The following is a 57,671-nucleotide window of genomic DNA, read 5'->3' as shown; positions in this document are numbered from 1 at the left end:
TACCTGTCGAAAATAATCCAAAGTTAGCAAAAAATCTAATATCATTTATGAAAAATAATGAAAGTATCGCATTTGAAGAAGCTACACCAGCAATGACTGGTGAGGACTTTGGTTATATATTACAACATATTCCAGGCGTTATGCTTTGGTTAGGTGTTAATGATAACCACTCGCTACATAGTGGCAAACTAAACATAGATGAAGCAGCGTTGTGGCCAGGCTTTAATGCTCTAAAAGATTTTATTATTTGGCGAATGTCACAAGGAGAATAAGCATGTACGAAGGAATTCATTTAATTACGGCAATTGTTACCCCATTTACAGCAACTGATGAGATTGATTATGATGCACTGAAGAATTTAATTGAACATTTGTTAATTCATGGTTCTCAAGGCTTTGTTATAGCCGGAACAACCGGAGAATCACCAACACTGTCTTTTGAAGAAAAAATCAATTTAACTACCTTTATTGCGGAACAAGTTGGTAGTCGCGCATTACTGATTGCAAATGCTGGATCAAATAATACAAAAGAGTCCATTGAAGCAGCAAGAACATTGAGCCAAATTAATCATATTGATGGTATTTTAGCTGTTACGCCGTATTACAGTAAACCAAGCCAAGCTGGTATGATTGCTCATTTTAAGGCCATTGCTGATGCCTCAAAGAAGCCTGTTATGTTGTACAATATTCCCGGACGAACAGTTGTTGGATTAACTGTTGAAAGTGTTATTGAGTTGTCACAGCATACGAATATTAATGCGATTAAGGAAACAACTTCTCCAGAATTTATTGCGGCTGAAGTAGAAAAAACCGAAGATTTCGCAGTCTATACAGGCGAAGATGCGATGACACTATCTGCTTATACTGTTGGTGGCGCTGGTACTATATCGGTTGCTTCTCATATTTATGGGGATGAAATGACATCATTATTTAAAGCAATGGATAATAATGATTGGCATGAAGCTGGGCGATTACAACGTTTCTTAACACCTCGGATGAATGCATTATTTGCTTATCCTTCACCAACACCAGTAAAAACTAAATTAGCAGAAAAAGAATTGGTAGGGGAAGCTGTTCGGTTGCCATTGGTTCCATTGACTACCGAAGAGAAAAAGCATTTAAATAAACTATTGGAGAAATAATGACAAAAATAATTTTAGCAGGTGGATTTGGTAAGTTAGGTCAGGCTATTCAAGATAATTTAACTGAAAATTATGAAATTGTTGGTATTTTGAGTGGTCAGCAACATGAAAGTAAAGTGCCAGTTTGGACTTCACTAGATGAAATTGATGTTACAGCAGATATTTGGCTTGATGTTAGTACGCCAGCAACCGTGTATGAAAATACACTATATGCTATTCAACATGATATGGCAGTCGTGATTGGAGCGACTGGTTTATCTGATGAACAGATTTCCAAAATACGGGAAAAAGCAACTAAAGGTGTACTAATTGTGCCAAACTTTAGTTTATCAGCTGTCTTGCTCATGCAGTTTTCTCAATTAGCTGCTAGGTACTTTCCAGATGTTGAAGTTATTGAGGTGCATAATCCTAAAAAAGTAGATGCTCCCTCTGGAACCGCTAAACAAACAGCTAAGCTAATCTCAGCTGCTCGTAGTGAAGAACCAACACCAACGTCAAGTGATTCTGCCCGTGGAGAGAATATTGACGGTGTACCAGTTCATTCCTTGAGATTACCTGGCTATATTGCACAACAGAGTGTTCACTTTGGTGGCGTGGATGAGCAGCTAACATTGGTACAAAGTACTACTAGTCGAACTGCTTTTGTCCCTGGTGTTATTAGATCATTAGCTGCAGTGCAAAAAGTAGAAGGCTTGATTGTTGGGTTAGATCAGATTATTTAAATTAAGAAGATGTTATTGGCAACAGTAATATCTTTTTATTTTTAACATAAATCAAAATAAGCAATTTATCGTACAATATAATTATGAAAAAAATTACTAAAATTGCAACACAAAATAAAGCAGGTCGCTATAGTGTTTATTTAGATAATCAATTTGCTTTTGGTGTAGCTGAAAGTGTTTTAATTAAATTTGCTCTCGCTAAGGGTCGAGAACTAGATGAACCTTTAATTGACAAAATTAAACATGAGGATGAGATTTCCAAAGCATTAACTATTGCTCTTAATTATCTCAGTCATTCATTGCGAACGACTAAACAAGTGCGTCAAAAAATGAATGAAAAAGAGATAGCCGTTGATATTCAAAATCATGTTATTGCACAATTGCAGACCAAAAAATATCTCAATGATTTGAATTATGCATGTCATTACGTTGCAACTAAAAAAAAGATTAGTCCCAAAGGGCCTAATGTTATTAAGAGGGATTTGAAACAGGCTGGTATCAGTGAACAAAATATCATGCTTGCTTTAGAAAACTATACGGATCAAGAACAAATTGATATTTCACAAAAACTAGCTATAAAATCTGCAAATACTTATAAAAAAGAGTCAACACGTTTAAAAAAACAAAAAATAATGCAAAATTTAGCAATGAAAGGATTCCCATTTGACATTGCAACGCTTGCTGTTGACCGTGTTATATCAGAAAATGATGAAGAAACAGAAATAGCGAATATTAAGCGAAAAGCAACTAAAATTTGGTTTCGATATCGTAATCAATCCCTCAGCCAAAGAGTATACAAAACAAAAAATAATCTGTATCAAAAAGGATTTGATTCTGAGATGATTAATAAGGTTATTCATGATTTAGAAATAGATGAAAGCTATTGAAATGTGGTACAATAAAATAGAAATTCGGTGTCAGAAGAGTAGGTAGCGTTATGAACGTTGATAAACCAAATCGCGGTCCACGCGAAGGTGACTTCATCACGATCAAAAGCTATAAGCATGACGGCTCGTTGCATCGAACTTGGCGAGATACTATGGTGTTAAAAACCAGTGAAAATTCTATTATTGGTTTAAATGATCACACTTTAGTAACGGAAGATGATGGCAGGCGATGGGTGACCAGAGAACCGGCTATTGTTTATTTCCATAAGAAATATTGGTTTAATATTATCGCGATGATTCGTGATAATGGTGTGTCGTATTATTGTAACTTGGCTTCTCCTTATGTGTTAGATAAAGAGGCATTAAAGTATATTGATTACGATTTAGATATCAAAGTTTTTCCCGATGGTGTTAAACATTTGCTAGATGCAGATGAGTATGCTGCTCATAGTAAAAAGTGGCATTACCCGCCTGAAATTGATAAAATTTTGAAAGCGCATGTCAAAATTTTAGTTGATTGGATAAATGAAGGATCTGGGCCATTCTCTCAAGGATATGTTGACGTTTGGTATACACGATATCAATATTTGATGCAACAGCGGTTAAAAGATCGTCGTTGAGAAAAAGCATTCGACTTTCCGAATGCTTTTTCTAGTGCATTTGTCCTTATTTTGAATATTTTCAGTCATATTTGTTGTGTTTATTTATCACTTATTGTAAAGTAAAAAAACAAATGACTGGAGATTGGACAAAATGAATAATAAAAAAGTTTTTTCTGACTTTGAACGTGAGGCGATGCGTGAACGTGCCCAAGAGCTGAGAAAAGCTAAAAATACGGAAGCAGATGTTTTGGAAAAAATTTCTGAAATGACTGATGATGAATCGCTAATTGCCATGGAAATTCATCATCTTGTTCAAAAAATAGCTCCTGAATTGCAACCAAAAACGTGGTATTCAATGCCAGCTTATGCTAATAAAGATGGAAAAGTTATTTTTTTCTTTCAACCAGCAACAAAATTCAAGGCAAGATATTCCACAATAGGATTTAATGATGTTGCAAATTTAGATAATGGCGATATTTGGGCGACTTCATTTGCTATAAAAAAAATGACACCAGATACAAAAGAAACAATAAAATCTCTAATTCAGAAAAGCATACAAAAATAAGTAACGGAAGATATGATGAAAACAAATTAGAGGCACAATCTGTTAAAATAAAACTATGAATGCATTAAAAAAACAATATCAAAACGCACCTGTTACAACAGTTATATTTTTGGTCACTATCTTTATATTTCTAGTGGAATTCATTTTAAGTCGTGGCAATATTGAAAATAGCGCATTTTTGATTGGTATGGGTGCAAAATGGGGACCTTACATTGAATTAAAGAACGAGTATTGGCGCCTAGTGACACCAATATTTCTTCATGCTGGTTTTTTACACATCATTACTAATATGATTACTTTGTGGTTTATTGGACCACTTGTTGAAAGAGCATTTGGTAGTATTAAATTCTTCGGATTATATTTCTTTGGTGGTGTGGTTGGCAATATTTTTTCATACTTGTTGGCTCCAGAAACCATTTCAGTTGGGGCTTCAACGGCTTTATTTGCGATGTTTGGTGGTATGATTTTATATGCCATTCGTTTTAAAGAAGATCCTCAGGTTAAATCTATAGGCACTATGTTAGTCCTTTTTGTTATCTTAAATTTGGTGACGGGATTTTCATCAACAGATATTGATATTTGGGGACACATTGGCGGTCTGGTAGGTGGTATGATGTTTGCAGTGATGTTTGGTTTTTACGGCCTAAGTGGAAAGTATGCTGTTTCAGTTCGCTTAGGGATGGGACTGATAACCATAGTACTTATTATTTTAACTTTTTGGGTAGGGGTGTTGGTATGACAACATTTTATGATGTATTGCAGTATTTAAAAGAATTTGGAATTTATATTCATGTAGGAAAACGCCTTTGGGACATTGAATTAGCAGCGTTAGAGGTAGATAATCTTCGAAAATCTGATATCCTAGATGTTAAAAATTATGCAACTATCAAATTAATTTTGTCACGTGAACATGCTATAGAACTAAAAAATCCGAGTGATTGAAAACAAATACTGAAAATGATGAAAACGCTTGCATTATGTAAGCACTTTCTGTTAAAATGAATAGGTAATAAATTTTATGGAGGGTATGTGCTTAGCGCTAGGCAACGAATAGATATAAATTGTTGCTTTCTATTTTCCACGCTTTGCATTTTTATAAATCATGGCAAAAGATAAACTCATTGGTGTCGATCTTGGTGGTACAACCATCAAGTTTGCAATTTTGACTGATCAAGGCGAAATTCAACAAAAGTGGTCAATTAAAACAAACATATTAGATGATGGAACACATATTGTGCCAGATATTATTGAATCAATTAATCATCATTTAGATTTGTACCAATTGGACAAAGAACGTATTATTGGTATTGGTATGGGAACACCTGGGACTGTTGATCGAGAAGCCGGAACAGTAACTGGTGCATTTAATTTAAATTGGAAAACAGAACAACCTGTCAAAGCGGATATTGAAGCCGGAACAGGATTCACACTAACAATTGATAATGATGCCAATTCTGCTGCTCTCGGTGAAGCTTGGAAGGGCGCTGGAAATAATGATGACGAAGTTTCATTCATTACTTTAGGAACAGGTGTTGGTGGTGGATTACTAGCAAATGGCAAGTTAATCCATGGTACAGTTGGTGCTGGTGGTGAAGTTGGGCATATGATTGTTGAACCTGATGGTTATCTATGTACATGTGGTAATCGAGGTTGCTTAGAGCAATATGCTTCTGCTACTGGCGTGGTTCATCTAGCACAAAACATTGCTGAAGAATATGTTGGTAGTTCTAAATTGAAAAAAATGATTGATGATGGTGAAGAAGTTACATCCAAAATTGTTTTTGATTTAGCTAAGCAAGGTGATTTCTTGGCTAATAAAGTAGTGGATAAGGTAGCTTACTACCTTGGTTATGCTACAGCCACTATGTCGAATATTTTAAATCCATCTGCTGTAGTTATTGGCGGTGGCGTTGCAGCAGCAGGTGAGTTCTTACGGGCTCGTGTTGAAGAACACTGGAATAAGTTTGCTTTCCCAACCGTACGGAATTCTACACGTGTTAAGTTGGCTGAATTAGGTAATGATGCTGGTGTAATTGGTGCCGCTAGTTTAGCTCGGGAGGCTGTTTAATTATAAATAAAAAACTGCTAAGTCTAATTCTTAGCAGTTTTTTTTATTTAGTTATGCTAGATTAACTGATGATTCAACAGTTTTTGTTTGCGTTTTATGATTATCGATATGTGGTAAAAATGCAGGCAACAAATCATCAACAGAAAAATTAGTCAGGATTTGTGTATTCAAAATGAATGCATCGTCAATTGCCACAGTAGGTTGAATTTTTGTTAACATATCATGAGCTAATTGTTGATCATCTAAAATTGATTGGACCGTCTCCGACGAATTTCGATTATACAAAAAGTCTTGTATGTTCAGATTTACCATTTTTGCGACATCAGTGACTAAATCAAGAGAGTACGATTTTTTATCAGTTAATAATGACTTTTGAAGCTCAATAAGTAAGGCTCTGGCTTTTTTATTTCCTTCAATTTGGGCAGCTTTGAAATCTAAAATTAACCGATAGACCAAAGTTATTTTGTCCTCTGGCTTATCGACACATGGTTCCGAAAGAACAATAGATTCTTTGATTATATTCATCATTGATTCACTAATGATTGGGACAAAAAATAAATGATGTGACCGCTCAATTTTTTCACTAATATTTTGTAAATACTGTTCAGTCAGTAAGCAGTTATCGGATAATGGGGTATCGAAGTGATATATGGAAAGCATGGGAAATCTCCTGAATTATAAACTTAATTTAATATACAAAATATTAGTATAGTCGTCAAGTGGGCAGTTGACAAATGATAAGCTCATAAATATGTTAAAATAGAATAGTAGTAATTAAAAAATATTAAAAAGGACGACAGTATGGATTGGGAACAATTTTTTATACCATATATTCAAACCGTCTCAGAACTTAAAGTAAAGTTTCGCGGCCTACGTCAACAATATGAAAAAACTGGAGAAGATTCCTCAATAGAATTTGTTACTGGTCGTGTCAAATCTCGCGCTTCTATTGAAGAAAAAATTGTTCGACGCCATCTAGATGAAAGTCGATTGGCACTTGATTTACAAGATATCGCTGGCGTTCGCATTATGACAAAATATGTCGAAGATATTTATACCGTAGTTGATTTGTTGCGCCAACGAACAGACTTCCAAATCTTGGAAGAACGTGACTATGTTAGCAATGCAAAGCCATCGGGGTATAGATCATACCATCTTGTTATTGAGTATCCAGTGCAAATGTACACTGGAGAACAAAAAATATTGGCCGAGATTCAAGTTCGCACGATGGCTATGAATTTCTGGGCTACGATTGAACATGATTTACGCTACAAACATGGCGAGTTAAATGAAGATTTAGCTGATCGACTAACAAAATTATCTGAGTCAACGTTTGCTTTAGATCAAGAACTGAGTGAAATAAGAGCAATAGAATGAAAATCGCAATTTTCAATAATCAGGCCGAACAAAGTGTGAACATTGCTAATAATTTAGTGTTAGCAATGAAAAAAAATAATGTCATTATTGATAATAGTAATCCAGATATTGTCGTTTCTGTTGGCGGAGATGGCACGCTTTTGGGTGCTTTTCAAAAATATGTTGATCAAATCGAAAATATTCGCTTTGTAGGCTTACATACAGGTCACTTAGGGTTTTATACTGATTGGCTGAGTGACGAAGTCAATCAGTTTGTCGATAGTTTATTGCATGATAATGGTCAAAAAGTTAGTTATCCATTATTAGAGTTGACTGTGGTCAGAACAAGCGGCGAAGCTTATAAGTTTTTAGCATTGAATGAGGCAGTCATTAAACAACCTATAGGGACATTGGTTGCTGATATATATCTTGGCGGCCAACCTTTTGAACGTTTTCGTGGAGATGGCATTGCGGTAGCCACGCCTACCGGTTCGACTGCCTACAACAAAGCTAATGGTGGTGCGGTATTACACCCAAGTTTGCCAGCTATACAAATGTCTGAAATTGCTTCAATAAATAATCGTGTATTCCGAACATTAGGGTCACCTTTGATTGTGCCTCAAGATCAAGAAATTATCATGAGACCCAAAAGTAACCATTTCTTGGTCATGTATGATCAAGAAGAGATAAAGGGGCAAAATATCGCAGAACTACGTTTTAAAGTTTCACAAAAGCGCGTACATTTTGCGCAATATAGGCATGTTGATTTTTGGAGACGAGTGCAAAATGCCTTTATCAGCGAGATTGAATAAAACAACTGTTGTTTAAAAAGAAATTGTCTACATAAATTTGAGAGGAATTTAGTAATAGCACCTACGTTTCAATTAGTGCGCTAAGAATGAATAATTTAACTTATGAAATTTACTTGGAAATATAATGGAAATGAACAGCGCAAAGTGCGTACTTTTTTGCAGGGTCATGGTGTCTCGCATAGAATGTTCAGCCAAATGAAACACAACGGTGGGGCTATTTTGGTTAATCAGAAGCCAGTTTATACATCTGATTATTTAAAAAATGGGGATTTAGTAACTATCATTATGCCTACTGAGGAAAGTAATGATTTGGTTGCACCAGACTATAATCCACTGAACATCATATTTGAAAATGAGCATTGGTTAGTTGTTGATAAACCTTATGGTGTAACAACAGTTCCTGGTCATGCAGACCGATTGCATACTTTGGTTAATCAAGTAAAAGGTCATCTTGAAACGATTAAAGCTGAGGATTTGGTTCCCCATGTGGTGACCCGTTTAGATCGTGATACATCAGGCATTGTTTTATTAGCGAAGCATCGTTTTGCTCATGCCGTTTTAGATCAACAGTTACAAGAACACACTGTTGAGAAATTTTATCTAGCATATCCTTCAGGTATACTAACGGAAGATCATGCTGACATTAATGCACCGATAGGTCGCATGGACGGTGATTTTATTAAAAGAGAAGTTCGAAATGATGGGAAAAAGTCTCGGACAGAATATTGGGTTGAACAGCGTTATGAAAACGATATTCAAAATATGACCCGTGTAAAGGTACAATTACATACGGGAAGAACACACCAAATTCGTGTCCATTTTGCTAATATTGGGCATCCATTGGTTGGGGATACGCTTTATGGTGGTCCGGCAAGTTATGGCCTGAAAAGACAGGCATTGCATGCATATCACATGAAATTTTACGATCCTTTTATTGAAGAATATCGTGAATTCAATACATCGTTGCCTGATGATTTGAAAATTTTGAAAGATGTAGAGTAGAGAAGTGGAAGAAAAGTCAGAACAATTACATCAAAATATTGATCATCTATCCGATTTACTTCATTCAGGACAAGATGATAGTTTTGTGACGTCATTTAAATCCCTGCATGATTATGAAATGGGACAGGTTTATATTGATTTACCAGAGCAATTACGTGCAGTAGCATGGCGTTTGCTTGATAATGACACACTAGCAACTGTTTTTGATAATATTGATGCTGACGAAGATGACATTGATGATCTTTTGCAAGAAATGCCACCACAAAAAGCCGTTCAAATCTTACGAGATATGTATGCCGATAACGAGGTAGATATTTTACAAAAAATGCCAACTCGTCTAGTGGCTACGTACTTAAGTTTAATGCCCAAAGGTGAAGCCGAAGATATTCGTAAACTTATTAATTATGAAGAACAAACGGCTGGATCCTTGATGTCAATCGAATATCTTGCGGTTGAAGAAGATTTACGTGTTGATGAAGTCATGCGGCTAGTGAAACAACAAGCTTTAGAAGCGGAAGCCATTAACTATGTGTATGTATTAGATAAGCAAGAAAGACTAATTGGTGTTATTTCTCTTCGTGATTTATTAACACATCCTGATGATATGCTAGTTTCACAAATTACCAAAGATCGTATTATTAGTGTAAAAGCAGGAGATGATCAGCAGGATGTCGCACAAATCGTGGCAGATTATAATTTTATTTCTATTCCCGTAACTGATGATAATGATCGCTTATTGGGTGTTATTACAGTTGATGATATTGTCGATGTCATTGATGAAGAGGCTGTCGAAGATTATTCTGGACTGGCTGCCGTTAACGTTAGCCAAACTGATGATACAGCATGGCACTCAGCGATAAAACGTATTCCATGGTTAATTGCTTTACTTTTGTTGGGAATGTCTACTGCAACATTAATTAGCTCTTTTGATGGCTTGGTTCGAAAGGCTTCTATTCTTGCTGTTTTTATTTCTCTTATTACTGGAACTGCTGGTAATGCTGGAACACAAGCATTGGCTTTAGCAGTACGACGTTTGGCTGTTGGGACTGAAAACAGTGCGATTAAAAACTTTCTAAGTGAAATCTTAGCTGGTTTCTTAGTAGGCATAGCTACTGGTTTTTCTGTTTTTCTTATTGTCACTTTCTGGAAACAAAATTATCAACTTGGTCTTGCTGTTGGTATTGCGATGTCAATTGCAATTATGGTTGCTAATTTAGCTGGTTATTTAATTCCTGTTTTTATTGATAAAATAGGTATGGATCCGGCAGTAGCTAGTGGACCGTTCATCACAACCTTGTCGGATTTAACATCAGTCCTGATTTATTTTAATATTGCGCAACTATTTATTTCTCATTTTATGGGCGCATAAAAAAAGAGTACCTAAGTACTCTTTTTTATTTACTTAATATTAAACATTGGTTTGATTTGTTTTGCAAAACTACCATCAGGGTCATTGACAAATTGTGCATAATCTTGCCAATATTTATCTGATAGAATAATGGGTTCAGCAATATTATCTGGAATATATTGACGTGGAATCGCACCGTCATCTGTTACGGGTCCATCATAATGATGAGCAAAATCTTTCATTTTTTTCTCAATTACTAATGCTTGTGGCCCAAACCAATTATATGGTTCACGATGTATTCTATTGTCTTCAATATCAAATAAGGTTTCGTGATGGTTGATAGCAAAGGGGTGAACGAGACTAACAAAGTTGACTTGGCCGTTATGATCAATTTCAGCAATTGCACCTGCCATTTCAGAAGGTAGATTAGTTTCCTGATTTTTTATAGAAGACAACAATAATTGACCCCTAAATGAGGTTTCTAAATTAATAGGTTTGCCAATGATTAATGTTAATAATTTTTCTGGTGATATGCTTAATGATTTCATAGTTTATTAATCCTGTATGTTGATAAAACTAAACTGTTCAAAGTCGAATAACCCTTGATCGGTAATTTTCAAACTCGGAATTACTGGAAGCGCCATAAAAGATAAAGTTAAGAATGGATCAAATGGTACATCGCTAATTTCAGAGAAAGCTTCTCTTAATTGGTTATTTGTTGTGATAACTTTTTCAAAAGGTTGGTCAGACATTAGACCACCTATCGGTAGTGGTAATGTTGTTACTTTCCCTTGGTTGACGACAACTTGTCCACCACCGATTTCATGAAGTGTATTTGCTGCCAAAATCATATCTTCATCGTCGACACCTGCTATGATAACATTATGTGAGTCATGAGCGATAGTTGAAGCGATTGCTCCCGATTGCAAATTAAAGCCTTTGATGATACCGACACCATGGCCAAGATTATGATAACGTTCTGCTACAACGATTTTTGCAAATGAGGTATTTGGCACGAATTGACCATCAATAATTGGCACGTTTTCAATCGTGTGTTCTGTCGTAATATGATGTGGCGTAATGTTAATGATATGAGCTGGTCGATTAGAAGCTAAGCGTAAGTTAATATCTGACTGACTTAATGTGAAATTTAAAGATTGGTTGGCTAGTGGTGTTACCGTGGAATGATTGTCTTGATACCATTGTCCATCTACCATAACCTTGTCTACTTTAAAGTGATTGAGGTCTTCAAAAACAATTAAATCAGCGACAAAGCCATCTGCTAACGCACCGATGTTTTGTAATTTGTGTGCTTGTGCGGCGTTATATGTAGCTAGTTTCAAAGCAATTGCTGGATCCATACCATTTTCTATAGCAAGATTAACACTATAATCAATAGAACCTTCATCTTGAATATCGCTAGCTGTTTTGTCATCAGTTGCAAAGGAAAAGTGGTCATGATTAGCTAAAGTGATTGCGGGCAGAATAGCTTTTTCATCACGTTCGACAGTCCCTTCCCGTACAAAAACTGAAAATCCAGCATTTAAACGTTCTAGTGCTTCCTTAGCTGTTTCGCTTTCATGGTCAGTGTCAATGCCAACTTTTCGATAGATGGCAAGTTGTTCAGAAGATAGACCAGCGGCATGTCCATCAACATGCCTGTTAGCTTCTTTAGCATCTTTGATTTTTTGTAACATATCTGGATCAGCATTTGCAACTGCAGGAAAATCCATGACTTCTGCTAAACCATTAATTTCAGGTATGCTGTAGAATGGCTTCAAGGCATCTGCATGTAGTGTGGCACCAGCATGCTCAAATGGGGTTGCTGGCACGGAGGAAGGCAACATATAGTGAATGTGCAATGGCGTTTGCTTGGCATCTTCCAACATATACTGAATGCCTGATACGCCAGCAACACTAGCAATTTCATGTGGGTCAGCAAATATTCTGGTAATACCATGCGACAATACTAATTTTCCAAATTCGCTCGGTGTCAGCAGCGAGCTCTCAATATGTAAATGCGAATCAATTAACCCCGGTGCAATGTAGCGCCCACCAGCATCAAAAGTATTGATGGCTGTTAAGTCGTTCCTTGTACCACGATATAGTATTTTGTCATTTTCAATCCATAATTCTGTATCTTCAAATTTTAAGTTAAATACATCTAGGACTTTAGCATTTTTGATATGCCAGCTAACTATTTTTGTCACAATTTGTCTCACCTTCAATTTTTTTATATGATACCACAAAGTCACATAAGTTAGGGTAGCTATTCTGATGAAAAGTGTTGTACCAATTTTTATAAATGAGGTATACCAATATGATTTAAATGTTTGACAATGTCTTTTTGTCTGTGTAAAATAGCACTTGTTAATGATATTATAAAATAAACCATTTTTGAAAGTAGGGCTATATAAATGTGCGGAATTGTAGGGTTTACTAGTTTTAATCAGGTACTACCAACATTATTAAAAGGATTAGAAAAGTTAGAATATCGAGGTTATGATTCAGCTGGTGTTTATGTTAATGATGGTGATCAAGGAGATTACTTAGTTAAAGAAACTGGGCGTGTCGCTGATTTAGAACGTGCGACGGTAGGAACGAATATCAAGGGTACATCTGGAATTGCACATACACGTTGGGCGACTCATGGTGGTGTATCTGTTGAAAATGCTCATCCACATGCTTCAACTGATGGTCGTTTTTATTTAGCTCACAATGGCGTGATTGAAAACTATGACGTGTTACGTGATACTTATTTGCAAGACATTGAACTTCATTCTGAGACTGATACAGAAGTTGCCGTACAATTGATTGATAAATTTTCTAAAGAAGAACACTTAGAGGCAGTTGATGCTTTTAAAAAAATGATTAGTTTGCTAGATGGAAATTCAGCTTACGCATTCTTGTTGATGGATCGTCAAACGCCAGGTGTAATGTATACAGCAAAAAAGAAGAGTCCTTTGTTAATTGGCGTTTCTGAACAAGGAAATGTTGTTACTTCTGATGCAGCTGCTATGCTTGATGTTACACATGATTTTATTGAATTAATGGATGATGAAGTTGCTATTATTAAAAAAGACCAAGTGACATTATTTAATGCAGAAGGCCAACAAATCACTCGCTTACCATTCCATTTAGATATTGATGCTTCTGAAACTGATAAAGGTGTCTATCCTTACTATATGTTAAAGGAGGTTGATGAACAAGCAATTGTAACACGTACACTTTCACAGCATTATTTTGATGACGAGAACAACATTCGAAATATTGATCCGCAAATCATTGATGCAATGAGAGCAGCAGATCGTCTATATATTGTGGCTGCTGGTACATCTTATCATGCGGGCTTGGTTGGCAAGCGTTATTTTGAACAGTGGGCTAATTTACCAACCGAAGTTCATATTGCCTCAGAGTTTGCCTATGATCAACCGCTGTTAAGCAAAAAACCATTCTTTATCTTCCTTAGTCAGTCTGGTGAAACAGCGGATTCTCGTGAAGTTTTAGATAATATCATGAAGCAAGGTTATCCAACATTAACCATTGCTAATGTGATGAACTCAACATTAACTCGAGAGGCTAATTTTGCTTTACCATTACTTGCGGGTCCTGAAATAGCAGTTGCTTCAACAAAAGCATATACAGCACAAATTAGTGTGGAAGCTATCTTGGCGCATGCAATTGGCCAATCAGGATTAGATTTGAAGCTTGAATTGGCTAAAGTAGCTGTTGAAATGCAAGTGATTTCCGATCAAAAAGAAGACTTTAAGGCTATAGCAGAGCAATCGTTATCTGGTCAGCGTTCAGCATTTTATATTGGACGTGGATTAGATGCTGCTGTGGCAGTTGAAGCAGCATTAAAATTGAAAGAAATTTCTTATGTACAAACAGAAGGCTTTGCTGCTGGAGAGTTAAAACATGGTACTATTTCATTGATTGAAGATGGCACACCTGTTTTTGCATTACTTACGCAAGCCAGAACTGCTGGTTTAGTTCGTGGAGAAATTGCACAAGTTGCTGCTCGAGGTGCGAACACAATTGTATTGTCAACGAAAGCATTGTCAAAAGCAGGAGATGCTTATATTTTGCCAGAAGTTAACGAATTACTCATGCCATTATTAGAAGTCATTCCGGCTCAATTAATAGCATATTACGCTACGCTGGATCGAGGACTAGATGTTGATCGTCCAAGAAACTTAGCTAAAAGTGTTACGGTGCAGTGACAATAAGGGATTCGGTAGGAATATTCTTATCGAATTTTTTTGTGTGAAGCGTTTCATTCTGGTAAAATGTACTAGATACCATTGTGCAAAAAACATTGCATACGAAGGAGGAGCGTTTTGGCGCTTTTTAAAACAAAAGAGAGTATCGTTATTGATGATGCTCAACTAAAAATTCCGCAACACATAGCAATTATTATGGATGGTAATGGCCGTTGGGCGAAAAAACGTATGATGCCACGTGCTGCTGGCCATAAAGCAGGGATGAATACTGTAAAACGCATTTCCTCTTCTGCGAGTGAATTAGGTGTTAAAGTGTTAACATTGTACGCTTTTTCAACTGAAAATTGGTCTCGACCTAGTGATGAAGTCAATTTTTTAATGCAATTACCTATTAATTTTTTCAATGATTTTGTCCCAGATTTAATTAAAAATAATATCCGTGTTGCCATTACTGGTAATATCGAAGCACTTCCTAATGCCACACGAAATGCGGTTTTGCAGGCTGTAGAACAAACAGCCGGTGGGACAGGTATGATATTAAATTTTGCTATGAACTATGGTGGACAGGTTGAAATTGTTAATGCTACCAAAGTAATAGCTGAAGCAGTTGAAAAGGGGCAAATTAACATAGCTGATATTAATTCCACGACTTTTGCTACAGCTCTACAAACGGCCCATTTAGGTGATTTGGCTGCGCCAGACTTAATGATTCGTACGTCTGGAGAATTAAGATTAAGTAACTTTTTACCATATCAGGCAGCTTATTCTGAATTATATTTTACAGATGTTCTTTGGCCAGACTACTCTGCAGATGATTTGTTGTTGGCTGTTCAATCTTATACTAAACGAGATCGTCGGTTTGGCGGTCTCAAAGATGAAAGTGAGAAGTAAATTTAATGAAAACACGTGTTATTACGGCAATTGTTGCTTTGATTATATTTGTACCACTATTGATTATTGGTGATATACCTCTTTTAGTATTAACAGTTGTGATGGCAGTTGTCGGTATCAGTGAAATATTACGCATGAAGCATCGTTTTTTTATCTCTGCGGAAGCGCTACTCAGTTTCTTGGGTGTTATTGTCATTACTTTACCCAAAGATGTTTGGAATAGCATGCCATTCCAAATTAATTCAAACGTAATTTTTTATATTATTGTATTCCTGTTATTATTGCATACGGTATTGAGCCGTAATCATTTTAATTTTGATGATGCCGGTACATTGGCATTGGCTATCGTGTATGTTGGAACAGGGTTCCACTACTTTTTTCAAGCTGATAACAAGAATTTAGCCACTGTTATGTTTGGTATGCTAATTGTTTGGATTACTGATTCAGGTGCATATATGGTTGGACGTGCTATCGGAAAAACAAAGCTAGCACCTAAGATTAGTCCTAACAAGACTTGGGAAGGCTCTGTCGGCGGTAGTGTGGTAGCGGTTATCCTTGTACCAGCATTATTTACTATTTTCCATTGGTTACCAGCATATAGTTTTATTGAGTTACTGGTATTTACTGTTATTTTGTCGATAGCTGGTCAATTGGGTGATTTAATAGAATCAGGTTTGAAGAGACACTATGGTGTAAAAGACTCAGGAAACATTTTACCAGGACATGGTGGTATATTAGATCGTTTTGATTCAATGTTAATTGTTATGCCTATGATGGCTGTGTTAGGCATATTAAACTAAAAGAAATGATTTGATAAAATATAATTTGAATCAAATCAAGTGGGTGAAAATGTTATGAATATTACATCAATTATTGCTTTTTTATTTGTGTTTGGTGTGATTGTCACTGTACATGAGTTCGGACATTTTATTGTTGCAAAAAAATCAGGTGTGTTGGTTCGTGAGTTTGCAATAGGAATGGGGCCAAAATTATTAAGTTGGAATCGTAATCATACCGCTTATACTATACGAATATTGCCTGTGGGTGGTTATGTACGTATGGCTGGTATGGATGAAGAGCCAGATTTGGACGCAGGGCAACGCTTAAGATTAACATTAGATGCTCAAGGTAAAGTTACAAAATTAGATACGCGAGTCGATGAAGCAGGTATTGGTTTGCCATTTCAAGTTGATTCATTTGATCTAACTGATGCTTTGACACTGACAGGATACTTGAATAATGAGTCGGAAATGACAATAATTAGTGTTCATCACGATGCTACTATCATCGAAGAAAATGGTGTTGAAGTTCAAGTTGCACCGCGTGATGTATGGTTACAGAGCACAGTGGTCTGGAAACGTATATTGATTAATATTGCTGGTCCGATAATGAATTTCCTACTAGCACTGATTGTTTTTTCTGGATTAGGACTGACAATCTCTAGCGTGAGTTTAAATGAGCCAGTTGTTGGAACTGTTCAAAAAAATATGCCAGCTGAGCGTGCCGGTTTGAAATCCGGTGATAAAATTACAGCGATTAATGGCGTAACAACAGGAACATGGAATAAAGTCGCTAATGAAATTAGTAGTTCAAATGAAAAGCAACTGATAGTTAGCATACTGCGTGATGGTAATAAAAAACAAGTTGAAGTAACACCAAAAACTGTTAAAATAAATGGTGTAAAGACGAACCAAATTGGGATTGTGGAATTAACACATACAGACATACTTTCTCGTTTGAAATATGGTTTGATTAATACGGGTGCTACCGTTGGGAGAATATGGTATGCTTTGACACATTTGTTTACAGGTGGATTTAGCCTTGACAAACTTGGTGGGCCTGTATCAATTGCCAAGACAACATCTTCTGTAGCTAAAACAGGTTTTTTAAACATTTTAGTATTTATGGCGATGTTATCAGTGAATTTAGGAATTATGAATTTAATTCCAATTCCAGCATTAGATGGTGGTAAAATTATTTTGAACTTGTTAGAGGCAATATTAAGACGTCCTTTACCACAATCATTCGAGAGCGGCGTAACGGTTGTTGGTGCAGTATTCATGATTATTTTAATGATTGCAGTCACTGTCAACGATATTCTAAGATAATAGGTGCTTTTTGCACCGTACATAATTGAGAAAAATAATAAGGGGATTTTATGAAACAATCGAAATTATTAATGCCAACTTTACGGGATATTCCTGCAGAAGCTGAAGTCAAGAGTCATCAGTTGTTGCTAAAAGCTGGTTACATTCGTCCTATTGCAGCAGGTATGTTTTCATATTTACCATTAGCTAAGCGAGTGTTGAACAAAATAGAGGCTATTATTCGCGAAGAAATGAGCAAAATTGATGCCAATGAAATGCTGGTGCCGGAAGTATTGCCAGCTGAGTTATGGCAACGTTCAGGTCGTTATGAGACATACGGACCAGCATTATATAAGCTTAAAAATCGACAAGAACGTGATTTCATTTTAGGCCCTACTCATGAGGAAACATTTACGCAATTAATTGCTGATGAAATTAAGTCTTATAAGAAGTTACCGCTCACAGTTTATCAAATTCAGGCTAAATTCAGAGATGAAAATCGACCACGTTTTGGACTGCTTCGAACACGTGAATTCATCATGAAAGATGCTTATTCATTTAGTGCCGATCAAGAAGGGCTTGATGAAGCTTTTCATAATATGGAAGAAGCATATATTAATATCTTTAATCGTCTGGGACTTCAGTATCGAGCAATAGTTGGTGATGCAGGAGCCATGGGGGGATCTGATTCAAAAGAGTTTTCTGCGCCTGCTGCTGCAGGTGAAGACACAATTGCTTATTCTGATGCCACGGATTATGCAGCTAATTTGGAAATGGCTAAAGACTTCTATGAACGTCAGCCATCAAAAGCAGCACAATTAGACCTTAAAAAAATTGCTACCCCAAATGAAAAAACAATTGATGATGTAGCTGTATTTTTGGACAAGCCTCGAAATCAATTGGTTAAAACAATTATGTTTTTGGCTGACGAAGAGTTAGTTGCTGTCATAACAACTGGTGATTTTGAAATTAACGAAGTTAAAGTACAAAATTATTTACACGTAGATTCATTAGTTATGGCTGACGAAGACGCTGTTCGTAAAGTTGTAGGAGCTGGTTTTGGTTCTTTGGGTCCAGTAGGGTTACCAGAAAATATTAAATTATTAGTTGATGAACGAGCAGCTGATTTGGCAAATTTTGCTGCAGGCGCTAATGAAGATGGCCAGCATTACGTAAATATTAATTGGAATCGCGATGTTAAACTACCTGCAGAGAATATTAATGATTTCCGTGTAGTCCATGAAGGTGACTTAGCTGTTGATGGTAAAGGTAAATTACAATTTACCTCAGGAATCGAAATTGGACACATCTTTAAATTAGGTACACGATATTCTAAGACGTTAGGTGCGCAAGTTTTGGATAACAATGGTCGCCAAACTGATGTTATTATGGGTTCATATGGTATCGGTGTTTCACGCTTACTAAGTGCTATTGCTGAACAAAGAGCAGATGAAGATGGTCTGGTATGGCCAGCCAGTGTTGCACCTTTTGATGTTCATATCGTACCAATTAATATGAAAGATGAAGATCAAGCTCGCGTTGCAGAACAACTAGAAACATTGTTAGTGGCTCAGGGGATGGAAGTCTTGGTTGATGATCGTAAAGAGCGCGCTGGTGTTAAATTCGCTGATGCTGATTTGCTTGGTTTACCAATTCGTATTACAGTTGGTAAGAAAGCTAATGAAGATGTGGTAGAGGTTAAGGTTCGGGCAAGTAACACAAATATTGAAATGCGAGTTAGCGAAGTGGTTGATTCTGTTTCAGTCTTATTAAATGCGTCAGAAAAATAACTATTTTTAATTAGCCGATAATCCATCGGCTTTTTTACTCAATATAGAGGATAAAATGAAATTAACCCAACAAGAACAATTGCAACATTTGATTAGTCAAATTCAATTACCAGATGAGCTATATAAATACTTTCACAATGGTAGCTTGTTACAGGTAGATGTCTCAGTTAGCCAAAGAATCTGGTTATTTCATATAGAAATTCAAAACATATTGCCTGTCAATGTTTATTTGCAGTTTAATCAGTATTTGAAAAAAGCTTTTACTAATGTTGCGGCAACTCAGCTTGATATTACGACGTCAGTTCAGCATGTTAATGAAGAAATTGTTAACACATACTGGCATTTGGCTTTACAAGAATCAAACCTAAACCATGCAACAAAACAACAATTGGTTAGTAATACTGTCCTAAAAGAAAATGGTAATAATCAGTTTGATGTTGCTGTGGGGGCAGAAATGTTATATAGAGCTTTATCTGCTGAAGTTATTTCGTCAATTACGGACGTATATCATAGGTTTGGTTTTTTACAGATTGAACTTACCCCCAAGCTTGATGAACAATTAGAACAAGAAATACAAGATAATGTGGCACAACATCATGCAAAGGCACGTGAAGATTTACAAAAAGCCATAGTGGCTAATGAACAATCAAAGCCTAAAACATCTAGTGAGGGTGTGCCGTTAGTTTTAGGTAGAAAAATTGCTGCTGATGCCGAAATTACAAGATTAGATAGCATTGATAGTGAAGAAAATCGTGTTGTAATAGAAGGTTATATTTTTGCTGAAGAAACTAGAGAATTGCGCTCTGGGCGTAAACTACTCACACTAAAATTAACAGACTATTCAAGCTCAATTTCTGCAAAGAAATTTTCAAATAATGAAAATGATGAAGCAGTTTTTGAAAATTTAAAAGCTGGATTGTGGGTTCGTTTGAGTGGTAATATTCAAGAAGATCAGTATGCTCGTGAATTAGTGATGAATATTTATGATTTGCAAGTTGTAGATCATGCTAATCGTCAAGAAACCTATCAAGGTGAAGAAAAGCACATTGAGTTGCATGCACATACCAATATGTCTTCAATGGATGCTGTGACAAATTTCTCAGGTGTAGCAAAATTGGCAAAAAGTTGGGGTCAAACGGCACTAGCTGTTACTGATACAGGAAATGTGCAAGGATTCCCTGAAGCTTCAGCAGCAGGTGCTAAAAATGACTTGAAAATGATTTATGGGATGGAAGCCAATTTAGTTGAAGACGGAGAGCCTATTGGCTTTAATTTAGATAACACTGAATTGTTAGGTAAAGATACGATCTTTGTCGCTTTTGATTTAGAGACAACTGGATTGTCAGCGGTGACCGATCGAATTATCGAATTGTCAGCTGTCAAAATGCAATTAGGAAACGTGATTGATAAGTTTTCTGAATATATTAATCCTGGATTCCCGTTATCAGAGTTCACAACAAAATTGACATCGATTACGGATGCAATGGTTGCCAATTCGGATACAGAAGAAAATATCATTAAACGATTTCGTGAATGGTGTGGCAGTGCAGTATTGGTAGGTCATAATGTCACATTTGATGTAGGCTTCATGAACGCAGCCTATGCGAGATATGATGAGCCAATTATCTCAAATGCTGTCATTGATACTTTGCCACTTACAAGATGGTTGTACCCAGATTACAAGTCTTATAGATTAGGAACAATAGCCAAACGATTTAATATTAATCTTGAACAAGCTCACCGAGCAATTTTTGATGCTGAAACTACCGGACATATTGCATGGCGGTTAGTAAAAGAAGCCAAAGAACGTTATAATTTGACACGCCATAATGAATTAAATGATCACATGACTGATGGGGATGCTTGGAAACATGGCCGTCCAGTTCACGCAACGTTATTGGTTCAAAATGCAATTGGCTTAAAGAATCTATATAAACTAGTATCGAGATCAAATATTGATTTTTTTGCACGAGTACCACGTATTCCACGGTCTATTTTAGAACAATATCGCGAGGGATTAATTGTTGGTACAGGTGATACTGGCGGCGATGTCATTATTACGCTCATCGAAAAGGGTCGTCAGGAAGCCGAAAAGAAAGCCTCATATTACGATTTTATTGAAGTGCAACCAACAGCTAACTACCAGCCAATGATAGAATCAGGATTAATTGCGGATAACCAGAAGCTACAAGAAATTTTAAAGGATATGGTAGCTATTGGTGATAAGCTAAAAAAGCCAGTTGCTGTTACTAGTGATGTGAAGTATACTAATCCAGAAGATAAGATCTATCGTAGTATTTTAATTGCTACGCAGCCTGGAAATCCGCAAAATAGAACTGAACTACCAGATTTGTATTTTAGAACGACACAAGATTTATTAGATGACTATTCATTTATGGGCAAAGATCTAGCGAAAAAATTGGTAATCGATAATACACATTTGATTGTTAATATGCTAGAAAATATTGAGCCATTAAAAAGTGGATCTTATCCACCAAACATTCCTAGTGCTGCGGATGAATTAACTGAAAAAACTTATCGTACGGTTAAAGAGTGGTATGGTAATCCAATTCCAGCAGAGATTCAAGCACGAATTGATCAAGAATTAAAAGCAATTATTGGAAATGGTTTTGCGCCTCACTATATTATCGCCCAACGACTTGTTGCAAAGTCAGTTAAAGATGGTTATTTAGTTGGTTCACGTGGATCGGTCGGTTCATCATTTGTAGCGACTATGTCTGGTATTACAGAAGTTAATCCGCTTCCACCACATTATCGATCTGCACACGGTGATTATTTTGAATTAGTAGATCCGAAAGAGTATGAATCAGGATATGATTTACCAGAAAAAGAAGATCCAAATCATCCAGGTGAATTTTTAATTGGCGATGGACAAAATATTCCTTTCGAGACTTTTATGGGATTCACTGGAAATAAAGTGCCAGATATTGATTTGAATTTTTCTGGTGATTATCAACCAATTGCTCACAATTACATGAAAGTTTTGTTCGGAGAGCATAATGTTTATAGAGCTGGGACGATTGCTACTGTTGCTGAAAAAACAGCTTTTGGTTATGTTAAAGCATACGAACGAGAACATGAAGAACACTATCGAAGTGCTGAAGTTGAGCGATTAGCACAGGGTATGACAGGTGTAAAGCGCACAACAGGGCAACATCCGGGCGGTATTTTGATTGTGCCACGTGAATATGAGGTATATGATTTTACGCCAATTCAATATCCTGCAGATGATCAGAAATCGCTTTGGCAAACAACGCATATGGATTATCATTCTATTCATGATAATTTACTTAAAATGGATATTTTAGGTCATGATGACCCAACTATGGTTCGTACGCTAAAAGATATGTCGGGAATTGACCCGCAATCAATTCCAGCAAATGATCCAGGAGTATTGAGTTTATTTACTTCAACAGAAGCTCTAGGTGTTACACCTGAACAAATTTTCTCCAATACAGGTACACTCGGATTACCAGAATTTGGAACCAATTTTGTGCGGGGGATGTTAGTTGAAACGCAACCACATACATATTCAGAATTATTACAGATTTCTGGGTTATCGCATGGGACCGATGTTTGGTTAGGTAACGCGAATGAGTTAATTGAGAATGGAACAGCAACTATCGGAACGGTTATCGGAACTCGTGATAAAATTATGACCGACTTAATTAACTGGGGATTTCCAGCAGCTGATGCCTTCAACATTATGGAGAAAGTACGTAAGGGTAAAGGTATCACCGAAGAATATCAAAAACAATTGCGTGAAGCTAAAATTCCCGAATGGTATATTCAATCCATGTTAAAAATTAAATATATGTTCCCACGTGCTCACGCTGCTGCATATGTTCTTATGGCACTACGAATTGCTTATTTCAAGGTTTATTTTCCAACAATATATTACGCAACATACTTTTCGGTACGTGCTGATGCTTTTGACATTGTGGCGATGAGTCGAGGAAAAGAAGCAACCAAAACAGCAATTCAAAAACTTAGATCACTCGGTAATGATGCTACTGTTGGTGACAAAAACTTATTAACGGTATTAGAAATGGCTAATGAGGCACTTGAACGTAATATTACTTTTGCTATGGTTGATTTAAACAAATCAGAAGCATTAGAATGGGTAATTGATGGAGACACTTTGATTCCACCATTTGTTTCGTTGCCAGGACTAGGTGATAATGTTGCTAAACAGATTGTAGCTGCTCGTACGGAAAAGGCATTTTTGAGTAAAGAAGACTTGAAAAAACGTGGTAAGGTTTCGCAAACAATCATTGAATTTATGACCTTACATTCAGTTTTAGATGGATTACCAGATGAAAATCAGTTAAGTTTGTTTGATTTCTAGTGATTATGTTACACTTTGGATATAGATATAAGTATTGCCATACCTGTCAATATTGTGGGAGGAAAAAATATGAAACATGAATGGCATCAAAAAGTAGCCGGATATTATGAATATGTCTTAAACATTATGATGATTTTAATTGGCGTTGTTATATTTGGATTTCTAATACGTGAAATTTGGAGTTTGGCAGCAATGTTGACAATTCAAGATATTTCAGGCCATTTTACCGAATTAGCTGAACAAATTTTAATTGTTTTTTTGTTTTTTGAATTTTTAGGATTAGGTCGTGAATATTTTGTTAAAGATGCACATATTTCTACCAATAATTTCTTGTATATTGGTGTGACAGCGATTGTACGTGCCATGTTGGTTTACCATGATCAAACTTATAAAACACTCATGTTGGCTGCCGCTATATTCTTATTAATATCAGCACAGGCAATTTATCGTTATTTTAAGCCCAAAAAACAATCGTAAAAATCATCAGTTTGGAAAGCTAACGGTGAATAGTTAGCTTTTTATTTTGTTGAAACAATTGTTTTCTATATTTACAAGGGTTAATTCATGTTATGATTAGTAAAAGAATTTTATTATATTGGATGGAATGATGACTAAAAAAATCGTCGTACTCGGCAGTTTGAATGTCGATAATATTATGAAAATGCCACGTATGCCACTTGTTGGTGAAACGATGGCACTTACTGAAGTTACTACAGCGCCAGGTGGTAAGGGAGCGAATCAAGCTGTAGCTGCTGCTAGGCAAGGTGCGAATGTATCATTCATTGGGGCTGTTGGAAATGATGCTAATGGTCAATTTATGCGAGCTACTTTGCTTACTAATGGGGTCAATGTTGATGCAGTATCTACAAATAGTGAAGTTCCTACTGGGACTGCATACATTATGCTGCAAGAAAGTGGTGCTAACACTATTTTGCTTCATGGTGGTGCTAATCAGGCATTGACGGTTGGTGATTTGAACCACGCGTTAATTGCTGAAGCAGATGTATTGGTTGCACAATTTGAAGTACCTTTTGAGGTGATTTTAGCTGCTTTTAAAATTGCTAAAGAAAACAACGTACAGACAATTCTTAATCCAGCGCCAGCTGTATACGATTTAACACCTGAATTAATGGCGGTGACTGATATTGTTTTGCCTAATGAAACGGAAGCACAATTATTAACTGGGATTACAGTGATCAACGATGAAGGTGTTTTGAATCGTGTTAGTGACGAACTGCAAGCAAAAGGTGTTAGTCGTAGTATTATTACACTTGGTGACGCTGGTTCATTTATTGCCGACGGCAAGAAAAGATGGTGGGCACAACCGCAAAAAGTTGATGCGCAAGACACAACTGCAGCTGGGGACACATTTATTGGTACGTTAGCCAGCGTTATTGAACCGGACTTTAGTAATTTAGAAGAAGCTGTGCAACGTGCTAACATTGCAAGTGCGATTGCAGTTACACGTCCAGGTGCAATTCCTTCAATCCCAACCTCAGATGAAGTGGATAATTACTAATGTTACCTTTAGAATTTAAAAATAAATATCAAAGACTTCTTGGCATTGAATTCGAGGCATTTTTAGAGAGTTTTGAAAAACCAGCGAAAAAAGCTTATCGTATTAATCCATTAAAAGCCCAAACTATTCTTAGGGATACGCCTAAAGAGGGACAAGTACCTTATGGGCAATGGGGGTATTTTGGTCTAGTTGACGGACATTCAATTGATCATGTTACAGGATTAGTCTACTCACAAGAACCATCTGCACAATTTGTTGGTGAAGTTAGTCACCCAGAACCAGGTGAGCGTGTGCTTGATCTGGCGGCTGCGCCTGGTGGTAAGTCAACGCATCTTGCTTCTTTTATGCAACAAAAAGGCTTACTATGGTCGAATGAAATTTTTCTAAACCGTGCAAAAGTTTTGAGTGAAAACATTGAACGTATGGGCATTAAAAATGCTATTGTTAGTTCGCATACTCCGGCTGAATTAAGTGCTAAGCTACCACTTTTTTTTGATAAAATTTTGTTAGATGCACCATGCTCTGGAGAAGGTATGTTCCGTAAGGATAAAGATGCGATAGGATATTGGCATGAGAATTACCCAGAGGAAAATGCGACTCGTCAACGCGAAATAATTAGCGAAGCTGTTAAAATGTTGCGCCCAGGGGGGCAATTTGTTTATTCGACTTGTACTTTTGCACCAGAAGAAGATGAACAAATTATCAGGTGGTTAATGTCAACATATCCAGAATTCGATTTAGTATCTATTGAAAAGCCAGAAATGTCACACATTAGTGATGCTCGTCCTGAATGGGCTGATGCGCAATTTGTTAATGGGGCTACTAAAAGTGAATCTTTTAATCAAGATGAACTAAAAGGTGCCGCGAGATTGTGGCCACATAAGTTAGACGGGGAAGGACATTTTGTGGCAAAGCTTGTAAAGGCGGGAAATAGTGAGCCAAATTTGGATTTGGCTACAAAGTCTCCTGAGAGAAAGCCATTAAGCAGAGACCAACAGCGAATTTTGAAAGCATTTTTAGAGGATACTTTTATTGATTTTACTCAAGGCGATCAAGATTACGTGCTATTTGGTGAACGATTATATTTGTCACCGGTTGGTACGCCAGATATTACCGGCATGAAAATATTACGTTTAGGACTTGAATTAGGAACATTTAAGAAAAATCGATTTGAACCTGCTCATGCCTTAGCATTGTCCGCACATCCAGATGAATTATTACAAACTTATGTCATGGGAGAGGAAGACTGGCAAAAATTTGTTCATGGGGATGTTATTCAAACAACAATAGAATTAAAAAAAGGTTGGGTATTAATGGTTGCAAATGGGAATGGTGCCGGATGGGGTCGGTATGTTAATGGTCAAATCAAAAACTTTTTTCCAAAAGGCTTGAGGTTTGTGGTTAAGAATTGACATTATTGATAACAATTGTATTTAAAAAAACAAGGACTTAAACTGGCCTTGTTTTTTATTTTCTCTCAAGTAAAATGTAATATTGTTAGTATTTGAGAAATTGCGCAAAGAAACCAATCTATTTTATCGCAACAAAAATCGGGAGAAAATATAATGAATAAATCAACGAAAATTTTTGCAGGATTAGCAACTTTTGTAGTAGTTGTTGGTGGTGTATATACGGCAGTGAATTATAAATCAGCTAATGCTGATAGTAGTAAGAATGCGACACTTGGTTTGGTGCTTGATGTTGGTGGTGTTGATGATCATTCGTTTAATCAATCCGCTTGGGAAGGTGCGAAGGCTTATGCTAAAGAAAATAAGTTAAAGGCAGGACAAAATGCTACAGTAACTTATTTTAATACCAAAAGCCAATCAGATTTAAGCCAAAATTTTAATTTGGCAACTAAAAGTAAAAAGTATGACATTGTCTACGGAATTGGCTATTCATTAAATCAATCAATTAGTAAGTCAGCCAAGCTTAACCCAAAACAAAAGTTTGTACTAGTTGATGATATCGTTAAGGGTCGTAAGAATGTCGCTAGTGTTATGTTTCGTTCAGAGCAGTCATCGTATTTAGCTGGCGTTGCTGCAGCCATAAAAGCTAAGGAAAATGGTGAAAAGACTGTCGGATTCATTGGTGGAATTCATGGGAATATTATTGATGCTTTTGATGCCGGTTTTGAAGCTGGTGTTAAAGATACTGATAATTCTTTGAATGTTCAAAAGCAATATGCGGATTCTTTCTCTGATTCCGCTAAAGGTAAGACAATTGCATCTGCAATGTACGCATCAGGAATTCGAACAATATTTGCAGCAGCAGGATTTGTTGGTAATGGCGCTTTTGCGGAAGCTAAGGCAGAAAATACAAAGTTGGATGCTGATTCAAAAGATCGCCTGTACATTATTGGTGTCGACCGTGACCAAAAGGCTGATGGCTCGTATACATCAAAAGATGGTAAAAAAGTAACATCAACAATGGCTTCCTCAATTACTTCAGTTGGGGATGGTGTTAAAAATATTGCTGATCAATATAATAAAGATAAGAAGTTCCCTGGTGGCAAAACAATTGCTTACGGATTAGATGACCGTGGTGTTTATTTAACAAAATCAGAACTATCAACAAGTCAAAAAGATGCTGTTAAAAAAGCTGAAAAGGCAATTATAAATGGTAAAATCAGTGTTCCTAACCATCCTAAGGGTTCGGATTTCAATCAAAACTTTTAATTTTTTAAAAAGCTATCAATTGATGGCTTTTTTTTAATAAATGTATGGATTTAATTTTTTTAAATGACTTGGTAGCGAAGCATTACAAAGTAATAATTGTTATAATATTAATTAGACAAATCAGGGAGAAAAAACAAAATGGCCTTTAATAAGACAGTTACAATGCCTAAAGATAAAACATATAAACTGAGTGATGATGTTAAGAAATATACACTTGGTGATCTAGGTTTCATTACAAATCAGGCTGGTGTTCATATACTTCATCGTGCTTTAGAACCTGAAAAAGCACTGAACAATTCTATCCAGTTGAAAGTATCTATTAATGAAACATTGACAGGTTTTAAAATGAGTACTGTATCTGCAGGAGATGTTGTTCGTGTTGATATATTTAAAAATAATAATGCGGCTAAGCTCGTTGAGCTTTATCATTTCTTTATTGCTGAATTGATTGATCGTGGTGTATTAGAAGTTGTTGATGTTTAATGTATTGCAACAAAACAGGAGAATAAATGAAAAATCATGACTAAATTTTATTTTGTTAGACACGGGCAAACTGAATGGAATCTTGAACGTCGTTTTCAAGGTGGTAATGGAGATTCAGAGCTGTTACCTTCTAGTTATGCAGATATGAAAAAAGTAGGACTGTTTTTAAGAGAAATTCAATTTGAACATATCTATGCTTCACCTATACGTCGAGCTAGAATTACTGCAATCAATATTGCTAAGCAACTGAAGTATCAACCAAAGTTGTCACTCCGCTCAAACTTAGGCGAAGTTGGTTTGGGTGAGTGGGAAGGAAAACTTGTTGCGAATGTGAAAGAAAGATATCCAGCGAGTTTTGACAATTATCGCAATCATTTAGATCAATTTGAAGGCAAAGAGTTTGGTGGCGAAGGTTATACAAAAGCTGAAAAACGTTTTGTTAGATTTATTAAAGCAATAGCTCAAAAATTTCCAGAAAGCAATATTTTAATCGTTTCACATGGCATGGAGCTTTCTTTTGGACTCAATGGGCTGTTAAAGAAACCACGAATGAGTATTCGTGAACGTGGTGGACTAAGTAATACATCAACAACTATTTTATCAACAAATGATGGTGAAAATTTTGTTGTAGAAGATTGGAATAATACTAGCTATCTGAACAAGCGACAGGATGATTCAACGACGATATAATGGCATATCCAGAAAAACAATTAGATAAAATAACTGGTACGTTGCAAAATGTTATTTTTTCATCGACAGATTCATATTTTAAAATTTTGTCGGTACATATTGAAGAATCAACTTTAGAGGACTGGCAAGAACCAGAAATGATTACAACCGGTACATTTGCTGATGTACAGGAGGGGAGCGTCTATGGATTTTATGGTACTATGGTACGTCATCCTAAATATGGACAGCAATTTAAGGTCGATCATTATGAAAATGAATTACCACCTGATGAAAACGGATTAATTAAATATCTTGCTAGTGGACAATTTTCTGGCATTGGAAAAAAGACTGCTGAAAAAATTGTCGATCATTTAGGATTAAACGCAGTTAATTTAATTTTAGATGATGCGAAAATTCTTGATGGTATTGTCAAAACAGAAACAGCAAAAAAATTGGCACGAACGTTACAGTTGAACATGGGGTTGGAAAGACTATTTCAAATTAGTAATCAATTTGGTATTGGTGCTGATATTGCTGGCCGACTATTTGACCAATATGGTAATGAGGCGCAAGACATTTTGACACAAGACCCCTATCGACTTGTGTTCGAATTTGACGGCATTAGTTTTAAAAAAGCGGATGATGTTGGTCGGAAAATTGGGGTTGCAACATTTGACAAACGTCGTATGCAGGCTGCTGTTTACGCAACAATGATGAATGTCTCATTTCAGAGTGGCCACGTGTTTTTGTCTTATGATCAGTTATTGTTGTCTACAGCCCAAACCATACATGATCAACGAAATGAAGTCGTTGTGCAAATTAAGCAAGCTGTAAAAAATTTGATTCAGAGTAATATTTTAGTGGACGACAATGGTCGTTTTTATGCTCAAAGTTTGTATAATGCCGAAAAAAACACAGCTACAAATTTAAAACGATTATTACAGACACATTCATCTTTAGATATTACAGCAAATGATATTGATGAAAATTTTGTAACACCTGGGCAAATGGTTCTTGACGACACGCAAATTGATGCGGTGAAAGCTGGGTTAAAGTCACAAATATTTTTACTAACTGGTGGGCCTGGTACCGGGAAGACAACTATTATTCGTACAATGGTTGCAACTTGGAAAAAAATTGTTCAAAATCGTGCAAAATTTTCAGATGATAACAAGGATTTTTTGAAACAATACAAAGTTCGGATGGCTTCGCCAACTGGGCGTGCGGCTAAAAGAATGACAGAAGTAACAGGTTATGATGCTTCGACAATTCACCGTTTATTAGGAATTGCTGATTTAGACGAACCGGAGTTTAATGCTGATAATCCTATTGCTGGTGGTCTATTGATTATTGATGAAGCATCAATGCTTGACATTGAATTAACGTCTAAATTGTTTTCGGCAGTACCAAATGGCATGAAAGTGATTATAGTAGGTGATAGTGACCAACTACCATCTGTTGGTCCTGGCAATGTCCTAGAAGATCTAGTAACTAGTGGTGATATTCCGCATGTTGAATTACAAGTAATCTATCGTCAAGGACGAGGCAGTAGTATCACAAAACTGGCGACGCATATCAAGCAAGGCGAATTGCCGGCTGATTTTATAACAAATCAATCAGACCGCTCATCATTTATGGTCAAAGCAGAACAAGTACCACAAGCTGTGCAACAAGTCGTTCGGTTAGCTATCAAAAAAGGGTACACGCAAGATGATTTACAAATATTGACACCGATGTATAAGACTTCCGCAGGTGTCACTGCACTAAATCAAATGGCACAAAACTTATTTAATCCATTAAAACCAACACAAAAAACTTTGCAGTTTGGAACAACAATTTTTAGAAGAGGCGATAAAGTTCTACAGTTAGAGAATGATAGCGAACGTGATGTGTACAATGGTGATATGGGAAAAATAACTGCTATTCAGTACAAACACGATGTGGGTAATGATGATAAAGAAGATCGGTTAGTTGTTGATTTTGATGGCAAAGAATTAACTTACCCAAAGAAAAACTTAAAACAACTTTCGTTAGCTTATGCAACAACTGTACACAAAGCGCAGGGAAATGAATTTCAATTAGTGATTATGGTGTTGACTAACAATTTTGGTGTAATGCTTAATCGGAATTTACTTTACACAGGCATCACTAGAGCAAAATCAGCATTGATTCTTGTGGGAGAGTATGCAGCTTTCGAGCGTGCTTCGCGTGCCGCTGTACCTAAAAGGTTTACTTTTTTGCAACAGAGATTGAGTGACAATACAAATGACTTTAAGAGTGATTTTATTTCAGAGGATATGCCAGTAATCAGTGAACCATCAACAAACTATTTGACAGTAGCAATGATTAAATCTGATGAAGTGGATCCAATGATTGGCATGAAAAATATTACCCCGTTTGATTTCATGTAATCGTTTTCATGTAGTATAATGATAAGTATAATAATGAATGGAGAACTTTATGACACCAGCATATGAGCTGTTTAACCTAGGCAGTAATAACGAACTGGCAAACGAAATTTCAAAAATTTTAGATGTACCTCTTGCTCCGATTGATATCAAAACATTTGCTGATAAAGAAATATATGAGCGTATTGAGAATACTGTTCGTGGCCGGAATGTTTACGTGATTCAAGGAATTACGGCACCTGTAAATGATAATTTTATGAAGCTAATGATTTTTATTGACGCAGCTCGTCGTGCTTCTGCTAATTCAATCAATGTTATTATTCCATATTTTGGTTATGCACGCTCAGATCGAAAAGCGAGATCTCGTGAACCTATTTCAGCACGTATGATTGCAAATATGCTAGAATCACAAGGTGTAAAACGGGTAATGACTATTGATCTTCATGCAGATCAGGTCCAGGGGTTCTTTGATATACCAGTTGATCACTTGCTATCTATGCCAGCTTTGGGTCACTATTTTTATGAGAATAATCTCTTAGGAAATGATCTAGTAGTGGTTGCTCCGGACCATTCAAGTGTTGCAAGAGCACGGAAATTTGCCAAGTTGCTACATGCAGAATGGGCATTGGTCGATCGACGTGTTGATAGCATACGTCCAAACACACCTTACCAAATCACAGGAAATGTATCTGGAAAACGTGCTATTCTGATTGATGATATTATTGATACAGGTACAAGTATGGTACTTGCAAGTGAAGCAGTAATTAACGCAGGCGCAACGGAAGTATATGCGGTGGCGACTCATGCTGTGTTATCCGATAATGCAGTTGAACGTTTGCGTAATGCACCGATTGACCACATATTAGTGACTAATACTGTGGAAATTAATGAGCAGAAAAAATTGGATAAATTGATTAAACTATCTGTAGCAGCATCTTTTGCTGAAGCAATAAAACGAATCAATGCTTTTGAAAGTATTGAAGATGTGTTAAAGAGCCCAGATAACTTGGATGTGTTACTATGATAATTAAAGATCTAGAACCTTTTTTGTCACCAGAGTGGGGGAAAACGAGTGCTGGATTTGTTACGACGCAATTTGGTGCAGCTTTAGATTTTGAGGTACACGGAGCTCGTGAATTAATCTTTAATTTTGAGTCAAATTACCTAAATATTGTTGTTATATGGTCTGCAAACAATGGTATATGGCAAGAGACTTCGATTAAAAATAATGCGCTTAAAATAGCGGTTTCGGATGGGCAGTATAGTATATTAATTAAATCTATTGATGGCAACCAAATGGCATTGTGGTTAAACCCGATTACAGTAGTTTCACTTGAGGTCGATGAAGGGGATGTGCTTCCTGTAATAACAGATGCAAAGTATGTTACATTTATTGGAGATTCAATTACAGCTGGTGAAGAGATGGATGGCTTGAATCATCACCCTGAGCTAAGCTATCCCAAATTAATTGCAGAGGCGTTAGATAGACCGTTAGCTCGAATCGGTTATGGCGGTACTGGATTGACACCTAGTGCACCTTTCCAAGAGCCTACGGCAGTTGAAGCATTATGGCATGTTGCGCCAAATATTGAACGACATCGAGTCTTGTCTGACTTAGTTATTGTGAATTATGGTACAAATGATTTGAATTATGGCGCCACAGAACAAGATTTTTGTTTTGGCTTGCGTGTGTATTTGCTTGAATTGATTAAGCGTTTCCATGATGCAAAAATTGTTTTATTAGTACCCTTCAATGGTGCGTTTAAGAATGTTTTTGAACAAGAAATACAGCGGTTTGACCGCTTTGTTTTAGTTGATACAAGCCCGTGGCAAATTTCACAACGGCAAGTGCATCCGACTATTGCAGAGCATGCGCGTGTAGCACAATTACTTTTAGGAGGATTAAGTTAAAATGGTTTATGCAGCAGATGAACAACGTTATGAGAAGTTACCTTATCGGCGAGTTAGTGATTCAGGTTTGATTTTACCGGCTGTTTCCTTTGGATTATGGCGTAATTTAGGGGATCAAATGCCGTTAGAAAATTCTAGAAATGTTATTTTAAAAGCATTTGATAGTGGTATTTTTAGTTTTGACAATGCTTCAAACTATGGTCCAAGTAACGGTACGGCCGAAGTAACGTTTGGTAATATTTATCGTAATGATTTGAAGCCATATCGTGATGAATTAGTGATTACAACAAAGGCTGGCTATCACATGTGGCCAGGGCCGTTGGGCGAATTCTCAGGAAAGAAGACATTAGTCGCTGCCCTAGATTTAAGTTTACAACGTATGGGGCTAGACTATGTTGATATTTTCTATGCACATCGTTGGGATCCTAATACGCGCTTAGAGGAGACTGCACGAGCGCTAGATTTAATCGTTAAGCAGGGAAAAGCTTTATATGTAGGAGTTTCTAACTACACTGCTGAACAAACTAAAGCCATTACAAAAATATTTGATGAGCTGGGGACACCATTTATTGGTAACCAGGTTTCGTATAATATGCTTAATCGTACAGCTGAAGAAGATGGTTTGTTAGATGTTTTGGATCAACATCACGCTGGTCTTGTAGCTTATGGTCCTCTTGCAGAGGGGTTATTGACAGATCGCTACTTGACAGAAATTCCAGCTGATTATCCAATTCATCCAACAAATAAGTTTTTATTTACAGATGGGAAAGAGGCATTGATTTCTAAGTTAAATGCGCTGAATACAATTGCTCAAAACCGTGGACAAAAATTGTCGCAAATGGCTTTATCTTGGTTATTAAAAGATAAGCGTGTCGCCACAGTTGTTATTGGTGCAAGTAAAGTTGATCATTTAGTAGATAATTTAAAGTTTTCAAATCATCTGAATTTTTCGGATGCAGAGTTGTTAGAAATTCAAGCAATCCTTGATAAATAAAGAAGCTATCATTTCGAAGGTAGTTTTTTTTTAGCCTAAAATGAAAGCGGTTCCAATACAAACGTTCGATAAACTAACTAGAATAATGAAAAAAACGCCCTAAAAGCGAACGTTTATTTTTATTATTATAAAAATATAATTTAAAAACATATTAAATTCACTAGTTAATTGTTAAAATATACTTAATAACAAACAAAGAGGAAAGTCATGGCGAAAGTTTTAATTGTTGGTTCAGGTGCCCGTGAACATGCGTTAGCACAAACGTTTTTAAGAAGTGAACAAGTTGAAGAAGTTGTTGTTGCACCTGGCAATGATGGAATGATTGATGAACATTTAAGAAGAGTTCAGCTACCAGTGACCAACTTAATAGGATTAAGAGATTTTGCAATTCAAGAACAAATAGATTTAACATTTGTTGGAAACGAGGAACCACTAACTTTAGGCATTGTTGATGTTTTTCGGGCAGCTAATTTAAGTATATTTGGCCCAACGAAAGCTGCTGCTCAGTTGGAAGGATCAAAGTCTTTTACTAAACATATTCTTAAAAAATATGATATACCTACTGCAAAGTCGCATACGGTAACTACTATTTTAGAAGCTGAAGATGTTGTCAGACAATTTAAATTCCCGATTGTTTTCAAAATTGATGGTTTGGCGTTAGGAAAAGGCGTGACCATTATTAATAGTATTGAAGAAGTTGATAAATACTTAAAAGAAATTTATCAAGCGGATAATCAAGCGAAATTAGTTATTGAAGAATACCTTGAAGGTGTTGAATTTTCTATTTTTACGTTAGTTGGTCGTGACGGTATTATGGTACATACGCCTTTGGCGCAGGATCATAAACGTCGATATGATGGTGATAAAGGTCCCAATACTGGCGGGATGGGTGCCTATAGTCCAGTTAATTGGATTTCTAAAAAGATTCGACAAAGGGCTGTTGACACACTAGTTATGCCAACTATTCAGGCAATGCGTACCGAACAGACTCCTTTTACCGGTGTGTTATATACCGGTGTCATGTTAACCAAAGAAGGACCAAAAGTTATTGAATTTAATGTACGGTTTGGAGACCCTGAAGCTCAGGTGGTATTGCCACAGTATAAGGGAGATTTTTACAATCTAATTTGGCAACTTTTATCTGGTAAAAATCCAGCAACAAATTGGCAAGAAGAAGAGGTCTATCTTGGTGTTGTATTGGCTGCTGATGGATATCCCGAATACCCAATAAAAGGAGCTGTAGTGCCAGATATACCGTTATTGACTAATTACGCTGGCGTGAAATCTAAAGAAGATAAACTTGTGGCAAGTGGTGGACGTGTGGCTACTGTTATTGTTCATGATAAAAGTGTGAAATTAGCCCAAGAAAAAGTTTATAATATATTAGATAAGACACCAATGGATTTGAAGTACCGTCATGATATTGCTTATCAAGCGACTAAAAAGATGTAGAGGGAAATGAACATGAAAACTGATATTGAAATTGCTCAATCTGTTGACATTAAACCAATTGCTGAGATTGCTAATGAAGCGGGTCTTGAGCCAAATGAAATTGAGCCATATGGTTATGATAAAGCTAAAATTGTACTCAATTCATCAGTTAATCGTAAGCAGAAGCTAGGTAAAATGATTTTAGTTACTTCTATTAATCCAACACCTGCAGGAGAAGGGAAATCGACTGTGACTGTTGGTTTGGCGGATGCCTTACAATTAGCCCATAAAAAAACAATGATTGCCTTGAGAGAGCCGTCTTTAGGACCAGTAATGGGATTAAAAGGTGGCGCTACTGGTGGTGGTTATGCGCAAGTAGTACCAATGGCTGATATTAATTTACACTTCACAGGTGACTTTCATGCTTTAACTTCAGCACATGATACATTAGCTGCTTTACTAGATAATAGTATTCACCAAGGGAACCCTTTAAATATAGATCCTCGTCGTATTTTATGGAAGCGTGTAGTTGATATTAATGATCGTGAATTACGTCATGTCACTGTCGGCCTCGGTGGCCCAACTTCTGGTGTTCCACGTGAAGATGGGTTCGATATTACAGTTGCTTCTGAACTAATGGCTATTCTAACTTTGTCAACAGATTTAATGGACATGAAAGCCCGTATCAAGCGTATTGTGGTTGGTTACACATATGACAAAGTGCCTGTAACAGTTGATGATTTGGGTGTGGCCGGTGCATTAACTGTGTTATTAAAAGATGCGATTAAGCCAAATCTAGTACAGACTTTAGCACACACACCAGCTATTATTCATGGAGGGCCTTTTGCTAATATTGCACAAGGGACAAACTCTATTTTAGCAACGAAAACAGCATTACAGCTAGCTGATTACGTTGTGACAGAGGCTGGGTTTGGAGCTGATCTAGGTGGCGAGAAATTCCTAGATGTTAAAGTGCCGCTACTTGGTAAAACACCAGATACAATTGTTATTGTAGCAACTGTTCGTGCTTTGAAGCATCATGGTGGTGTTTCACTTTCTAATTTAAACAGTGAAAATGTTGTTGCACTCAATAATGGACTGGAAAACTTAGGACAACATCTAACAGCTATGAATCGATATGGTGTACCTGTGTTAGTGGCCATTAATCGCTTTACTTCTGACACTGAAGCTGAACTACTGACAATTAAAGAATATGTTTCAAAATTTGGTGCAACCGCTTATACGACAGAAGTTTGGGCTAAAGGTGGTCGAGGAGCGCAAGATTTAGCTGCCGCTGTCATTGAAAAATCAGCTCAAGAATCAGATTTTACACCACTATATCAAAATAATGATTCAGCTATTGAAAAATTAAATGCCATTGTAAAAACTATATATGGTGGTGCTGGTGTTGAATTATCAACAAAAGCACAAAAACAATTACAAGACTTTGCGAGATATGGTTGGGACAAATTACCAATTATCATGGCGAAAACACAATATTCATTTTCCGATGATGCTAAGAAACTTGGAGCACCAAAAGACTTTATCATTCATATTCGCGAATTTGTACCTAAGTTAGGAGCAGGGTTCTTGGTAGCTTTGACAGGTAACATTATGACTATGCCAGGTTTACCAAAACATCCGGCAGCATTAGATATTGACATTGATGAGAACGGGACCATTACTGGTTTATTTTAATTAAAAAATGGCTCAAAAGCCATTTTTTTAGTATTAAGTTTCAGCTGGTTCAACATGAATTTCAACTTCAAAAATGTTGTAGTCATCTAGCAATTGTTTTTCAATAATTTTTGTTATTGTATGGCTCTTTTCAACAGTCAGTTTGGGATTCATTGTGACAACAATGTCCAGCGCAGTATTTGCACTGTAAGAACGTCCTTTAATTTTTTTTACAGCAATAACTCCGGGAACTTTTTCGATTGCTGCACGATACTGATCGAGTGTTGTTTCATCAAAACCATCAGACAGCATGAAGATACTTTCTTTAAGTATACTAATAGCAATATTAAGTATGAGTAACGAAATAACAATAGCGGCAGCAGCATCAACCCATGCAAAATGAAAAGAAGCTGTTAGTATTGCTGTCGCAGTAGCAATACTGGTGAGAATATCACTTAAATTATCTTTGGCAGCAGCAAGTAAAGCAGTACTATGGGCCTTTTTAGCTAGTTTTTTGTTATGACGATAAACCCAAATTAAAATGATGGCTGAAACTAGACTTACAATTGCGCTAAGCGGGTTTGGTGGAACGACACGATTTTCGATAATATCTTTAACTGCATAAAATAATACATGTAAAGCCACAACTAACATAATAATTGAAGTTATCATACTTGCAATGTTTTCTGATTTCCAATGACCATATTGATGATTTTTATCAGGGGGTCGGCGAGAAAAGTGTAGACCAACTAAAACGGTCAGTGAAGCTAGAATATCTGTTAAATTATTCAATCCATCGGCTACTAAAGCTTCGGAATGCCCAAATTTTCCGATAATTATTTTTATAATTGTAAGGAATATATAAGCAATAATACTAGTTATTGCGCCACCTTCAGCTGCCTTTAGTTGTTCATAACGTTTATTAATCATTATTAATTCCTCAGAAAACATTGCCGACACAAGCTGTTTCACTTCGAGTATACAATGAAATGTATGAGATCGATATATTTTAGATTCTATTGTTACTAAAAAAATATATTAAAATCCAAAAATTAATTATTAAACTCTTTGCATTGAACTGTAATAGGATTAAGGTGTGTTATACTATTATTATGAAAACAGGAACAGTAAAAATTTGGCAAAAAGAACGTGGATACGGATACATCACACCTGATGAAGGTGGTGATGATGTTTTTGTTCATTTTAATGGTATTGATATGGATGGCTTTAAGTCATTAACTCAGGGTGAAAAAGTAGAATATGTACTTGTGCAAGGTTACAAAGCCTATCAAGCAGCACAAGTTCGGCCACGTGCTATTGAGGAAATGGAAGTTTAATGGCAGCATACCCTGAAATCGTAAAATCTTCTAAAATAGTTTATGAAGGACCAATATTTAGTGTTGAAACACAGGATGTTGCGCTTTATAATGATAAAAAAGCTAAGAGAGATATTGTAAGACATGTGCCAGCAATTGCTGTTTTAGCTTTTGTTGATGATGATCATATTATACTGGAAAAACAATGGCGAGCTACGATTAATGATTTTATTTTAGAAATTCCAGCTGGTAAGTTAGATGCTCGCGATTTTGATGAACCTCAACATGCTGTGATACGTGAATTGAATGAAGAATTACGCATGTCCGCTAGTTCTATTGAAAGAGCACTAGGTTTTTTCGAGACAGTTGGTTTTTCTGATGCATATATGTATTTGTATGTGGCACGTGATTTGAAGCCAATTGCTGAAAATAAACAGTTACCTCGTGATTTGGGTGAAACAATGGATTTAGTAACTTTATCGTTTGATGAGTTAAAATCACTTTTTGATTCAGGGAATTTAAATGACCAAAAAACCATAACAGCTTTTTTGTATTGGAACTACTTACGAGGTTAATTAATGGAAAAAATGTCGCGTAAAGCTGTTAAAAAAGAACAGAAAGTCCGTGAAAAAGAGCGTATTCGGGTTGAAAAAGAATATGCTAGAAAACATCCTACTCAAATCGAAGTTGTTCAGCCTGAAACACGTGAGGAAATGCGTTTAACGCGTAAGGGTCGCTATGAACTAGGATCAGATGGTAAGTTAACAGCTCTAGGAAAATCAAAGAGATTAACACATCGTTATAATATAATCATTATTACTTTAGTATTATTGATTATTGGAACATATATAGCTTTCTTTTTAGTTAATTAGTAAATTTGGAGAAAAATAATGAAAATAGGTGTTATCACACCAATGGCAGAAGAAAAGATTGCATTAACTGCAATTCTTAAAGACACAGTAACACGCCAACATGGTAGTACAACCATTACTTCAGGGACATATAATGGACATGAGGTAATGTTAACAGAATCAGGCATTGGGAAAGTTGCTGCTGCTTCAGCGACAACTGTTATGATTGATAATTTTAACCCAGACTTGATAGTTAACACTGGTTCTGCGGGTGCCTTAGACCCTGAATTGAAAATAGGAGACGAGGTTATTGGTACACGTATTGCCTATTCAGATGTTGATGTGACAACATTTGGATATGCTTATGGCCAGTTACCCAACAGACCTTTGTATTATGAAGCCGATGCTAGTGTTGTGGCTGAATTTAAAAAATTAACAACTACTAAAGAAGGCCTAATCGTTTCTGGTGATCAATTCATACAAGAAGATGGTAAGAAAAAAATATTAGCACATTTTCCAGATGCTTTACTTGCTGAGATGGAAGCTGCAGCTGTAGCACAAGTAGCGACACAATTTGGTACACCTTTTATTGTGTTACGAGGGGTTTCAGATTTGGCAAATGGTGAATCTAATGTTGTGTTTGATGATTTCGTCATTGAAGCCGGTAAAGCTTCAGCTAAACTATTGATACGCTACTTAGATCAAAAAAAATAAGCCAATAGGCTTTTTTTTATATCATAATATCTTAAATAGTACAGAGTGGCTGTGCAACTTGACATATAATCATGTAAAATAGAAATATATTAAATTTAAGGAATACAATAATAAAATGATTACTTCTTATAACCCAAAATCGTGCGGGGATATTCTGATTGTTACATTAGCGCCTAATGCGGAAAAACAAAATGTGAGCACTAGTGGTAATGTTACACGAATAAGTGATGCTAATACAAATCAAACAACAGGATTTAATATTTCCAAAATAGGAACCCAACTAGGTATTATTGAAAAAAAAGGTCAGTTATTTTTAGACGAAAAGCAAATTGCTATTGTTAATGATGTTATTCATTCTGCTGGATTTAATGAAAAACTAAGTGTTTCGCCTTCAAAACTAGTTGTAGGACGTGTAGAAAGTATGACAGGACATCCAGATTCAGATCATTTGCATGTAACACAAACAAATGTTGGTGATAGCCAAACATTGCAAATCGTTTCTGGATCACCAAATATGCGCGCAGGCATTAAAGTTGTTGTTGCACAACCAGGTACTATGATGCCTTCTGGTGCATTGATATGGGATGGTGCCCTACGTGGTGTATCTTCTTCTGGAATGATTGTTTCGGGTCGTGAATTGCATTTACCTGAAGCGCCTGAAAAACCAGGTGCTTTAGTTTTGCCAGATAATTTTGGTGAAGTTGGGGATGTATTTGATTTTACCAAAGCTGCCACACTATATACCGAAAAATTAGTGGACATAAATTATTAAAAGAGGGGGCCATACATTGAATGTATTTCTTAGTTCAATTGTAAAATTTTTTAATGGCAGATAGAATTAGCAATGCGCGACGCGTTTATCGAACATTCAATGATGAGGGGACAAAGTACCGAAAATTGGTGTTTGAATTACGAAAAGGCGAGTTACAGTATTTCACCTTTGTGATGGAGATTGTAAAAAATGAGTAAAAAGTATTATTTTATTGGTATTAAAGGCACTGGAATGGGGCCATTAGCACAAATTCTGCACGACCAAGGGAATGAAGTACTAGGATCAGATATTGATACCTATACTTATACACAAGCACCGTTAGAAGCAGCTGGAATTAAAATTTTACAATTTGATGCGAATAACATTGATAATCATCAGGAAGCTATTTTTGTCCGTGGTAATGCTTTTAATGATGACCAAATAGAGGTAGCTAGAGCTATAGAACTTGGTGTACAAATGTTATCATATCCAGATACTGTGCAAGAGCAAATTGCACAGACAACTTCTATTGCTGTTGCAGGTGCGCACGGGAAAACATCAACAACAGGATTATTAGCTCATGTATTGAAAAATATTGCGCCTACATCTTATTTAATTGGTGATGGTACTGGTAAAGGGGTACCGAATTCTCAGTTTTTTGTTGTGGAAGCAGACGAATATCGTCGTCATTTTAAAAATTACGCCCCTGACTATGCAATTTTGACTAATATTGATTTTGACCACCCAGATTATTATACGGGTATTGATGATGTAACATCTGCATTTTCTGATTTTGCTGATCATGTGAAAAAAGCTATTTTTGCATGGGGTGATGATCAACGGCTACGTTCTCTAAAGCCTAGTGCTGATGTCTACTACTATGGTATCAATTCCGAAACAGATGATTTTGTGGCGGAAAATATACATAAATCAACACAGGGTTCCCACTTTGATGTTGTGTTTCATGGCCAAAAATTGGGTGAATTTTCTGTACCGTTGTTTGGGCAACATGGTATTTTGAATGCACTGGCAGTTATTGCTGTAGCCTATATGGAAAAAGTTGATCTTGATTTAATCCGAAAATATTTATTAACATACCAGGGTGTCAAGCGTAGATTTAGTGAAAAACAAATTGCTGATATTACTGTTATTGACGACTATGCACATCATCCAACTGAAATAACTGCTACATTAGATGCTGCTCGTCAAAAGTATCCAAATAAACAAATTATTGCAATTTTCCAACCACATACTTTCTCTCGCGTGATAGCCTACAAAGACGAGTTTGCTGTTAGCCTAGAAGCGGCCGATAAAGTCTATTTAGCCAATATCTTTGGCTCTGCACGTGAACAGGCAGGATCGATTACTTCTCAGGATCTGGGGGCAGAAATAAGTAAGTTTGGTGGTATTATTGAGGAAAATGATATGAGCTTGCTAATGCCTTATGAAAATGCTGTAATGGTCTTTATGGGCGCTGGTGACATTGAAAAATATGAATTTGCTTATGAAAAATTATTAGGCCAACTTAGAACAGATTTGACTTAATATCTATTTAATAGCGTATCTGTTATAATTAAATCAGCCAGCAATTATTTATTTAAGCGTACTGGAGGTAATTACAATGGATAATTTTAATATGAATACTCGTCGTGACGTAACAGGTATAGACGAGGGAATGCGTGCCTTTTTTAAACAAACATATAGTTTTATGGGTATAGCAGTGTTAGTTAGCGCAATAACTGGATTTATTGTGCAAAATTTTTTCCTAACGCAAGTTTATCAATTACTCGCGGGTAATGTAGTTGGGTTGATTGTTTTAATTGGCATTCAAATGTTGATTATAACTATGATTGGACGAGCTACATTTAAAAATCCAGCTCGTGCTTTTGGTTTGTTGATGGCGTTTGCTGTTATTGAAGGACTTACACTAGGATTAATGTTAGCTATTTATACAGGGGCTTCTGTCATGATGGCTTTTGTTTCGGCCGCAGCTGTATTTGGTGGCATGGCGCTATATGGTGTTTTCACAAAACGTGATTTGACAGGACTAAGATCAATTTTGTTTGGTTTGTTGATTGGTTTGGTAGTTGCATCAATTATTAATATTTTCTTCTATAACGGTTTCGTTTCGTTACTGATGTCATGGGTCAGTGTGTTTGTATTCTCGCTTTATACGGCTTATGATAACCAAAATTTAAAAATAATGTATTCACAGTTCGCTGGGCAAGCTGATACAACTGGTTTGGCAGTTAATGGTGCTTTGAGATTATATTTGGATTTCATCAATATTTTCTTTGCATTACTACGTATCTTTGGCGTTGTTAATGGCTCGCGTGATTAACTAAAGGTATGTTAAAAGAAGACTTAGAGGTCTTTTTTTTTGACTTGTTTTAGTTATGAACAAAATGTCTAAGTTAAGTAGCACAATAGCGTATAATAAAATCGTTGTAGTATAATCCAATATTATTTTTTGGGAGAGAAATATATGAACCGAAAGAAAAGTATCATATTTGTAGCATTTATCGTTATTTTGTTGCTAATTATTTTTGTTCAAGTTATGCGTTATTATCATGCAACATATGTCGCAGAGGTTGCTTATGCAAAAGTACCTGCAAAAACGCCAAAAAAACAAAAGACTAAAAATAGTAATAATGAGATTATTAGTGGTTCCTATAGTTATATTTATCGATTTAATTTTGTAACTAAATCTGGAAAGCAAAGAACTCTGGATTATGAACTCAGTGGCAAAAATATTGTTTCTTTAAAAAACAGTAGTTTTGTGCAAGCTAATATTAGTGAGAAAAGAATTGTTAAGGGGCCAATTGTTATTAGTAAAGCAAAAATACCCAATAAAATTTTGAATATATTAAAATAATAGTTTTGAATCGGTATCTTTTATCGCCCAATATTTTCTCAAGTGAAAAGTATTTACGAAATTGCAACTACATGAATATGCTTTTGTGATTTTTCCTTTGAAACTGTTGACTAACGTTTGACAAAATATTTGTATCATGTAAAATAATCACATGTGCAAATTTTAGAGGAGAAATTATGTTATGAAAATTATGAAAATACTAGGCATATTGGGAGTCTGTCTGTTATTACCATTTATTGAGACATTGTCTGTGGAAGCGGGAACCTTAACATCAAATGAGTGTCAGCAATATTATCATCATAATATTGAACAAGGCTTTATGAATGATGTGCAGAGTGTCTGGCAAGATGAAGAGGGTTATTATCATATTTATTACTTAGCAGATCTCAATTATAAACATGATAATGACGGAACAGAATGGTATCATGTTAAAACAAAAGATTTTATACATTATGAAAACTTAGGCATTGCTATACCTAAATTTCAGAACAAATGGGAAGCAGTTGCAACTGGTTCGGTAATTAAGAATACTAGTGGTTTTTTCTCAGACTTACCTAAACAGGCAATTGTTTCTTATTTCACGAGTTATACACCCAATGGACAAAAGCAATTTGCAGCTTATTCAACGGACAATGGTTTGACTTACAAACCATATTCTGATGATGCAGTGATGACATCACCATCAACAACGGCACATTTTCGCGACCCATATGTTTTTATTAATAAAAAAACAAATAAATTAACTATGTATCTTGCTGAAGGAGATAAGATAGGCGTTTATAGTAGTGAAAATGGAAAAAAATTTGATTATGTTGGAGCGATATCTTTAAATAAATATGCTTTAAATGGCAAAGATTTGGGATTGATTGAATGTCCCAATTTGAAAACAATGTATGATGTTTCAACCGGAGCAACGAAAGAGGTATTGTTTTTTGGCGGTAATGGCTATAACTATGGTCAAACAAGTGGATCTTACTATATGGTTGGTCACTTGAGTGATGAGGGCGTCTTCATAGTTGAGCAACAACCAAAACGAGTAGATGATGGATCAGATTTTTATGCCAGCAATTATTTCCAAACAGCAAATAATACGAATATAATATCTATTGCATGGTTAGGAAATTGGAGTTATTCTGCTAAAAAAATTATTGATGCTAATTATGAGCAATCGTATAAATTAGGTTCATTATCTTTGGCGCACAAGTTAAATTTAACGCAGAAAGATGGCCAATATATACTGAAATCTTCGTTGATTAAGCCATATAGTTGTTTAACCAATAAGACGTCCCAGTATGTTGAAGCATCTAAACAAACTAGAAAAACTGACGGATATTATCAGCTATTAAATACACGTCGTTGGACTAGCCAGAATTTTTATTTGCAAATGACGAATCAAAATCAAGGTAAGGTAAATGGACATATAAAACTATCTTTCAAGCAAAAAGATTCCACTGTGTTATTTGATTATAATGCTGATACAGGATATTATAATGTGCAACGCCAGACAACTAACATCGCTGACGAAGAAGGCAACAGTGAATACAGTAGAATCTTTACGGAAAATAGTGGTGTAATTAATCCAGAAACTTTTAAATTACATGTTTACGTTGATAAAGCAAGTATTGAGCTTGAATTTGAAAATAGTGAACGCACTTATTCATTATTAAAATACACAACTGATGACGACTTGTCTTTTAAGGTCGAGACAAACAGTGAAAATAATTTATTCTATACGATGAGTAATATTGAAAATAGTCATTAGAATTTAGTAGCACAATCTCTAGTGGACAAAATGTCTATTGGAGTTTTTTTATGTTTTATTGCTAATTTTAAATACTACCAAAAAGGCCTTAAATACATGCGTGTAAGACAGACATCAACGTGTGTTACACTTAATATAGATAAATATAAGATGGGACATTAAGATGACCAATAAAAAACTATTATTAATTGACGGGAATTCTCTTGCTTTCAGAGCTTTTTATGCAATGTACAATCAACTGGATCGTATGATTTCGCATGAAGGTTTACATACAAATGCTCTGGTAGCATTTAATAACTTTTTAGATAAAATTGTTGACCCAATGGCACCTGATTTGGCTTTGGTGGCTTGGGATGCAGGCTCTGGTAAAGAAACACATCGAGGAAAATTATTTCCAGAGTATAAGGACGGTCGCTCTAAAACACCTGAAGAATTTAAAGAGCAATTTCCATATCTTCGTGAAATGGTCATGCTCCATGGTTTACGTAACTATGAGCAAGTTGGTCTCGAAGCTGACGATATTATTGGAACTTATTCAAGATTAGGGGAAGCAGCTGGCTATTCTGTTATTATCGTGACAGGAGATCAAGATTTAACGCAACTGGCTACGGAAAACATTACTGTTAATGTCACAAAAAAAGGAGTGACAGATATTGAATCTTTTACGCCTGAATATATCAAAGAGAAGTTTAACCTAACACCTGCTCAAATCATTGATAAGAAGGCATTAACGGGTGATACTTCTGATAATTATCCAGGTGTTACTAAAGTCGGTGAAAAAACAGCTTTGAAGTTACTATCAGAATATAAAAATATTGATAATTTATATGCTAATATTGATGCGATGAAGCAGTCAAAGATGAAGGAAAACTTAATCAATGATCAAAAATTAGCTTTTCAAGCACGTGAACTAGCGACTATTTTAACTGATGCTACGCTGGAATTACCTTTGGCAGAATTAGAATATCGTGGTGTAGACTTTGAAAATATCGTACCATTTTATGAAAATCTTGATTTTAAGCAGCAGCTTGCTAAGATAAAGGCGTTACGTAAATCAGGACAAATTGACAGTACAAAAGATCAGGATGATGATGTTCGTTTTGTACCACTAACAGAAAATAATTTGCATTCCATTACGATGCTTGGTAGTAAAGTTGCTGTTCATATTGAGTTTGTCGGTGATAATTATCACGATGGTGAAATGATTGGTTTTGTGATTGGAAATCCTGAAATTGGTTATTATGCAAGTCGGGATGTATCCTTATTAAAAACTGACGAACTAAAAAGTGTTATTGAGAATGAAGATGTTTTAAAAAATGTTTTTAACGTTAAAGCACAGTTGGTGTTATTTAAACGACTTGGATTAGATCTAAAAGGTGTTAATTTTGATTTTATGCTTGTTGCTTATTTACTCGATACAGTAGCTAATGACAATGTTCTATCCACATTGGCACAACGTTTTGATGTTTATTTGACACCAGATGAAGATATTTATGGTAAAGGAGCAAAATTTGCGATTCCTACTGATGATCATGTGGTATTATCACATATTACAAGTAAAGCTGATGGGTTATTTAAATTAGAAAATCCGGCGTTTAGTGAGCTAAACCAACATCAACAAACGCATTTGTATACCGATATTGAATTACCATTAGCTTTTGTACTGGCAGAAATGGAATACCAAGGTATTAAAGTAAATCCTGAGTATTTGACAGAAAAGGGTAAGGACTTATCGGAACGAATATCTGATATTCAATCAGCAATATATATTGAGGCTGGGGAAGAATTTAACTTAAATTCACCTAAGCAATTAGGTGTGCTGTTATTTGAAAAGATGGGACTTCCAGTTATTAAAAAGACAAAGACAGGGTATTCTACTGCTGTTGATGTTTTGGAAAAGTTAGCAGCACAAGCACCAATAGTTGATCATATTTTACAGTATCGTCAATTGGCAAAGCTGAAATCAACCTATATTGATGGTTTATTGAGTGTGATATATCCAGAGGATAGCAAAATTCACACACGATTTTTGCAAACTTTGACACAAACAGGACGACTATCGTCCGTTGATCCTAATTTGCAAAATATTCCAATGCGATCAGAAGAAGGCCGTTTATTAAGAACAGCTTTTGTACCTAGTAAATCTGGATGGAAAATATTGGGTGCTGACTATTCTCAAATTGAATTACGTGTTTTAGCACACGTAACAGACGATAAAAATATGCAAAAAGCTTTTTTGAATGGCGAAGATATTCACGCCGAAACTGCTCGAGCTGTTTTTGGACTAGCAGATGATGCCGTCGTTGATCCATTGATGAGACGGACTGCTAAAGCAGTTAATTTCGGTATTGTATATGGGATTTCAGATTATGGATTAGCTAATAATTTAGGTATTTCACGTGCTGAAGCTAAAAATTTCATTGATACGTATTTCCGTGAATTTCCACAAATACATGAGTGGATGAATACAATTAAAGATTTTGCTCGTGAACACGGATATGTCGAAACAATTGCGCATCGACGACGTTATTTACCAGATATTCATGCTAAAAACTTTAATGTTCGATCATTTGCTGAGCGAACAGCTATGAATTCACCAATACAAGGTTCTGCAGCTGATATTATTAAAATCGCAATGATTAAAGTCAATGAAGCTTTACAAAAGAACCATTTGCAGGCACGCATGTTACTTCAAGTGCACGATGAATTAATTTTTGAAACTCCTGTAGATGAAATTGACGAATTAACAGAGATTGTTACTAGTGTTATGGATTCAGCAGTAGCACTAGATGTACCTTTAAAAGTTGACGCTCATTATGGTGATACGTGGTATGATGCCAAATAGTATATTAACAACTTTATTAAGGATGGCTAATTATGATGATATTATTTTCAATATTGGCAGTAACTGCCAGTGATTTAACATTATCGCAAATCATACAAAAGATAGGTGTCTATGTCGCTGTTTTTATTGTGATTTTCTTGTTATCTACAGTTTGCCATTTAGCGATTGATAGATTACGACATAAAAAATTCAATTATCATCATGTGATTTATGATGCTTTATTAGTAACATGTGTTATATCGTTGTTCGTTCTTGGCGGATCATATATCTATCAAAAAAATATTGTTGGTATTAAAACAGCCATTTTGAAGCCAATACAACAACAAGAACGTAAGATTGCTAATCAAAAAGTTTCTCAAGATAATACTTCACGAGCGCGTATTCGTCAAATGGTTATGCGGAATGTTACCCAAAAATTTAAAAAGCAAGGTTTTGTGTCGGTACCTAGCCAAAACATTTTATTGCCAATTTATAACGATGCCTACAGTGATGAAGGATTAAACCTTGGTGCTAACTATGCGAATAAATCAGAAAAAGATCCTGATGGTCAAAAACAGCCAGTGATGGGGCAGGGAAATTATGGTCTAGCGGCTCATAATTTTAATGATGGGAAAACGGGATTTAGCGCTTTACAACAGTCAACAAACAGTGATTCACCATATTTGAAAGACGGAAAATTACAAGGATCATCTTGGCTGAATGGGAAAAAAATTTTGATGGCCAATAGTCATGGTATTTATCAATATATGATAACAGGACAAACGACGGTTACATCGACGGAAGTTTCAGTATTGAATCCTACTAAAAAAGCTCAGTTAACCATTATTAGCTGTTTATTTCCATCAACTGAATATCGTATCATTACACATGCTGAATTGAAAAAAACATATTCTTGGCAAAATGCACCAGATAAGTTAATTGGAGAGTTTAATTTAAAGGTTAGAAATACCAATGCGCGTGTTAGTTGGTGGAATCCTGGTGTTGAAGAAGGTGCTAATGGTGATGCTGGAGGAACAAAATGATATTGTTTCGTAAGTGGTTTTTAGGCAAAAAGTAACGAACATCAAAGATTATTTTGCTTAAATATAGGAAGAGTCATGGTTAATAAACAGAAAATAACAAATTCTAAATTGACATTTGAAAATCAATTTTTAGATATAGATGAAAAAAAATATTTATCAGTGTCAGCCGATGAGTTATTATCACAACATCTTTTAATTACTGGAGTTACTGGCAGCGGAAAGTCTTCCACAGCATTAACTATTATAGAGAGGCTCAAAAAGGGTCAACAAAATGTGATAGTTTTAGATCCAACTGGTGAATATCAATCTATACCAGAAGTGCATCGTGTAGTATTAGGGGATGATGCTTTCTTCGATATTTCGAATTTATCAGATTTACAAATCGCACAGTTTTTGAATATTACAAATAAATATTTGCTAGATAAGTTACCAACAGCGATTAAAAGTTTACAAATTCAACATAATATTATCGGACAATCAGGAGTCTATCGGAAAATAAATAGACAACAAAGTGAGCATGATCGTTTTTTGTCACAGTTAAAATTAAGTGATAAATATTTTGATTTAAATTTACTTGCTAATCAACTGCAAGAAGAATTTATTTTGCCATATGCTGACGAGCGGGCTGATTTTACATTATTAGGTCAAGTATATGATAATGCAACTATCGCCCAAGTTTGGTCTAATCTTAATGATTTAAAGCAAACATTACAAAATGAACAAGTACAATCATTACTAACCCGTTCAAATAATTCTAAAATTGTGCATTATGATATTAGATATTTATTACGCCTATTTATTACACGTCGAGCTTCTAAACAAAGTCTAGTGGTTGATTTATCGCTATTTAGTCATAATAAACAACTAAATAAACTCATTATAGATATATTAACTAATTTAATGATGTCAATTCGTGAAAATTATCCGCAGGAGTTTCCAGTGGTCGTTTTGATTGATGAGGCACATCGATATTTAACGGATATTACAAACGAAAATCAGGGGATTTTTTCCATTGTGCGCGAGGGTCGAAAATTAGGATTAGATTTAATTTTGAGCACACAGAGCCCAATGGATGTGCCTGTTGAGCTTATTGGGCAGTTTGGAAGTTTAATTATACACCGAATAAATACGAAGCAAGAAATACAGCGTTTAATGATTAATGAAGATATTGCCGGTTTAATCGCTACTTTATCTGTTGGTGAAGCTTATTTAAAAACCAATCAGAAAAAGTCATTGAAAAGAATAAAGAGCGTATTTAGTGAAATTAATCATGATACATCAAACGTATCATTTGACTTATGATGTTAGAAAACCTGACATATAATTTGCATAGCTTTTCCTTTTCGTTTAGAATAAAAGTATCTTAAGCGGAGGTGTTGTGATGAGCGAACGCGAATTGAGACGTAATTTATCAATTTTACCAATTGGTACAGTACGCGAACTCACGTTGTTGACTGATAGGCAAATTAGATACTATGAGCAACAAAAGCTAATTACACCAGGTCGTGGTAAGGGTGGTCAGCGTCGTTTTTCGTTAAATGATGTTGACCGATTACTTGAAATTCGTGATTTCTTGGATGCGGGTGATTCTATCAAAGACATTCAAGAAATTTTCGCTAAGCAACGCCGTAAAGCGCAAGAAAAACAGGATTCAGAAGCAGCACTACGCCGTTCACTACAAAAAGAATTCGCCCAACTTGGACGATTCGGGGCTCATTAAGAAAGGGAAATCATGGCTCGCAAGACTTTTACCAAAGAAGAAATTAAGCAAATCGTGGCAGATGAAAATGTAGAATTCATCCGTGTCACATTCACAGATGTTTTAGGAGCTATTAAAAATGTTGAAGTGCCTACATCGCAATTAGATAAAGTTTTGGATAATAATCTAATGTTTGATGGCTCATCTATTGAAGGATTTGTACGTATTAATGAATCAGATATGTATTTATATCCAGATTTGTCAACATTCATGATTTTCCCATGGGCAACTGATGGACATGGTGGTAAGGTTGCACGTTTAATTGCTGACATTTATACGTCTGATCGTGAACCATTTGCTGGTGATCCTCGTCATGCGTTACGTACGGTGTTGACAGAAGCACGTGAAGCTGGATTTACTTCATTTAATGTTGGGACTGAACCTGAGTTTTTCTTATTTAAACTTGATGAAAACGGCAACCCAACGACTGAATTAAACGATAAAGGCGGTTACTTTGACCTAGCACCTTTGGATATGGGTGAAAATGTTCGTCGTGAGATTGTCTTGACATTGGAAAAGATGGGATTCGAAATTGAAGCTGCACACCACGAAGTTGCTGAAGGTCAACACGAAGTTGACTTCAAGTATGCTTCAGCATTAGAAGCAGCAGATAACATCCAGACATTTAAGCTTGTCGTTAAGACAATTGCTCGTAAAAATGGTTACTTTGCAACATTTATGCCAAAACCAGTTGCTGGTATTAACGGTTCAGGTATGCACACAAACATGTCTTTGTTTACTAAAGAAGGTAATGCATTTGAGGATGTTTCTGATGAAATGGGACTTTCAAAAGCTGCTTATAATTTCTTAGGTGGTGTTTTGGAACATGCTACAGCTTTCACAGCTTTGGCAAATCCAACGGTAAACTCTTATAAGCGTTTGACTCCTGGATTTGAAGCACCAGTTTATGTCGCTTGGTCAGCTTCAAATCGTTCACCAATGGTACGTGTTCCAGCTTCTCGTGGACAATCAACACGTTTGGAATTGCGTTCCGTTGATCCAACGGCGAACCCTTACACATCACTTGCAGCAATTCTTGCTTCAGGGCTAGATGGAATCAAGCGTGAATTGGAACCATTAGCTTCAGTTGATAAAAACATTTACTTGATGGATGAAATTGAACGCGAACGTGCTGGTATTACAGATTTGCCAGATACATTGTTAGCAGCAGTTCGTGAGTTGGCAGCTGATGACGTTGTTCGTGCTGCTATCGGTGAGCATATAGCCGATAAATTTATTGAGGCGAAAAAAATCGAATATACATCGTATCGTCAATACGTTTCACAATGGGAAACAGATTCATATTTGGAAAAGTATTAATTTTTCTTGGAAGCAGAAATGCTTCTTTTTTTATTGCTGAAACTTTAGACGAATGTTCAGATTTTAATTTTATGTAAACGCATACATTGTTAACGTTCGGATAAAAAAAGAATAACCTAAAAATCGTTCGTTTTATACGAACGATTTTTTCTTTATTGTGAATTTTCTTATTTTAAAACGAACACAAACGCGAATAAATCTGTTAAATTGTAATTGTAAACGAACGATATGATTGTAATTAACTAAAACGTACACAATGGAGAAGATATGCCTCAAGTTGCAGTTGTCATGGGATCAACCAGTGATTGGTCTAGTATGAAAAAAACGACAGAGATTTTAGATATATTGGGTGTGAATTATGAAAAGCATGTCATTTCAGCGCACCGTATGCCAAAAGAGTTACAAGTATTTGGCGAAAATGCTCGGAAAAATGGTCTTCAAGTAATTATTGCTGGTGCGGGTGGCGCGGCACATTTACCAGGAATGCTGGCAGCTAATACCACGGTTCCTGTTATTGGTGTACCGATGCAGACCCATGCATTGAATGGTTTAGATTCATTGCTTTCTATTGTACAAATGCCTGCAGGTGTTCCAGTTGCAACTGTTGCAATAGGTGATGCTGGTTCAAAAAATGCAGGAATATTAGCGGCACAAATTATTAGTTTAAATGATAGCCATGTACATGCTGCATTAACAGAGTTTCGTGCTCGTCAAACACAAGCTTCGATTGAAAGTGAGGAAGACTTAGTATGACAAAAGTAATCTTACCACCAGCAACAATCGGTATTATTGGTGGTGGTCAATTGGGGCAGATGATGGCTCTGTCTGCTAAAGCAATGGGGTATCGCGTTGGTGTATTAGATCCAACCAAAAACTCTCCAGCGGGTCAGGTATCAGATTTTCAAATTATTGCTGAATATAATGATCGTGAAGCGTTACGTAACTTAGCAAAAAATAGCGATGTATTAACCTACGAATTTGAAAATGTAGATCGTGATGCCTTGAAGGATCAGGTAGATACCAGTTTACCTCAGGGAACTGACTTATTAAGAATTACTAGCAATCGCGTGACTGAAAAAAAATTTATTCGTGATGTTGCTAAAGTACCAGTAACAAAATTTATAGAAGTAAATGTATCTAAAGACTTACAAAAAGTTACACTACCAGCAATTCTCAAAACAGTTAGCGGTGGTTATGATGGTCATGGACAGTGGTTACTTAAAACAAAGGAAGATATTTTAATCTTAGAAAAAAATTTTCCTAATACAAAATTAATACTAGAACAGATTGTTCCTTTTAAGAAAGAAGTTAGTGTTATGGTTGCTCGTTCTCAAAATGGAGACATCGTGACATGGCCAATAGCTGAGAATGTTCATGAAAATCACATCTTAAAAACAACAACTGTTCCAGCAAATATTTCACTAAAGCTTAAAAATAAGATTGAGCAAATTGCCGAACGGATTGCTGATTCATTATCACTTCGTGGCGTACTTGGCATTGAATTATTTGTAGCTGGTGAAGAAGTATGGGTCAATGAATTAGCACCACGACCACATAATTCTGGACACTATAGTATTGAAGCAACTAACATGTCTCAATTTGAGGGACATGTTAGGAGTGTGGTAGGGTTACCAATACCAAAAATTACATTAGCAGAACCAACAATGATGCTAAATTTGTTAGGCGATGAATTGATACAAGCTAGAGAAGATTTAATTCATCATCCAGAATGGCATTTTCATGATTACGGCAAATCAGAGATTAAATATAATCGGAAAATGGGGCATATTACAGTTATAGGAACAGATAACATCTATAAACTTAAAGAATGGAGTGATTTACATGAGCAGCACAGTTGAATATGATAATCAAGTAGTGACACGTGGTGATTTGAAATATCAAGGTAAAGCAAAGCAAGTTTATTTGACCAATAATTCTGAGATTTTATGGGTTCATTATATGGATCAAGCAACAGCGCTAAATGGCAAAGTTCATGAAGATATACCAGAAAAGGGGCGCTTAAATAGTGCTATTTCGCATATTTTATTTCAATATTTAACGCGTCACGGAATAGAAAATCATTATCTTACGGCAATCTCGGAGACAGATGAGCTTGATTTAGCACTTGATATTATACCAATTGAAGTTGTAACAAGAAATTATGCGTCAGGTCATTTTGTTAGTAAATTTGATGCAACATCAATGCAAAAATTAAATCCAATAGTTCAAGAATTTTATTACAAATCAGATGCACTAGATGATCCGTTTATGAATGATTCGCAGATTTTAGCGCTTGGTTATGCAACAGAGATAGAATTAGAAAAGTTACGTAATTATGCTCAAAAGGTTAATCAGTTACTTAAAAGTTTGTTTGATGAAATAAAAATTAATTTAATTGATTTCAAATTAGAGTTTGGTAAGAATGCTTTAGGAGAATTGATATTAGCAGATGAGTTGTCGCCAGATAATATGCGTTTAGTCGACCAAAAAACAGGCAAGTCATTAGATAAAGATGTGTTTCGTCAGCATTCAGGTGATGTCACAATTGGTTATCGTGATGTGTTATCACGTTTAGAAAATTTGGAGAAATAAAATGTACTTAGCAAAAATATATGTCACTTATAAGCCATCAATACTTGATCCTCAGGGGGAAGTTATCAAAGCTGCTTTGAAGCGTATGGATTACAGTGGAATTGAAAAAGTTTCCCAGGGGAAATATTTTGAAATTAAACTGAATGCCATTGATGTTGATGCTGCCACGTCAGAGGTTGAAAGTTTGACAGATGCACTACTAATTAACCAAAATACAGAAACATATCGTTATGATTTATCATTAGTAGATGAAGATGAGGTAGTATTATGAAAGCTGCAGTGATTAGTTTTCCAGGATCGAATTGTGACTTTGACATGTTATACGCTTTAAAAGGTTTTGGTGTTGATGCACAAATTGTTTCTGCCAAACATAATGATCTAACTGAATATGATGCAATATTTTTACCTGGTGGATTTTCATATGGAGATTACTTACGTACAGGTGCTGTTGCGCGTTTTTCACCGATTATGAGTGCTGTAACTCAGGCTGCTAATAATGGCAAGTTGATTGTCGGTATATGTAATGGCTTTCAGATTTTGACAGAAGCTGGGTTGCTACCAGGGCAATTGCTCACTAATAGAACACCTGGATTTATCTGCGATGATGTTGCATTGTCAATTGCTAATCCAAATACAGCTTACACGAATGCATATGGTACTGAAGAAATAATTCATATTCCTGTAGCACATGCAGAAGGTAACTACTACGCAGATGAAGAAACATTAGCAAAGATTGAAAATAATAATCGAGTAGTTTTCCGTTATGTAAACAATCCTAATGGTTCAGTTCATGATATAGCAGGGATTATGAATGAAAATGGCAATGTTTTCGGTATGATGCCGCACCCAGAGCGCGCAGTTGATGCAGTAACTGGTAACGAAGATGGTAAGAACTTTTTCAAAAGTATTTTGAGCGGCATTCTCGCAGGAGCCTAATATAATGACAACGAATGAATTATCACCAGAAGAAGTACGAGACACTAAAATTTATCTAGAATGGGGACTTACCGACCAAGAATATGATTTGATTGTTAAGGAACTAAAGCGTCTACCTAATTTTACTGAGACGGGTATTTTTTCAGGAATGTGGTCAGAACACGTTTCTTATAAGAAATCAAAGCCAATTTTACGTAAATTCTGGTCAACTAACGAACGAGTATTACAGGGACCAGGTGAAGGTGCGGGGATTTTAGATATTGGTGACAACCAGGCAGTTGTATTTAAGGCAGAAAGCCATAATCATCCTTCGTTTGTTGAACCGTATGAGGGAGCGGCAACTGGTGTTGGTGGTATCTTACGTGATATTTTTTCAATGGGAGCACAACCTGTTGCTGTGCTAGATTCACTACGTTTTGGCGAATTAGATAATGCTCATACAAAGCATATCGTTGATGGCGTAATTGCAGGTATTGCAGGTTATGGGAATGCGATTGGTATTCCTACAGTAGGTGGTGAAATTAGCTTTGATTCAGTTTATGCAGGGAATCCATTAGTAAATGTCATGGCTGTTGGCCTAATGGATCAAAATGCTATGCAAGTTGGTCAAGCAAAAGGTATTGGAAATTCAATTATTTATGTTGGGGCCAAAACAGGTCGTGATGGTATTAATGGTGCTTCCTTTGCTTCTGCAGAGTTCTCTAGTTCAGAAGCGTCTGATCGTTCGGCTGTTCAAGTTGGCGATCCATTTTTAGAGAAATTAGTGATGGATGCAACCCTCCAAGCAATTCGTGAACATTCTGATATTATTGTCGGTATTCAAGATATGGGAGCTGCTGGCTTACTTTCTTCAAGTTCTGAAATGGCCGCCAAAGCAGGGATGGGAATTAACCTCAATTTGGATATGGTTCCTCAACGTGAAACAGGAATGACGCCATATGAACTCATGTTGTCAGAATCACAAGAGCGTATGGTGCTAGTTGTTAAGAAAGGCGAAGAACAAGCTATTATTGACTTGTTCCAATCAGCTGATCTAGATGCTGTAATCATTGGTCAAGTTACCGATGATGGTCGTTATCGATTAAACTTTAAAAATGAAGTCGTTGCAGATGTGCCTGTTGATTTCTTAACTCATGCACCAAAGCAAGACCTACCAATGATTGAACCGGCCAGATTGGCGAACTTTACAGATGAACAATTTGAGCCAGACATGGGTAATGTCAAAGAAACGATATTAACATTACTTGCACAACCTACAATTGCTTCTAAATCAGCGTTGTTCCGCCACTTTGATT

Annotated in this window: 56 protein-coding genes (2 of these 56 running past the window's edge); 52 read left to right on the top strand and 4 right to left on the bottom strand. The window is 36.0% G+C overall.

Annotated elements, in window-relative coordinates; translation table 11 throughout:
* The 9 genes from ESZ47_RS03780 to ESZ47_RS03740 all read left to right on the top strand — a co-directional run.
* On the top strand, positions 1–272 hold the 3' end of the coding sequence (locus ESZ47_RS03780; protein ID WP_148604889.1) for an N-acetyldiaminopimelate deacetylase. Its footprint begins 883 nt before the window's first position; 272 of the gene's 1,155 nt are visible here — the last part of the coding sequence; the start codon falls outside the window, past its left edge; it ends in the stop codon at positions 270–272.
* A gap of 2 nt (positions 273–274) precedes the next feature.
* Positions 275–1,141, top strand: coding sequence for a 4-hydroxy-tetrahydrodipicolinate synthase (dapA, locus tag ESZ47_RS03775; RefSeq protein WP_148604887.1), 867 nt, complete (start codon positions 275–277; stop codon positions 1,139–1,141).
* Positions 1,141–1,863, top strand: coding sequence for a 4-hydroxy-tetrahydrodipicolinate reductase (gene dapB, locus ESZ47_RS03770; protein ID WP_148604885.1), 723 nt, complete (start codon positions 1,141–1,143; stop codon positions 1,861–1,863). Before dapA ends, dapB begins: the two co-directional genes overlap by 1 nt.
* Positions 1,864–1,946: 83 nt before the next feature.
* Positions 1,947–2,750 carry a recombination regulator RecX gene (gene recX / locus ESZ47_RS03765; RefSeq protein WP_148604884.1) on the top strand — a complete coding sequence of 268 codons (804 nt, stop codon included), beginning with the start codon at positions 1,947–1,949 and terminating at the stop codon, positions 2,748–2,750.
* Positions 2,751–2,800: 50 nt separating this feature from the next.
* Positions 2,801–3,370 carry a nucleoside tri-diphosphate phosphatase gene (gene ntdP, locus ESZ47_RS03760; protein ID WP_148604882.1) on the top strand — a complete coding sequence of 190 codons (570 nt, stop codon included), beginning with the start codon at positions 2,801–2,803 and terminating at the stop codon, positions 3,368–3,370.
* A gap of 133 nt (positions 3,371–3,503) precedes the next feature.
* Complete coding sequence (locus ESZ47_RS03755; protein WP_148604880.1) at positions 3,504–3,917, top strand: iron chaperone; 414 nt, start codon at positions 3,504–3,506, stop codon at positions 3,915–3,917.
* A 55-nt stretch (positions 3,918–3,972) separates the two neighbouring features.
* The gene (locus ESZ47_RS03750; RefSeq protein ID WP_148604878.1) at positions 3,973–4,656 is read left to right on the top strand and encodes a rhomboid family intramembrane serine protease; all 684 of its coding nucleotides are present in this window, start codon (positions 3,973–3,975) and stop codon (positions 4,654–4,656) included.
* Positions 4,653–4,859 (top strand): YqgQ family protein, encoded by a 207-nt coding sequence (locus ESZ47_RS03745; RefSeq protein ID WP_148604876.1) that lies wholly within the window; start codon positions 4,653–4,655, stop codon positions 4,857–4,859. Before ESZ47_RS03750 ends, ESZ47_RS03745 begins: the two co-directional genes overlap by 4 nt.
* A 160-nt stretch (positions 4,860–5,019) precedes the next feature.
* Entirely contained in the window at positions 5,020–5,985 is a 966-nt protein-coding gene (locus ESZ47_RS03740; protein WP_148604874.1) for an ROK family glucokinase, read from the top strand.
* Positions 5,986–6,036: 51 nt separating this feature from the next.
* Here the strand turns inward: ESZ47_RS03740 and ESZ47_RS03735 are convergent, their stop codons facing one another.
* Complete coding sequence (locus ESZ47_RS03735) at positions 6,037–6,645, bottom strand: DsbA family protein (RefSeq protein WP_148604873.1); 609 nt, start codon at positions 6,643–6,645, stop codon at positions 6,037–6,039.
* Positions 6,646–6,786: 141 nt separating this feature from the next.
* Between ESZ47_RS03735 and ESZ47_RS03730 the strand changes: the two genes are divergently transcribed.
* The 4 genes from ESZ47_RS03730 (at position 6,787) to mgtE (ending at position 10,524) form a co-directional block, all read left to right on the top strand.
* Positions 6,787–7,362 (top strand): GTP pyrophosphokinase, encoded by a 576-nt coding sequence (locus tag ESZ47_RS03730; protein WP_148604871.1) that lies wholly within the window; start codon positions 6,787–6,789, stop codon positions 7,360–7,362.
* Complete coding sequence (locus ESZ47_RS03725) at positions 7,359–8,153, top strand: NAD kinase (protein ID WP_148604869.1); 795 nt, start codon at positions 7,359–7,361, stop codon at positions 8,151–8,153. The genes ESZ47_RS03730 and ESZ47_RS03725 overlap by 4 nt, the downstream gene beginning before the upstream one ends.
* A 102-nt stretch (positions 8,154–8,255) precedes the next feature.
* Positions 8,256–9,155 carry an RluA family pseudouridine synthase gene (locus tag ESZ47_RS03720; protein WP_148604867.1) on the top strand — a complete coding sequence of 300 codons (900 nt, stop codon included), beginning with the start codon at positions 8,256–8,258 and terminating at the stop codon, positions 9,153–9,155.
* Between the two features lie 4 nt (positions 9,156–9,159).
* Positions 9,160–10,524 (top strand): magnesium transporter, encoded by a 1,365-nt coding sequence (mgtE, locus tag ESZ47_RS03715; protein ID WP_148604865.1) that lies wholly within the window; start codon positions 9,160–9,162, stop codon positions 10,522–10,524.
* A 29-nt stretch (positions 10,525–10,553) separates the two neighbouring features.
* Here the strand turns inward: mgtE and ESZ47_RS03710 are convergent, their stop codons facing one another.
* Both ESZ47_RS03710 and ade read right to left on the bottom strand, forming a co-directional pair.
* Positions 10,554–11,051 carry a hypothetical protein gene (locus ESZ47_RS03710; protein WP_148604863.1) on the bottom strand — a complete coding sequence of 166 codons (498 nt, stop codon included), beginning with the start codon at positions 11,049–11,051 and terminating at the stop codon, positions 10,554–10,556.
* Between the two features lie 6 nt (positions 11,052–11,057).
* Positions 11,058–12,713, bottom strand: coding sequence for an adenine deaminase (gene ade / locus ESZ47_RS03705; protein WP_148604861.1), 1,656 nt, complete (start codon positions 12,711–12,713; stop codon positions 11,058–11,060).
* A 207-nt stretch (positions 12,714–12,920) separates the two neighbouring features.
* Between ade and glmS the strand changes: the two genes are divergently transcribed.
* The 18 genes from glmS (at position 12,921) to ESZ47_RS03615 (ending at position 37,654) form a co-directional block, all read left to right on the top strand.
* Positions 12,921–14,726 carry a glutamine--fructose-6-phosphate transaminase (isomerizing) gene (gene glmS / locus ESZ47_RS03700; protein ID WP_148604859.1) on the top strand — a complete coding sequence of 602 codons (1,806 nt, stop codon included), beginning with the start codon at positions 12,921–12,923 and terminating at the stop codon, positions 14,724–14,726.
* Between the two features lie 117 nt (positions 14,727–14,843).
* Entirely contained in the window at positions 14,844–15,617 is a 774-nt protein-coding gene (locus tag ESZ47_RS03695) for an isoprenyl transferase (RefSeq protein WP_148604858.1), read from the top strand.
* A gap of 5 nt (positions 15,618–15,622) precedes the next feature.
* Positions 15,623–16,417, top strand: coding sequence for a phosphatidate cytidylyltransferase (locus ESZ47_RS03690; RefSeq protein WP_148604856.1), 795 nt, complete (start codon positions 15,623–15,625; stop codon positions 16,415–16,417).
* 54 nt (positions 16,418–16,471) lie between these two features.
* Entirely contained in the window at positions 16,472–17,725 is a 1,254-nt protein-coding gene (gene rseP / locus ESZ47_RS03685) for an RIP metalloprotease RseP (RefSeq protein ID WP_148604854.1), read from the top strand.
* Between the two features lie 50 nt (positions 17,726–17,775).
* Positions 17,776–19,494 (top strand): proline--tRNA ligase, encoded by a 1,719-nt coding sequence (locus tag ESZ47_RS03680; RefSeq protein ID WP_148604852.1) that lies wholly within the window; start codon positions 17,776–17,778, stop codon positions 19,492–19,494.
* Positions 19,495–19,549: 55 nt separating this feature from the next.
* The gene (locus tag ESZ47_RS03675; protein ID WP_148604851.1) at positions 19,550–23,863 is read left to right on the top strand and encodes a PolC-type DNA polymerase III; all 4,314 of its coding nucleotides are present in this window, start codon (positions 19,550–19,552) and stop codon (positions 23,861–23,863) included.
* Between the two features lie 69 nt (positions 23,864–23,932).
* The gene (locus ESZ47_RS03670) at positions 23,933–24,340 is read left to right on the top strand and encodes a phosphate-starvation-inducible protein PsiE (protein ID WP_148604849.1); all 408 of its coding nucleotides are present in this window, start codon (positions 23,933–23,935) and stop codon (positions 24,338–24,340) included.
* 130 nt (positions 24,341–24,470) lie between these two features.
* Entirely contained in the window at positions 24,471–25,382 is a 912-nt protein-coding gene (gene rbsK, locus ESZ47_RS03665; protein ID WP_148604847.1) for a ribokinase, read from the top strand.
* Positions 25,382–26,794, top strand: a complete 1,413-nt coding sequence (locus ESZ47_RS03660; protein ID WP_148604845.1) for an RsmF rRNA methyltransferase first C-terminal domain-containing protein — start codon at positions 25,382–25,384, stop codon at positions 26,792–26,794. The genes rbsK and ESZ47_RS03660 overlap by 1 nt, the downstream gene beginning before the upstream one ends.
* Before the next feature lie 153 nt (positions 26,795–26,947).
* Positions 26,948–28,060, top strand: coding sequence for a BMP family lipoprotein (locus tag ESZ47_RS03655; RefSeq protein ID WP_148604844.1), 1,113 nt, complete (start codon positions 26,948–26,950; stop codon positions 28,058–28,060).
* Positions 28,061–28,198: 138 nt separating this feature from the next.
* On the top strand, positions 28,199–28,543 hold the full coding sequence (locus ESZ47_RS03650; RefSeq protein WP_148604842.1) for a DUF1831 domain-containing protein: 345 nt from the start codon (positions 28,199–28,201) through the stop codon (positions 28,541–28,543).
* Between the two features lie 36 nt (positions 28,544–28,579).
* Positions 28,580–29,233, top strand: coding sequence for a histidine phosphatase family protein (locus ESZ47_RS03645; RefSeq protein WP_148604840.1), 654 nt, complete (start codon positions 28,580–28,582; stop codon positions 29,231–29,233).
* The gene (gene recD2 / locus ESZ47_RS03640) at positions 29,233–31,623 is read left to right on the top strand and encodes an SF1B family DNA helicase RecD2 (RefSeq protein WP_148604838.1); all 2,391 of its coding nucleotides are present in this window, start codon (positions 29,233–29,235) and stop codon (positions 31,621–31,623) included. The genes ESZ47_RS03645 and recD2 overlap by 1 nt, the downstream gene beginning before the upstream one ends.
* A gap of 49 nt (positions 31,624–31,672) precedes the next feature.
* Positions 31,673–32,644: a ribose-phosphate diphosphokinase gene (locus tag ESZ47_RS03635; RefSeq protein ID WP_148604836.1), complete on the top strand. Its 972-nt coding sequence runs from the start codon at positions 31,673–31,675 to the stop codon at positions 32,642–32,644.
* Positions 32,641–33,531: an SGNH/GDSL hydrolase family protein gene (locus ESZ47_RS03630; RefSeq protein ID WP_148604834.1), complete on the top strand. Its 891-nt coding sequence runs from the start codon at positions 32,641–32,643 to the stop codon at positions 33,529–33,531. Before ESZ47_RS03635 ends, ESZ47_RS03630 begins: the two co-directional genes overlap by 4 nt.
* 1 nt (position 33,532) lies before the next feature.
* Complete coding sequence (locus tag ESZ47_RS03625; protein WP_148604832.1) at positions 33,533–34,525, top strand: aldo/keto reductase; 993 nt, start codon at positions 33,533–33,535, stop codon at positions 34,523–34,525.
* A 207-nt stretch (positions 34,526–34,732) separates the two neighbouring features.
* Complete coding sequence (purD, locus tag ESZ47_RS03620; protein ID WP_148604830.1) at positions 34,733–35,977, top strand: phosphoribosylamine--glycine ligase; 1,245 nt, start codon at positions 34,733–34,735, stop codon at positions 35,975–35,977.
* A 12-nt stretch (positions 35,978–35,989) separates the two neighbouring features.
* The gene (locus ESZ47_RS03615; RefSeq protein WP_148604828.1) at positions 35,990–37,654 is read left to right on the top strand and encodes a formate--tetrahydrofolate ligase; all 1,665 of its coding nucleotides are present in this window, start codon (positions 35,990–35,992) and stop codon (positions 37,652–37,654) included.
* Positions 37,655–37,687: 33 nt separating this feature from the next.
* Here the strand turns inward: ESZ47_RS03615 and ESZ47_RS03610 are convergent, their stop codons facing one another.
* A complete protein-coding gene (locus ESZ47_RS03610; protein WP_148604827.1) occupies positions 37,688–38,563 on the bottom strand; it encodes a cation diffusion facilitator family transporter in 876 nt (291 codons plus the stop codon).
* Between the two features lie 182 nt (positions 38,564–38,745).
* Here ESZ47_RS03610 and ESZ47_RS03605 point away from each other — a divergent pair, with 182 nt between their 5' ends.
* From ESZ47_RS03605 to purL, 21 genes are all read left to right on the top strand, one after another.
* Positions 38,746–38,970 (top strand): cold-shock protein, encoded by a 225-nt coding sequence (locus ESZ47_RS03605; protein ID WP_148604825.1) that lies wholly within the window; start codon positions 38,746–38,748, stop codon positions 38,968–38,970.
* Positions 38,970–39,524: an NUDIX hydrolase gene (locus tag ESZ47_RS03600; protein ID WP_148604823.1), complete on the top strand. Its 555-nt coding sequence runs from the start codon at positions 38,970–38,972 to the stop codon at positions 39,522–39,524. Before ESZ47_RS03605 ends, ESZ47_RS03600 begins: the two co-directional genes overlap by 1 nt.
* 3 nt (positions 39,525–39,527) lie before the next feature.
* Positions 39,528–39,821 carry a hypothetical protein gene (locus tag ESZ47_RS03595; protein WP_148604821.1) on the top strand — a complete coding sequence of 98 codons (294 nt, stop codon included), beginning with the start codon at positions 39,528–39,530 and terminating at the stop codon, positions 39,819–39,821.
* An 18-nt stretch (positions 39,822–39,839) separates the two neighbouring features.
* Positions 39,840–40,514, top strand: coding sequence for a 5'-methylthioadenosine/adenosylhomocysteine nucleosidase (locus ESZ47_RS03590; RefSeq protein WP_148604820.1), 675 nt, complete (start codon positions 39,840–39,842; stop codon positions 40,512–40,514).
* A gap of 115 nt (positions 40,515–40,629) precedes the next feature.
* Complete coding sequence (ytpR, locus tag ESZ47_RS03585; protein WP_148604818.1) at positions 40,630–41,286, top strand: YtpR family tRNA-binding protein; 657 nt, start codon at positions 40,630–40,632, stop codon at positions 41,284–41,286.
* A 53-nt stretch (positions 41,287–41,339) separates the two neighbouring features.
* Positions 41,340–41,483 carry a UDP-N-acetylmuramate--alanine ligase gene (locus tag ESZ47_RS09525; RefSeq protein ID WP_148604816.1) on the top strand — a complete coding sequence of 48 codons (144 nt, stop codon included), beginning with the start codon at positions 41,340–41,342 and terminating at the stop codon, positions 41,481–41,483.
* Complete coding sequence (murC, locus tag ESZ47_RS03575; protein WP_148604814.1) at positions 41,476–42,810, top strand: UDP-N-acetylmuramate--L-alanine ligase; 1,335 nt, start codon at positions 41,476–41,478, stop codon at positions 42,808–42,810. Before ESZ47_RS09525 ends, murC begins: the two co-directional genes overlap by 8 nt.
* Before the next feature lie 76 nt (positions 42,811–42,886).
* Positions 42,887–43,606, top strand: a complete 720-nt coding sequence (locus ESZ47_RS03570; RefSeq protein ID WP_148604812.1) for a Bax inhibitor-1/YccA family protein — start codon at positions 42,887–42,889, stop codon at positions 43,604–43,606.
* A gap of 144 nt (positions 43,607–43,750) precedes the next feature.
* Positions 43,751–44,140, top strand: coding sequence for a YxeA family protein (locus tag ESZ47_RS03565; RefSeq protein ID WP_148604811.1), 390 nt, complete (start codon positions 43,751–43,753; stop codon positions 44,138–44,140).
* A gap of 181 nt (positions 44,141–44,321) precedes the next feature.
* Positions 44,322–45,902 carry a glycoside hydrolase family 32 protein gene (locus ESZ47_RS03560; RefSeq protein ID WP_148604809.1) on the top strand — a complete coding sequence of 527 codons (1,581 nt, stop codon included), beginning with the start codon at positions 44,322–44,324 and terminating at the stop codon, positions 45,900–45,902.
* Between the two features lie 163 nt (positions 45,903–46,065).
* Positions 46,066–48,747, top strand: coding sequence for a DNA polymerase I (gene polA, locus ESZ47_RS03555; protein ID WP_148604808.1), 2,682 nt, complete (start codon positions 46,066–46,068; stop codon positions 48,745–48,747).
* A gap of 32 nt (positions 48,748–48,779) precedes the next feature.
* Complete coding sequence (locus tag ESZ47_RS03550) at positions 48,780–49,769, top strand: class A sortase (RefSeq protein ID WP_148604806.1); 990 nt, start codon at positions 48,780–48,782, stop codon at positions 49,767–49,769.
* A 75-nt stretch (positions 49,770–49,844) separates the two neighbouring features.
* Positions 49,845–51,071, top strand: a complete 1,227-nt coding sequence (locus ESZ47_RS03545; RefSeq protein WP_148604804.1) for an ATP-binding protein — start codon at positions 49,845–49,847, stop codon at positions 51,069–51,071.
* A 79-nt stretch (positions 51,072–51,150) separates the two neighbouring features.
* Positions 51,151–51,489, top strand: coding sequence for a MerR family transcriptional regulator (locus tag ESZ47_RS03540; RefSeq protein ID WP_146957964.1), 339 nt, complete (start codon positions 51,151–51,153; stop codon positions 51,487–51,489).
* A 12-nt stretch (positions 51,490–51,501) separates the two neighbouring features.
* Positions 51,502–52,848, top strand: coding sequence for a type I glutamate--ammonia ligase (gene glnA, locus ESZ47_RS03535; protein WP_148604802.1), 1,347 nt, complete (start codon positions 51,502–51,504; stop codon positions 52,846–52,848).
* A gap of 267 nt (positions 52,849–53,115) precedes the next feature.
* The gene (purE, locus tag ESZ47_RS03530; protein ID WP_148604801.1) at positions 53,116–53,601 is read left to right on the top strand and encodes a 5-(carboxyamino)imidazole ribonucleotide mutase; all 486 of its coding nucleotides are present in this window, start codon (positions 53,116–53,118) and stop codon (positions 53,599–53,601) included.
* On the top strand, positions 53,598–54,707 hold the full coding sequence (gene purK / locus ESZ47_RS03525; protein WP_148604799.1) for a 5-(carboxyamino)imidazole ribonucleotide synthase: 1,110 nt from the start codon (positions 53,598–53,600) through the stop codon (positions 54,705–54,707). Before purE ends, purK begins: the two co-directional genes overlap by 4 nt.
* Complete coding sequence (locus tag ESZ47_RS03520) at positions 54,691–55,440, top strand: phosphoribosylaminoimidazolesuccinocarboxamide synthase (protein WP_148604797.1); 750 nt, start codon at positions 54,691–54,693, stop codon at positions 55,438–55,440. The genes purK and ESZ47_RS03520 overlap by 17 nt, the downstream gene beginning before the upstream one ends.
* Position 55,441: 1 nt before the next feature.
* Positions 55,442–55,711, top strand: coding sequence for a phosphoribosylformylglycinamidine synthase subunit PurS (gene purS, locus ESZ47_RS03515; protein ID WP_148604796.1), 270 nt, complete (start codon positions 55,442–55,444; stop codon positions 55,709–55,711).
* Entirely contained in the window at positions 55,708–56,376 is a 669-nt protein-coding gene (purQ, locus tag ESZ47_RS03510; protein WP_148604794.1) for a phosphoribosylformylglycinamidine synthase subunit PurQ, read from the top strand. Before purS ends, purQ begins: the two co-directional genes overlap by 4 nt.
* Before the next feature lie 4 nt (positions 56,377–56,380).
* Positions 56,381–57,671 carry the 5' portion of a phosphoribosylformylglycinamidine synthase subunit PurL gene (gene purL, locus ESZ47_RS03505; protein WP_148604792.1) on the top strand. Its footprint extends 926 nt past the window's final position, so the window shows 1,291 of its 2,217 coding nt (coding positions 1–1,291); its start codon is at positions 56,381–56,383; its stop codon lies beyond the right edge, outside the window.

The organism is Leuconostoc litchii, assembly GCF_008107645.1.
GTDB lineage: Bacteria > Bacillota > Bacilli > Lactobacillales > Lactobacillaceae > Leuconostoc > Leuconostoc litchii.
The sequence above is the reverse complement of the archived record's forward strand: the minus strand, read 5'-3'. Positions and strand labels throughout refer to the sequence as shown.

What these genes read in the sequence shown, in the direction of transcription:
- dapA (WP_148604887.1), top strand. Translation starts at nt 275, where the DNA reads ATGTACGAAGGAATTCATTTAATTACGGCAATTGTTACCCCATTTACA.
- dapB (WP_148604885.1), top strand. Translation starts at nt 1,141, where the DNA reads ATGACAAAAATAATTTTAGCAGGTGGATTTGGTAAGTTAGGTCAGGCT.
- recX (WP_148604884.1), top strand. Translation starts at nt 1,947, where the DNA reads ATGAAAAAAATTACTAAAATTGCAACACAAAATAAAGCAGGTCGCTAT.
- ntdP (WP_148604882.1), top strand. Translation starts at nt 2,801, where the DNA reads ATGAACGTTGATAAACCAAATCGCGGTCCACGCGAAGGTGACTTCATC.
- ESZ47_RS03755 (WP_148604880.1), top strand. Translation starts at nt 3,504, where the DNA reads ATGAATAATAAAAAAGTTTTTTCTGACTTTGAACGTGAGGCGATGCGT.
- ESZ47_RS03750 (WP_148604878.1), top strand. Translation starts at nt 3,973, where the DNA reads ATGAATGCATTAAAAAAACAATATCAAAACGCACCTGTTACAACAGTT.
- ESZ47_RS03745 (WP_148604876.1), top strand. Translation starts at nt 4,653, where the DNA reads ATGACAACATTTTATGATGTATTGCAGTATTTAAAAGAATTTGGAATT.
- ESZ47_RS03740 (WP_148604874.1), top strand. Translation starts at nt 5,020, where the DNA reads ATGGCAAAAGATAAACTCATTGGTGTCGATCTTGGTGGTACAACCATC.
- ESZ47_RS03735 (WP_148604873.1), bottom strand. Translation starts at nt 6,645, where the DNA reads ATGCTTTCCATATATCACTTCGATACCCCATTATCCGATAACTGCTTA.
- ESZ47_RS03730 (WP_148604871.1), top strand. Translation starts at nt 6,787, where the DNA reads ATGGATTGGGAACAATTTTTTATACCATATATTCAAACCGTCTCAGAA.
- ESZ47_RS03725 (WP_148604869.1), top strand. Translation starts at nt 7,359, where the DNA reads ATGAAAATCGCAATTTTCAATAATCAGGCCGAACAAAGTGTGAACATT.
- ESZ47_RS03720 (WP_148604867.1), top strand. Translation starts at nt 8,256, where the DNA reads ATGAAATTTACTTGGAAATATAATGGAAATGAACAGCGCAAAGTGCGT.
- ESZ47_RS03710 (WP_148604863.1), bottom strand. Translation starts at nt 11,051, where the DNA reads ATGAAATCATTAAGCATATCACCAGAAAAATTATTAACATTAATCATT.
- glmS (WP_148604859.1), top strand. Translation starts at nt 12,921, where the DNA reads ATGTGCGGAATTGTAGGGTTTACTAGTTTTAATCAGGTACTACCAACA.
- ESZ47_RS03690 (WP_148604856.1), top strand. Translation starts at nt 15,623, where the DNA reads ATGAAAACACGTGTTATTACGGCAATTGTTGCTTTGATTATATTTGTA.
- rseP (WP_148604854.1), top strand. Translation starts at nt 16,472, where the DNA reads ATGAATATTACATCAATTATTGCTTTTTTATTTGTGTTTGGTGTGATT.
- ESZ47_RS03680 (WP_148604852.1), top strand. Translation starts at nt 17,776, where the DNA reads ATGAAACAATCGAAATTATTAATGCCAACTTTACGGGATATTCCTGCA.
- ESZ47_RS03675 (WP_148604851.1), top strand. Translation starts at nt 19,550, where the DNA reads ATGAAATTAACCCAACAAGAACAATTGCAACATTTGATTAGTCAAATT.
- ESZ47_RS03670 (WP_148604849.1), top strand. Translation starts at nt 23,933, where the DNA reads ATGAAACATGAATGGCATCAAAAAGTAGCCGGATATTATGAATATGTC.
- rbsK (WP_148604847.1), top strand. Translation starts at nt 24,471, where the DNA reads ATGACTAAAAAAATCGTCGTACTCGGCAGTTTGAATGTCGATAATATT.
- ESZ47_RS03660 (WP_148604845.1), top strand. Translation starts at nt 25,382, where the DNA reads ATGTTACCTTTAGAATTTAAAAATAAATATCAAAGACTTCTTGGCATT.
- ESZ47_RS03655 (WP_148604844.1), top strand. Translation starts at nt 26,948, where the DNA reads ATGAATAAATCAACGAAAATTTTTGCAGGATTAGCAACTTTTGTAGTA.
- ESZ47_RS03650 (WP_148604842.1), top strand. Translation starts at nt 28,199, where the DNA reads ATGGCCTTTAATAAGACAGTTACAATGCCTAAAGATAAAACATATAAA.
- ESZ47_RS03645 (WP_148604840.1), top strand. Translation starts at nt 28,580, where the DNA reads ATGACTAAATTTTATTTTGTTAGACACGGGCAAACTGAATGGAATCTT.
- recD2 (WP_148604838.1), top strand. Translation starts at nt 29,233, where the DNA reads ATGGCATATCCAGAAAAACAATTAGATAAAATAACTGGTACGTTGCAA.
- ESZ47_RS03635 (WP_148604836.1), top strand. Translation starts at nt 31,673, where the DNA reads ATGACACCAGCATATGAGCTGTTTAACCTAGGCAGTAATAACGAACTG.
- ESZ47_RS03630 (WP_148604834.1), top strand. Translation starts at nt 32,641, where the DNA reads ATGATAATTAAAGATCTAGAACCTTTTTTGTCACCAGAGTGGGGGAAA.
- ESZ47_RS03625 (WP_148604832.1), top strand. Translation starts at nt 33,533, where the DNA reads ATGGTTTATGCAGCAGATGAACAACGTTATGAGAAGTTACCTTATCGG.
- purD (WP_148604830.1), top strand. Translation starts at nt 34,733, where the DNA reads ATGGCGAAAGTTTTAATTGTTGGTTCAGGTGCCCGTGAACATGCGTTA.
- ESZ47_RS03615 (WP_148604828.1), top strand. Translation starts at nt 35,990, where the DNA reads ATGAAAACTGATATTGAAATTGCTCAATCTGTTGACATTAAACCAATT.
- ESZ47_RS03610 (WP_148604827.1), bottom strand. Translation starts at nt 38,563, where the DNA reads ATGATTAATAAACGTTATGAACAACTAAAGGCAGCTGAAGGTGGCGCA.
- ESZ47_RS03605 (WP_148604825.1), top strand. Translation starts at nt 38,746, where the DNA reads ATGAAAACAGGAACAGTAAAAATTTGGCAAAAAGAACGTGGATACGGA.
- ESZ47_RS03600 (WP_148604823.1), top strand. Translation starts at nt 38,970, where the DNA reads ATGGCAGCATACCCTGAAATCGTAAAATCTTCTAAAATAGTTTATGAA.
- ESZ47_RS03595 (WP_148604821.1), top strand. Translation starts at nt 39,528, where the DNA reads ATGGAAAAAATGTCGCGTAAAGCTGTTAAAAAAGAACAGAAAGTCCGT.
- ESZ47_RS03590 (WP_148604820.1), top strand. Translation starts at nt 39,840, where the DNA reads ATGAAAATAGGTGTTATCACACCAATGGCAGAAGAAAAGATTGCATTA.
- ytpR (WP_148604818.1), top strand. Translation starts at nt 40,630, where the DNA reads ATGATTACTTCTTATAACCCAAAATCGTGCGGGGATATTCTGATTGTT.
- ESZ47_RS09525 (WP_148604816.1), top strand. Translation starts at nt 41,340, where the DNA reads ATGGCAGATAGAATTAGCAATGCGCGACGCGTTTATCGAACATTCAAT.
- murC (WP_148604814.1), top strand. Translation starts at nt 41,476, where the DNA reads ATGAGTAAAAAGTATTATTTTATTGGTATTAAAGGCACTGGAATGGGG.
- ESZ47_RS03570 (WP_148604812.1), top strand. Translation starts at nt 42,887, where the DNA reads ATGGATAATTTTAATATGAATACTCGTCGTGACGTAACAGGTATAGAC.
- ESZ47_RS03565 (WP_148604811.1), top strand. Translation starts at nt 43,751, where the DNA reads ATGAACCGAAAGAAAAGTATCATATTTGTAGCATTTATCGTTATTTTG.
- ESZ47_RS03560 (WP_148604809.1), top strand. Translation starts at nt 44,322, where the DNA reads ATGAAAATTATGAAAATACTAGGCATATTGGGAGTCTGTCTGTTATTA.
- polA (WP_148604808.1), top strand. Translation starts at nt 46,066, where the DNA reads ATGACCAATAAAAAACTATTATTAATTGACGGGAATTCTCTTGCTTTC.
- ESZ47_RS03550 (WP_148604806.1), top strand. Translation starts at nt 48,780, where the DNA reads ATGATGATATTATTTTCAATATTGGCAGTAACTGCCAGTGATTTAACA.
- ESZ47_RS03545 (WP_148604804.1), top strand. Translation starts at nt 49,845, where the DNA reads ATGGTTAATAAACAGAAAATAACAAATTCTAAATTGACATTTGAAAAT.
- ESZ47_RS03540 (WP_146957964.1), top strand. Translation starts at nt 51,151, where the DNA reads ATGAGCGAACGCGAATTGAGACGTAATTTATCAATTTTACCAATTGGT.
- glnA (WP_148604802.1), top strand. Translation starts at nt 51,502, where the DNA reads ATGGCTCGCAAGACTTTTACCAAAGAAGAAATTAAGCAAATCGTGGCA.
- purE (WP_148604801.1), top strand. Translation starts at nt 53,116, where the DNA reads ATGCCTCAAGTTGCAGTTGTCATGGGATCAACCAGTGATTGGTCTAGT.
- purK (WP_148604799.1), top strand. Translation starts at nt 53,598, where the DNA reads ATGACAAAAGTAATCTTACCACCAGCAACAATCGGTATTATTGGTGGT.
- ESZ47_RS03520 (WP_148604797.1), top strand. Translation starts at nt 54,691, where the DNA reads ATGAGCAGCACAGTTGAATATGATAATCAAGTAGTGACACGTGGTGAT.
- purS (WP_148604796.1), top strand. Translation starts at nt 55,442, where the DNA reads ATGTACTTAGCAAAAATATATGTCACTTATAAGCCATCAATACTTGAT.
- purQ (WP_148604794.1), top strand. Translation starts at nt 55,708, where the DNA reads ATGAAAGCTGCAGTGATTAGTTTTCCAGGATCGAATTGTGACTTTGAC.